General features: G+C 73.9%; 48 protein-coding genes and 2 pseudogenes (1 of these 50 only partly in view). 22 read left to right on the top strand and 28 right to left on the bottom strand.

Annotated features, from left to right (window positions below):
* Nucleotides 1-932, top strand: the 3' portion of a protein-coding gene (locus PV342_RS31530; protein ID WP_400806691.1) for a S1 family peptidase. It extends 184 nt beyond the left edge of the window; the window shows 932 of its 1,116 coding nt (coding positions 185-1,116); its start codon lies off the left edge, out of view; it ends in the stop codon at nucleotides 930-932.
* An 84-nt stretch (nucleotides 933-1,016) separates the two neighbouring features.
* On the opposite strand, the gene PV342_RS31525 is transcribed toward PV342_RS31530, so the two are convergent.
* On the bottom strand, nucleotides 1,017-1,307 hold the full coding sequence (locus PV342_RS31525; RefSeq protein WP_400806693.1) for a hypothetical protein: 291 nt from the start codon (nucleotides 1,305-1,307) through the stop codon (nucleotides 1,017-1,019).
* Nucleotides 1,308-1,582: 275 nt separating this feature from the next.
* On the opposite strand from PV342_RS31525, the gene PV342_RS31520 reads away from it, so the two are divergent.
* Complete coding sequence (locus PV342_RS31520; protein ID WP_400806694.1) at nucleotides 1,583-2,800, top strand: amidase; 1,218 nt, start codon at nucleotides 1,583-1,585, stop codon at nucleotides 2,798-2,800.
* Here the strand turns inward: PV342_RS31520 and PV342_RS31515 are convergent.
* Nucleotides 2,787-3,308, bottom strand: coding sequence for a hypothetical protein (locus PV342_RS31515; protein ID WP_500319625.1), 522 nt, complete (start codon nucleotides 3,306-3,308; stop codon nucleotides 2,787-2,789). The genes PV342_RS31520 and PV342_RS31515 overlap by 14 nt on opposite strands.
* A gap of 526 nt (nucleotides 3,309-3,834) precedes the next feature.
* On the opposite strand from PV342_RS31515, the gene PV342_RS31510 reads away from it, so the two are divergent.
* From PV342_RS31510 to PV342_RS31500, 3 genes are all read left to right on the top strand, one after another.
* On the top strand, nucleotides 3,835-7,293 hold the full coding sequence (locus tag PV342_RS31510) for a DNA polymerase III subunit alpha (RefSeq protein WP_500319623.1): 3,459 nt from the start codon (nucleotides 3,835-3,837) through the stop codon (nucleotides 7,291-7,293).
* Nucleotides 7,290-8,273 carry a DNA polymerase Y family protein gene (locus PV342_RS31505; protein ID WP_386995336.1) on the top strand — a complete coding sequence of 328 codons (984 nt, stop codon included), beginning with the start codon at nucleotides 7,290-7,292 and terminating at the stop codon, nucleotides 8,271-8,273. The genes PV342_RS31510 and PV342_RS31505 overlap by 4 nt, the downstream gene beginning before the upstream one ends.
* Before the next feature lie 169 nt (nucleotides 8,274-8,442).
* Complete coding sequence (locus PV342_RS31500) at nucleotides 8,443-9,387, top strand: esterase/lipase family protein (protein WP_500319622.1); 945 nt, start codon at nucleotides 8,443-8,445, stop codon at nucleotides 9,385-9,387.
* Nucleotides 9,388-9,396: 9 nt separating this feature from the next.
* On the opposite strand, the gene PV342_RS31495 is transcribed toward PV342_RS31500, so the two are convergent.
* Nucleotides 9,397-9,642, bottom strand: coding sequence for a hypothetical protein (locus tag PV342_RS31495; RefSeq protein WP_500319620.1), 246 nt, complete (start codon nucleotides 9,640-9,642; stop codon nucleotides 9,397-9,399).
* Nucleotides 9,643-9,686: 44 nt separating this feature from the next.
* A complete protein-coding gene (locus tag PV342_RS31490; protein WP_400806705.1) occupies nucleotides 9,687-10,445 on the bottom strand; it encodes a DUF2637 domain-containing protein in 759 nt (252 codons plus the stop codon).
* Between the two features lie 487 nt (nucleotides 10,446-10,932).
* Here PV342_RS31490 and PV342_RS31485 point away from each other — a divergent pair, with 487 nt between their 5' ends.
* From PV342_RS31485 to PV342_RS31475, 3 genes are all read left to right on the top strand, one after another.
* The gene (locus tag PV342_RS31485) at nucleotides 10,933-12,462 is read left to right on the top strand and encodes a carboxyl transferase domain-containing protein (protein ID WP_500319618.1); all 1,530 of its coding nucleotides are present in this window, start codon (nucleotides 10,933-10,935) and stop codon (nucleotides 12,460-12,462) included.
* A 68-nt stretch (nucleotides 12,463-12,530) separates the two neighbouring features.
* Nucleotides 12,531-13,697 carry a methyltransferase domain-containing protein gene (locus PV342_RS31480; RefSeq protein ID WP_400806710.1) on the top strand — a complete coding sequence of 389 codons (1,167 nt, stop codon included), beginning with the start codon at nucleotides 12,531-12,533 and terminating at the stop codon, nucleotides 13,695-13,697.
* Entirely contained in the window at nucleotides 13,694-14,068 is a 375-nt protein-coding gene (locus tag PV342_RS31475) for a GntR family transcriptional regulator (protein WP_018558958.1), read from the top strand. The genes PV342_RS31480 and PV342_RS31475 overlap by 4 nt, the downstream gene beginning before the upstream one ends.
* Nucleotides 14,069-14,078: 10 nt before the next feature.
* Here the strand turns inward: PV342_RS31475 and PV342_RS31470 are convergent, their stop codons facing one another.
* Nucleotides 14,079-14,618: a TrmH family RNA methyltransferase gene (locus tag PV342_RS31470; RefSeq protein WP_018558959.1), complete on the bottom strand. Its 540-nt coding sequence runs from the start codon at nucleotides 14,616-14,618 to the stop codon at nucleotides 14,079-14,081.
* Nucleotides 14,618-15,733 carry a DUF5925 domain-containing protein gene (locus tag PV342_RS31465; RefSeq protein WP_500319615.1) on the bottom strand — a complete coding sequence of 372 codons (1,116 nt, stop codon included), beginning with the start codon at nucleotides 15,731-15,733 and terminating at the stop codon, nucleotides 14,618-14,620. Before PV342_RS31465 ends, PV342_RS31470 begins: the two co-directional genes overlap by 1 nt.
* Before the next feature lie 139 nt (nucleotides 15,734-15,872).
* On the opposite strand from PV342_RS31465, the gene PV342_RS31460 reads away from it, so the two are divergent.
* Entirely contained in the window at nucleotides 15,873-17,297 is a 1,425-nt protein-coding gene (locus PV342_RS31460) for a xylan 1,4-beta-xylosidase (RefSeq protein ID WP_500319613.1), read from the top strand.
* Nucleotides 17,298-17,370: 73 nt separating this feature from the next.
* Here PV342_RS31460 and PV342_RS31455 read toward each other — a convergent pair whose 3' ends face one another.
* The 7 genes from PV342_RS31455 to PV342_RS31425 form a co-directional block, all read right to left on the bottom strand.
* Nucleotides 17,371-17,559 carry a hypothetical protein gene (locus tag PV342_RS31455; protein ID WP_400806718.1) on the bottom strand — a complete coding sequence of 63 codons (189 nt, stop codon included), beginning with the start codon at nucleotides 17,557-17,559 and terminating at the stop codon, nucleotides 17,371-17,373.
* A 98-nt stretch (nucleotides 17,560-17,657) separates the two neighbouring features.
* Nucleotides 17,658-21,404, bottom strand: a complete 3,747-nt coding sequence (locus PV342_RS31450; protein ID WP_500319611.1) for a lipopolysaccharide biosynthesis protein — start codon at nucleotides 21,402-21,404, stop codon at nucleotides 17,658-17,660.
* Nucleotides 21,397-22,221 carry a polysaccharide deacetylase family protein gene (locus PV342_RS31445; RefSeq protein WP_386995323.1) on the bottom strand — a complete coding sequence of 275 codons (825 nt, stop codon included), beginning with the start codon at nucleotides 22,219-22,221 and terminating at the stop codon, nucleotides 21,397-21,399. The genes PV342_RS31450 and PV342_RS31445 overlap by 8 nt, the downstream gene beginning before the upstream one ends.
* A 52-nt stretch (nucleotides 22,222-22,273) precedes the next feature.
* Entirely contained in the window at nucleotides 22,274-23,236 is a 963-nt protein-coding gene (locus PV342_RS31440) for a glycosyltransferase family 2 protein (RefSeq protein WP_500319609.1), read from the bottom strand.
* On the bottom strand, nucleotides 23,233-24,030 hold the full coding sequence (locus PV342_RS31435; protein WP_361006883.1) for a glycosyltransferase family 2 protein: 798 nt from the start codon (nucleotides 24,028-24,030) through the stop codon (nucleotides 23,233-23,235). The genes PV342_RS31440 and PV342_RS31435 overlap by 4 nt, the downstream gene beginning before the upstream one ends.
* A 413-nt stretch (nucleotides 24,031-24,443) precedes the next feature.
* The gene (locus PV342_RS31430; protein ID WP_400806731.1) at nucleotides 24,444-25,541 is read right to left on the bottom strand and encodes a GNAT family N-acetyltransferase; all 1,098 of its coding nucleotides are present in this window, start codon (nucleotides 25,539-25,541) and stop codon (nucleotides 24,444-24,446) included.
* Nucleotide 25,542: 1 nt separating this feature from the next.
* On the bottom strand, nucleotides 25,543-25,947 hold the full coding sequence (locus tag PV342_RS31425; RefSeq protein WP_400806734.1) for a hypothetical protein: 405 nt from the start codon (nucleotides 25,945-25,947) through the stop codon (nucleotides 25,543-25,545).
* Nucleotides 25,948-26,356: 409 nt separating this feature from the next.
* Here PV342_RS31425 and PV342_RS31420 point away from each other — a divergent pair, with 409 nt between their 5' ends.
* A complete protein-coding gene (locus PV342_RS31420; RefSeq protein WP_400806737.1) occupies nucleotides 26,357-27,148 on the top strand; it encodes an SGNH/GDSL hydrolase family protein in 792 nt (263 codons plus the stop codon).
* 94 nt (nucleotides 27,149-27,242) lie between these two features.
* Here PV342_RS31420 and PV342_RS31415 read toward each other — a convergent pair whose 3' ends face one another.
* The 4 genes from PV342_RS31415 to PV342_RS31400 form a co-directional block, all read right to left on the bottom strand.
* Nucleotides 27,243-28,892, bottom strand: a complete 1,650-nt coding sequence (locus PV342_RS31415) for a protein kinase domain-containing protein (protein WP_500319607.1) — start codon at nucleotides 28,890-28,892, stop codon at nucleotides 27,243-27,245.
* 82 nt (nucleotides 28,893-28,974) lie between these two features.
* Entirely contained in the window at nucleotides 28,975-30,630 is a 1,656-nt protein-coding gene (locus PV342_RS31410; protein ID WP_500319606.1) for a nickel transporter, read from the bottom strand.
* Entirely contained in the window at nucleotides 30,627-31,982 is a 1,356-nt protein-coding gene (locus tag PV342_RS31405; RefSeq protein WP_400806744.1) for a tetratricopeptide repeat protein, read from the bottom strand. Before PV342_RS31405 ends, PV342_RS31410 begins: the two co-directional genes overlap by 4 nt.
* Nucleotides 31,983-32,103: 121 nt before the next feature.
* Nucleotides 32,104-33,672, bottom strand: a complete 1,569-nt coding sequence (locus PV342_RS31400; RefSeq protein ID WP_400806747.1) for a DUF4331 domain-containing protein — start codon at nucleotides 33,670-33,672, stop codon at nucleotides 32,104-32,106.
* 175 nt (nucleotides 33,673-33,847) lie between these two features.
* On the opposite strand from PV342_RS31400, the gene PV342_RS31395 reads away from it, so the two are divergent.
* Together PV342_RS31395 and PV342_RS31390 are read left to right on the top strand one after the other, a co-directional pair.
* On the top strand, nucleotides 33,848-34,660 hold the full coding sequence (locus PV342_RS31395) for an anti-sigma factor (protein ID WP_500319604.1): 813 nt from the start codon (nucleotides 33,848-33,850) through the stop codon (nucleotides 34,658-34,660).
* Nucleotides 34,661-34,775: 115 nt separating this feature from the next.
* The gene (locus PV342_RS31390) at nucleotides 34,776-35,039 is read left to right on the top strand and encodes a hypothetical protein (protein WP_026250983.1); all 264 of its coding nucleotides are present in this window, start codon (nucleotides 34,776-34,778) and stop codon (nucleotides 35,037-35,039) included.
* Nucleotides 35,040-35,164: 125 nt separating this feature from the next.
* Here the strand turns inward: PV342_RS31390 and PV342_RS31385 are convergent, their stop codons facing one another.
* Genes PV342_RS31385 through hmgA form a run of 3 tightly spaced genes read right to left on the bottom strand, consistent with a single transcriptional unit; the run spans nucleotide 35,165 to nucleotide 38,497 of the window.
* Nucleotides 35,165-36,397, bottom strand: a complete 1,233-nt coding sequence (locus PV342_RS31385; protein WP_400806752.1) for a type ISP restriction/modification enzyme — start codon at nucleotides 36,395-36,397, stop codon at nucleotides 35,165-35,167.
* Nucleotides 36,398-36,410: 13 nt separating this feature from the next.
* On the bottom strand, nucleotides 36,411-37,172 hold the full coding sequence (locus PV342_RS31380) for a GntR family transcriptional regulator (protein WP_386995312.1): 762 nt from the start codon (nucleotides 37,170-37,172) through the stop codon (nucleotides 36,411-36,413).
* Nucleotides 37,169-38,497 carry a homogentisate 1,2-dioxygenase gene (gene hmgA, locus PV342_RS31375; RefSeq protein ID WP_386995311.1) on the bottom strand — a complete coding sequence of 443 codons (1,329 nt, stop codon included), beginning with the start codon at nucleotides 38,495-38,497 and terminating at the stop codon, nucleotides 37,169-37,171. The genes PV342_RS31380 and hmgA overlap by 4 nt, the downstream gene beginning before the upstream one ends.
* A 66-nt stretch (nucleotides 38,498-38,563) precedes the next feature.
* On the opposite strand from hmgA, the gene PV342_RS31370 reads away from it, so the two are divergent.
* The 4 genes from PV342_RS31370 to PV342_RS31355 all read left to right on the top strand — a co-directional run bounded on the left by PV342_RS31370 (nucleotide 38,564) and on the right by PV342_RS31355 (nucleotide 44,159).
* A complete protein-coding gene (locus PV342_RS31370) occupies nucleotides 38,564-39,220 on the top strand; it encodes a TetR/AcrR family transcriptional regulator (protein WP_400806755.1) in 657 nt (218 codons plus the stop codon).
* Nucleotides 39,221-39,313: 93 nt separating this feature from the next.
* Nucleotides 39,314-41,548 carry a molybdopterin oxidoreductase family protein gene (locus tag PV342_RS31365; protein ID WP_400806758.1) on the top strand — a complete coding sequence of 745 codons (2,235 nt, stop codon included), beginning with the start codon at nucleotides 39,314-39,316 and terminating at the stop codon, nucleotides 41,546-41,548.
* Nucleotides 41,549-41,636: 88 nt separating this feature from the next.
* A complete protein-coding gene (locus PV342_RS31360; protein ID WP_400806760.1) occupies nucleotides 41,637-43,031 on the top strand; it encodes an aldehyde dehydrogenase family protein in 1,395 nt (464 codons plus the stop codon).
* Between the two features lie 45 nt (nucleotides 43,032-43,076).
* On the top strand, nucleotides 43,077-44,159 hold the full coding sequence (locus PV342_RS31355; protein ID WP_329188715.1) for a zinc-binding dehydrogenase: 1,083 nt from the start codon (nucleotides 43,077-43,079) through the stop codon (nucleotides 44,157-44,159).
* A gap of 111 nt (nucleotides 44,160-44,270) precedes the next feature.
* On the opposite strand, the gene PV342_RS31350 is transcribed toward PV342_RS31355, so the two are convergent.
* Both PV342_RS31350 and PV342_RS31345 read right to left on the bottom strand, forming a co-directional pair.
* Nucleotides 44,271-44,834: a hypothetical protein gene (locus tag PV342_RS31350; protein ID WP_386995304.1), complete on the bottom strand. Its 564-nt coding sequence runs from the start codon at nucleotides 44,832-44,834 to the stop codon at nucleotides 44,271-44,273.
* A 34-nt stretch (nucleotides 44,835-44,868) separates the two neighbouring features.
* The gene (locus PV342_RS31345; RefSeq protein WP_500319600.1) at nucleotides 44,869-45,321 is read right to left on the bottom strand and encodes a hypothetical protein; all 453 of its coding nucleotides are present in this window, start codon (nucleotides 45,319-45,321) and stop codon (nucleotides 44,869-44,871) included.
* A gap of 263 nt (nucleotides 45,322-45,584) precedes the next feature.
* Here PV342_RS31345 and PV342_RS31340 point away from each other — a divergent pair, with 263 nt between their 5' ends.
* Entirely contained in the window at nucleotides 45,585-46,160 is a 576-nt protein-coding gene (locus tag PV342_RS31340) for a hypothetical protein (RefSeq protein ID WP_386995299.1), read from the top strand.
* A 518-nt stretch (nucleotides 46,161-46,678) separates the two neighbouring features.
* Here PV342_RS31340 and PV342_RS31335 read toward each other — a convergent pair.
* On the bottom strand, nucleotides 46,679-47,320 hold the full coding sequence (locus PV342_RS31335; RefSeq protein WP_500319598.1) for a TetR/AcrR family transcriptional regulator: 642 nt from the start codon (nucleotides 47,318-47,320) through the stop codon (nucleotides 46,679-46,681).
* Between the two features lie 68 nt (nucleotides 47,321-47,388).
* Here PV342_RS31335 and PV342_RS31330 point away from each other — a divergent pair, with 68 nt between their 5' ends.
* Nucleotides 47,389-48,540 carry an acyl-CoA dehydrogenase family protein gene (locus tag PV342_RS31330; RefSeq protein ID WP_500319596.1) on the top strand — a complete coding sequence of 384 codons (1,152 nt, stop codon included), beginning with the start codon at nucleotides 47,389-47,391 and terminating at the stop codon, nucleotides 48,538-48,540.
* Between the two features lie 71 nt (nucleotides 48,541-48,611).
* Nucleotides 48,612-49,244, top strand: coding sequence for a TetR/AcrR family transcriptional regulator (locus PV342_RS31325; RefSeq protein WP_018558981.1), 633 nt, complete (start codon nucleotides 48,612-48,614; stop codon nucleotides 49,242-49,244).
* Here PV342_RS31325 and PV342_RS31320 read toward each other — a convergent pair.
* Nucleotides 49,235-49,696 (bottom strand): MaoC family dehydratase, encoded by a 462-nt coding sequence (locus PV342_RS31320; protein WP_329188720.1) that lies wholly within the window; start codon nucleotides 49,694-49,696, stop codon nucleotides 49,235-49,237. The genes PV342_RS31325 and PV342_RS31320 overlap by 10 nt on opposite strands.
* Nucleotides 49,697-49,822: 126 nt before the next feature.
* Between PV342_RS31320 and PV342_RS31315 the strand changes: the two genes are divergently transcribed.
* A complete protein-coding gene (locus PV342_RS31315) occupies nucleotides 49,823-51,142 on the top strand; it encodes a glycosyltransferase 87 family protein (protein WP_500319594.1) in 1,320 nt (439 codons plus the stop codon).
* A gap of 9 nt (nucleotides 51,143-51,151) precedes the next feature.
* The gene (soxR, locus tag PV342_RS31310; RefSeq protein ID WP_386995294.1) at nucleotides 51,152-51,694 is read left to right on the top strand and encodes a redox-sensitive transcriptional activator SoxR; all 543 of its coding nucleotides are present in this window, start codon (nucleotides 51,152-51,154) and stop codon (nucleotides 51,692-51,694) included.
* On the opposite strand, the gene PV342_RS31305 is transcribed toward soxR, so the two are convergent.
* Nucleotides 51,627-53,072 carry an amidase gene (locus tag PV342_RS31305; RefSeq protein WP_500319592.1) on the bottom strand — a complete coding sequence of 482 codons (1,446 nt, stop codon included), beginning with the start codon at nucleotides 53,070-53,072 and terminating at the stop codon, nucleotides 51,627-51,629. The genes soxR and PV342_RS31305 overlap by 68 nt on opposite strands.
* Nucleotides 53,073-54,052: 980 nt before the next feature.
* Between PV342_RS31305 and PV342_RS31300 the strand changes: the two are divergent.
* Nucleotides 54,053-54,445 (top strand): annotated as a pseudogene (locus PV342_RS31300) (transposase); the annotation flags it as partial.
* A gap of 232 nt (nucleotides 54,446-54,677) precedes the next feature.
* Here the strand turns inward: PV342_RS31300 and PV342_RS31295 are convergent.
* The 3 genes and pseudogenes from PV342_RS31295 to PV342_RS31285 all read right to left on the bottom strand — a co-directional run.
* Entirely contained in the window at nucleotides 54,678-55,199 is a 522-nt protein-coding gene (locus tag PV342_RS31295; protein ID WP_400806777.1) for a TetR/AcrR family transcriptional regulator, read from the bottom strand.
* Between the two features lie 350 nt (nucleotides 55,200-55,549).
* The gene (locus PV342_RS31290; protein ID WP_500319590.1) at nucleotides 55,550-56,092 is read right to left on the bottom strand and encodes an MEKHLA domain-containing protein; all 543 of its coding nucleotides are present in this window, start codon (nucleotides 56,090-56,092) and stop codon (nucleotides 55,550-55,552) included.
* A pseudogene (locus PV342_RS31285) lies at nucleotides 56,085-56,373 on the bottom strand (ketol-acid reductoisomerase); the annotation flags it as partial. The gene PV342_RS31290 and the pseudogene PV342_RS31285, both read right to left, overlap by 8 nt.

The following is a 56,373-nucleotide window of genomic DNA, read 5'->3' as shown; positions in this document are numbered from 1 at the left end:
GCGCGGAGTTCGGCCCGTCCGTCGCGGGGACGTACTACGAGGCGAGGAGCCGGCGGCTCGTGGTGAACGTGGTCGCCGGGGACGGCGGCGACGTGGCCGAGCGGGCAGCGAAGGCCGGCGCCGCGACCCGGACGGTCGAGAACAGCGCCGCCGAACTGAGCTCCGCCGCGCAGACCTTGAGGCAGCGCGCCACGATCCCCGGCACCGCCTGGGCCGTCGACCCCCGGACGAACCGGATCCTGGTCACCGCGGACAGCACCGTCACCGGTGGCAGGTGGGACACCCTGGAGTCCACCGTGCGGTCCCTGGGCGGCGGCATGGCCCGGATCCAGAGGTCCGCGGGCGAGTTCAAGCCCCTCGTGGCCGGCGGTGACGCCATCTTCGCCGACGGGGCACGCTGTTCGCTGGGGTTCAACGTCGTCAAGGACGGCGCCCCGGCCTTCCTCACCGCGGGCCACTGCGGGGTCGCCTTCGCGAACTGGTCGGACAGCCAGGGCGGGGCACCCGTCGCGACCGTGCGGCAGGCGACCTTCCCGGGTGACGGCGACTTCGCGCTCGTGACGTACGACGACCCGAACACCCAGGCGCCCAGCCAGGTGAACCTCGGCAACGGCCGGGCCCTGGCCGTGGGCGGGGCCGCGGAGGCCGCGGTGGGTCAGGAGGTGTTCCGGATGGGCAGCACCACGGGGCTCAACGGGGGCACGGTCCTCGGGCTCGATGCGACGGTCAACTACCCGGAGGGCACCGTCACCGGGCTGATCCAGACCGACGTCTGCGCCGAACCGGGCGACAGCGGTGGCGCGCTGTTCACCCGTGACGGCAGCGCGATCGGCCTCACCTCCGGCGGCAGTGGGGACTGCCAGGTCGGTGGGGAGACCTTCTTCCAGCCGGTGACCACGGCGCTGGCCGCGGTCGGGGCGCAACTCGGCTGACGTCCACGTGGTTCAGGGGGGGGGCCCAGGCCCCGGGCCGCGGCGGCGTCCGGGGCCCGGCCGTGTGCGGCCGGGATCAGCGGGTCAGCGGAACCGGCGGTGCAGGGGGAAGGCCATGACCGTCGCGCCGACGTGCACGGCCCGGTGGGCCGGGCGCGGCGCCTTGGCCTCCTCGTGCAGGCCGACCAGCAGGGCCGCCAGCCGGTGCCGGAAGTCGTCCCAGACCTCGGCGTCCTCGTCCTCCGGGTACTGCGGGGTCCGTGCGCCGCACGGCGGCTCCACCAGACCGGCGGCCGCGAGGCGGCGCAGGTGGCTCACCATGCGCAGCCGGCCGGGGTGCGCCATGGGTCTGGAGAGGGTGTCGGTCGCCGTCATGGCGGTCAGTAAATCGTGCCGTCCCCTTGCCTTCGCAACCCCTGAGTAGCCACCGAGGTGACGTATGCGTGACGCGGGTTGACGCATGGGACGCGGGAGCACCCGCGTGACATCGGGGCGTGACGAATCTCGCACCGATGCGGTGTTTGGACCCTCCGGGAGGGCGCGTACCCTCGCACCCCTCCCGAGCCCCGGTCCCGCCCGCGGGCCCGGCGGGCGGGGCGATGACGCCGTGCCCGGGGAAGGCCGGGGTTTTTCGGCGTAGCGTGGCCGCCGTGACGGATCTGGTGGCACGGACTTGTGACCGTATCGACCGGCTGGACGCCCGGATCAAGGCGTTCGTGCGGGAGCCGGACCGGCGGGGCCGGCTGGCGGCGGAGGCGGCCGAGGCGCCGCCGGGGGTGCTGTCCGGGGTGATGGTGGGCGTCAAGGACATCGTCCGGATCGACGGGATGGAGACCAGGGCCGGGTCCGCGGTGCCGCCGGAGGTGCTGGCCGGGCCCCAGGCACCGCTGGTGGACCGGCTGCGGGCGGCCGGGGCGCTGGTGGCGGGGAAGACGGTGACGGCCGAGTTCGCGGTGACCGCGCCGGGGCCGACCCGCAATCCGCACAACACCGCCCACACGCCGGGTGGTTCGAGCAGCGGCTCGGCGGCCGCGGTGGCGGCGGGCATGGTGCCGCTGGCGGTCGGGACGCAGACCGTCGGCTCGGTGGTCCGGCCCGCGGCCTACTGCGGGGTGGTGGGCTTCAAGCCGACCTTCGGGCGCGTCCCGGTGGACGGGGTGATCGCCAACGCCCCGAGCTTCGACACGGTCGGGGTGCTCGCCGCGGACGTCGCGATGGCGGCGCGCGGCGCGTCCGTCCTGTGCGACGACTGGCGGGAGCCGCCGGCCGGCGAGCGCAGACCGGTGCTCGGCATACCCGCGGGGCCCTACCTGGAGCGGGCCGGGGCGGAGGCCCGGGAGGCCTTCGCGGCGCAGGCCGGGCGGCTGGAGTCGGCGGGCTGGACGGTGCGCGAGGTGCCGATGATGGCGGGCCCGGGTGAGTTCGAGGCGGTGGTACGGCAGTTGTACGTCATGAACCGCTACGAGGTGGCCCGTACGCACGCCGACTGGTTCCCCCGGCACGGCCACCTGTACCGCGAGCAGACGGTCGCCGCCATCCGCGAGGGCCACGCCGTCGGCCGCGACGACTACGAACGGGCCGTGGGTGAGCGCCGGATCCTCCGCGAGCGGCTGCTGACGGCCATGGAGGAGGTCGACGTCTGGCTGGCACCGTCCGCCACCGGGCCCGCGCCGTTCGGGCTGGGCAGCACCGGCGACTCGGTGATGTGCCTGCCGTGGAGCAACGCGGGCTTCCCCTCGGTGAGCCTGCCCGCCGGGTTCGCCGCCAACGGCCTGCCGCTGGGCCTGCAGGCCGTCGGGCGCCCCGGCGAGGACGAGGAACTGCTGCGGTGGGCGGCGGCGTTCGCCCCGGTCGTCAGGCCTCGGTGAAGACCAGGTCCTCGATCGGGACGGTCATCCGCACCGTGTGGTCGCCGGTCACCTCGACGACGTGGTGCAGTCCCCGCACCTTCGCGCGGGGGGTGTCCGAGGACAGGATCCGGTAGGTGTCGGCCGCCCCGGCCAGGAAGGCGCGGAAGGCCCGAGGGAGGGCTAGCCGAGCGCGAGGTAGTCGAAGAGCCGCCGGAAGAGCTTGGGGACGATCACCGCGTCGTCGGTGAGCGAGGAGAGTCCGGTGACCTTCGCGCCGGTGGTGCTCACGTTCGTCCGGCCACAGCCCCCTGCCCGTCTCCCGGGCCTGCCGGGCGACGTCGCTCAGCTCCCGGCGCAGGTCCTCGTAGAGGTTGCTGTAGAAGGTCGGGTAGGCCAGGCCCTCGGCGACCAGGCGGTGGTTGACGGTGGCGCGCAGCAGCGGCACGCCGACCGTGACCTCCTGGCCGCTCTTCGTGCCCTCCGGCAGCGCGCCCCGGCCGGCCAGGGCGACGCAGCGGCCGTGCACGTCAACCCCGCCGGTGAGGATCCAGCCGGGACGCTCTCGGGACTGGCGGCGACGACCCTCTCGCCGCCGGGCCCGCGTTCCACGGCGGTGAAGCCGAGGCGGCGCAGCAGTTCGTCCCGGGCCGCGTGGGCGAGGGGCAGGGGCTGGTGGGCCGGGGCGGAGGTGGGCCCGTAGTGGGTCTCCAGCGCGTCGACGGCGTCCAGCCGCAGCTTGCCCCGGCAGGAGTTGGTGAGGCGAGCCCGAGACCGCCCCTGACCCGGTTCCAGTCGGGGTGGCGGGTGGGGACGAAGCCCACGGTGTCCCCGTCCGGCTCGGTGTTCTTTATCTGGAAAGAGCCTTTGACCAGCAGCATCGGCATGGCGACCCCGTCGGGGGTCGAGCGTCGGTGACGTCGTGTGCAGGAAACCACGCGGAGGGTGGCGGAGGACAGGGATCCGGCGCGTCTTCGTACACATGTTCGACAAGTGGTCTATGGTGGGTGGCAGAGGGTTCGGAACGGGGGAGGCATGAGCGGTCGGAGGTGCGTATGGCGGGATTCACGCACCTGCACACCGTCTCCGGCTTCTCGCTGCGGTACGGGGCCTCGCACCCCGAGCGGCTCGCCGAGCGCGCCGCCGAACGGGGGATGGACGCGCTGGCGCTGACCGACCGGGACACCGTCGCCGGGGTGGTGCGCTTCGCCAAGGCGTGCGCGCGGGCCGGGGTGCGGCCGCTGTTCGGGGCCTCCCTGGCGGTGCCGGCGGCGTACGCGGGGGAGGGCGCCGTACCTCAGGCCGGACCGCCGCACGCCCGCCGGCGTACCCCGGTGCGCGGCGGGGCCTTCGTGCCGGAGGCGACCGACCGGGCGGTGTTCCTCGCCCGAAACGGCCGGGGCTGGGGCGCGCTGTGCCGGCTGGTCAGCGCCGCCCACACCGACGGCGGCATCGCCTGGGAGGACCTGGGACGGGAGGGGCTGTACGTGCTGCTCGGCGCGGACTCCGAGGTCGGCCGCGCGCTGGCGGCCGGACGTCCCGACCGGGCCGCCAGGCTGCTGCGCCCCTGGCGCGAGGTGTACGGGGACGCGCTGCGCATGGAGGCCGTGCACCACGGCCGCACCGGCACCGGGTACGGCTCGCTGCGGCTCGCCGCCCGCACCGTCGGTTTCGCCGTCGAGCAGGGCGTCGTCCCGGTGCTGACCAACGCCGTCCGCTACGCCGACCCCGGCCAGGGGGAGGTGGCCGACGTCCTGGACTCGGCGCGCCGCCTGGTGCCCGTCGACGTGCGCGACGCGGGGGGCCTGGACAGCGGTGAGCGCTGGCTGAAGGACTCCGGTGACATGGCGCGCACCGCCGAGCGGGTCGTGGAGGCGGCCGGTTTCACCCGCGGCGACGCCCGCCGGCTGCTGCGGGCCACCGAGGAGACCGCCGCGGGCTGCGCCGTCGACCCGGAGGAGGACCTGGGGCTCGGGCAGGTGCACTTCCCCGAGCCGGAGCTCGTCGGCGCCGGCGCCCGCACCGCCGACCGCGTGCTGCGCTCCCACTGCGCCGCCGGGATGGTCCGGGAGGGCCACGACCGGGACCCGGAGTACTGGGCGCGGCTCGACCACGAACTGCGGATCATCGAGGGGCTCGGCTTCGCCTCGTACTTCCTCACCGTCGGCCAAGTGGTCGCCGACGTGCGGGAGATGGGCATCAGGGTGGCCGCCCGCGGCTCGGGCGCCGGCTCGCTCGTCAACCACCTGCTGGGCATCGCCGCCGCGGACCCCGTCGAGCACGACCTGCTCATGGAACGCTTCCTGTCCGGCAGGCGCGTCTCCCTGCCCGACATCGACATCGACGTGGAGTCCGCCCGCCGGCTGGAGGTGTACCGGCGCATCCTGGACCGCTTCGGCGGTGAGCGGGTCGCCACCGTCGCCATGCCCGAGACCTACCGCGTCCGCCACGCGGTGCGCGACGTGGGCGCCGCCCTCGGGATGGACCCGGAGCAGACCGACCGGCTGGCCAAGGCCTTCCCGCACATCCGGGCCCGCGACGCGCGGGCCGCGCTCGCCGAACTGCCCGAGCTGCGGCAGGTGGCGGGGGAGGACCACGGCCGGCTGTGGGAGCTGGTGGAGGCGCTGGACGCGCTGCCGCGCGGGGTCGCCATGCACCCCTGCGGGGTGCTGCTGTCGGACGCCGGGCTGCTGGACCGCACACCGGTCGTGCCGACCAGCGGCGAGGGCTTCCCGATGTCGCAGTTCGACAAGGACGACGTCGAGGACCTCGGGCTGCTCAAGCTCGACGTGCTCGGGGTGCGCATGCAGTCCGCGATGGCGCACACCCTGGACGAGGTGGAACGGACCGGCGGCGGCCGGATCGACCTGGACCGCATCCCGCAGGGCGACCCCGCGACGTACGAACTGGTCCGCTCCGCCGAGACGCTGGGCTGCTTCCAGATCGAGTCCCCGGGCCAGCGCGACCTGGTGGGACGGCTGCAGCCGGCCACCTTCCACGACCTGGTCGTGGACATCTCCCTCTTCCGCCCCGGGCCGGTCGCCGCCGACATGGTGCGGCCCTTCATCGAGGCCCGGCACGGCCGCACGCCCGTCCACTACCCGCACCCCGACCTTGAGCCCGTGCTGCGCGAGACCCACGGGGTCGTCGTCTTCCACGAACAGCTCATCGGCATCATGTGCGTCATGACCGGCTGCGACCGGGGCTTCGCCGACGAGGCCCGGCGGGCGCTGTCGGACGAGACCAGGCAGGGGCGGCTGCGGGCCTGGTTCGCGGACGCGGCCCGGGAGCGCGGCTACTCCCGCGAGGTCATCCGGGACACCTGGGAGATCGTCTCGGCCTTCGGCGCGTACGGCTTCTGCAAGGCGCACGCCGTCGCCTTCGCCGTGCCGACCTACCAGTCCGCCTGGCTCAAGGCGCACCACCCGGCGGCCTTCTACGCCGGGGTGCTCACCCACGACCCCGGGATGTACCCCAAGCGGCTGCTCCTCGCGGACGCCCGGCGGCGCGGGGTGCCGGTGCTGCCGCTGGACGTCAACCGGTCCGGCGCGGCCTACCGGATCGAACCGGTGCCCGGCGAGGGGGGCGAGGAGGTGTGGGGGCTGCGGCTCGCGCTCTCCGAGGTGCACGGCATCAGCGAGGCCGAGGTCGCCCGGATCACCGCCGGACAGCCCTACTCCTCCCTCCAGGACCTGTGGGAACGCGCCCGCCCGGGCCGCGCCGCCGCCGAACGCCTCGTCCAGGTCGGCGCGCTGGACCCCTTCGGGGGCAACCGCCGCGACATGCTGCTCCAAGTCGCCGAAGTGCACCGGCAGGGCCGGGCCTCCGCGTACGACGGCCAGCTCACCCTGACCGGAGGGGAGGGCGAGCCGGCGTTCGCGCCGATCGGCCTGCCCGACATGGACGACGGCGAACGGCTCGGCGCCGAACTCGGCGTCCTCGGCATGGACGCCTCCCGCCACCTGATGGACGACCACCTGGCCTTCCTGGAGGAGCTGGGCGCGATCCCGGCGAACCGGCTGCGCGAGGTGCGGCACGGCCAGACCGTGCTGGTCGCCGGGGCCAAGGCGGCCACCCAGACGCCGCCCGTCCGCTCCGGGCGCCGGGTCGTCTTCACCACCCTCGACGACGGCACCGGCCTGGTCGACCTCGCCTTCTTCGACGACAGCCACGAGGCCTGCGCCCACACCGTCTTCCACTCCTGGCTGCTGCTGGTCCGCGGGGTGGTCCAGCGCCGCGGACCGCAGAGCCTGTCCGTCGTCGGCGCCGCCGCGTGGAACCTGGCCGAGCTGGTCGAACTGCGCAAGGAGGGCGGCCTGGAGGCGGTCGCGGCACGCCTGGCCGAGGCCCCGGGCGAACCCGCCGGCCTGCCCGCGCCCCCGCCCGAGGGCCGCCGGGTCCGGATGTCCACCGGTTACGAGATGCACCCCTGGGCTGATCTGCGGCCCGCGGGCGAGGGCGCTTTGACCGGCCGCAAGCTGTGGCACTCCAGCCCGGGGAGCGCGGGACGATGACGGACGACCTGCACGTGCTGTACGTGCACTTCCACGCCGCAGAGGCGCTGTACGAGCGACTCCTCGCGCTGCTCGGCGGCTTCACCCCCGTCGTCCAGGCGCTGCCGCCCGACGCCGCGCTCGCCGACGTCCGCGGGGCGCTGCGCTACTTCGGGCGCGACGCCGCGGAACTGGCCACGCTGCTGCGGGTGCGGCTGCTCGCGCTCCACGGCGTGGACTGCACGATCGGCGTGGGACCGAACCCGCTGCTCGCCCGGATGGCCGCACAGGGCGGACCGGAGGGCGCGGTGCGCGCGGCACCCACCGACCCCGCGGCCGTGGCGGCCTTCCTCGCCGAGCGCCCGGTGGCGGCGCTGCACGGCGTCGGCCCGGCGACGGCACGGCAGTTGGGTACGTACGGCCTGGACACCGTGGGACGGGTGGCGGCCGCGCCCCTGAGCACCCTGCAGCGGATCCTGGGCGCCGCGGCGGGCCGCAGGACGCACGAGCGAGCCCGCGGCATCGACCCGGCCCCGGTCGTCCCGAACGCCCCCGCGCGCTCGGCCGGCGCCGAACGCCGCTTCGGGCACGACGAGCTGGACCCGGTGCGGCACCGTCGCGCCCTGCTGTCGCTCACCGAGGAACTGGGCTCCTCGCTGCGCGCGTCGGGCCGGGTCGCGCGCTCACTGACCCTCACCGTCCGCTACGCAGACCGCTCCACGACCACCCGCACCCGCGCGCTGGCCGAACCGAGCGGCCACGGCGCCGCCCTCGCCGATGCCGCGTACCGCCTCTACGAGGGGCTGGGGCTGCAGCGCGCCCGGGTGCGCGGACTCGCGCTGCGCGCGGAGGGGCTGACGGACGCCGGCCTCGCGACACTGCAGCTCAGCCTGGACCCGGGGGACGAGAAGGCGCGCCGGATCGAGGCGGTCGCGGACCGGGCGCGGGCCCGTTTCGGCCCGCGGGCACTGATGCCCGCGGCGCTGTCGGGTGCGGCCTGACGCCCCATTACCACATCGGCGTGAAGCCGACGTGATGAATTCTTTACCCACCGGTAGCTGGCGGCGTTTGTTACTCCTCCGTAAATTGACGGAAACTCAGCACTCTGGTGATCCGGATCACAGGTTGCACGGGAGCCAGTCCTTCCCCCACCTGCGAGGAGATCGCTCGATGCTGCCCATCAGACCGCGATCAGCGCTCCGGCTCCTCTCCGCGCTGACTCTCACCGCCGCCCTCTTCGTCACCCCCGTCCTGGCGGACACCACCACCGCCGCACTGGCGAAGGCCCCCACGTCCGGCGCCAAGGCCGCCGCGACCGTCAACGCCGCGGCCACCGCCGCCGGCGCCACCGCGAGCAGCGGCTGGAACAACTGGTCCTGCAAGCCGTCCGCCGCCCACCCGCGGCCCGTCGTCCTCGTCCACGGCACCCTCGGCAACTCCATCGACAACTGGCTCGGCCTCGCGCCCTACCTGGTCAAGCGGGGCTACTGCGTCTACTCCCTCGACTACGGCCAACTGCCCGGTGTTCCCCTCTTCTACGGGCTCGGCCCCATCACCGCGTCCTCCCAGCAGCTCGCCGACTACGTCGACCGGGTCCTCGCGTCCACCGGCGCGGGCAAGGTCGACATCGTCGGGCACTCCCAGGGAGGCATGATGCCGCGCTACTACATGAAGTTCCTCGGCGGTGCCCCCAAGGTGAACGCGCTCGTCGGCATCGCGCCCAGCAACCACGGGACCGACCTGGGCGGGCTGCTCAAGCTGCTGCCGTACTTCCCCGGGGCGGCCGATGCCATCGAGCACCTCAGCCCGCAGGGACTGACCGACCAGATGGCCGGATCGGCCTTCCTCACCAAGCTGAACGCCGGCGGAGACACCCTGCCCGGCGTCCGCTACACGGTGATCGCGACCAAGTACGACGAGGTCGTGACGCCGTACACCTCGCAGTTCATGTCCGGCCCCGACGTCCGCAACGTGGTGCTGCAGGACCTGTGCCCGCTCGACCTGTCCGAGCACGTCCTCGCCGGGCTGACCGACCGCATCGTGTTCCACGAGACGGCCAACGCCCTCGACCCGGCGCACGCCAGGGCGACCGACTGCGGGGACGTCTTCAGCTGACGGTCCGCCTCAGCCGGCGTTCCCCGCCCGGCGCCTGCGGGCGACGGGCAGCAGCACCGACGCACCGAGCGAGACGGCGGCCCCCGCCGCCATCAGCGAGGCCGTGCCGGTGCTGCTGCTCCCGGTCTGCGCGAGGTCCGCGCCGGACGGGGACGTCTCCGCCCTCGCGGACGGCTCCGGGAGCGGGCTCGCGGAGCCGTCCGCGGCGCCCGGAGCGCGGGCCTCGCCGGCCCGGGGCCGCGGCCGGGCCGCCACCGCCCTCCCCTCCCCGGCCGACGGGCCGGGGAGGGGGCGCCGTGTCAGGAGGAGTGCCGGCTGCGGGAGGTGCGGCGCGGCGGGTGGGTGAGGGTGATCTGCCGCACGAGCTGGTGGAAGCAGGACAGCGCCGCGATGGCGGGGAGGCTGGCCACGGTCCAGTCGGTGATCGTCCGGGGAGCGGAGGCGACGCAGAACAGGATCGCGAAGACGGAGAAGAGCAGTACGACCGCCCAGGAGTGCGGGGCGCGGCGCTGGTGCAGCGCGGCCCGCAGGATCGACAGCGAGGCCACCATCCAGGGGCCGTACACCAGCAGCGGCCACCAGTCCGCCAGTCCCGACGCCCCGTCGGTGGCGGCGATGTGGCGCAGCGGGTCGTGGGCGACCATCCCGCCGAGCACGCTCACCATCGCCACGATGGTGGCGGCGACCGCCGCGACGACGAAGCTGAGGGTCTGGGTCCGGGTGATCTTCTGCCGCAGCGCCGCCCGGCGGATCCTGCGGTGCCGGTGCCGGGTGAGCGGCAGTTCGTGGGTCGCGGCCTCCGGTGAGGGCGCGGCGAAGACGTCGTCCTCCTCGTCCTCGTCCAGGTCGTCGTCCAGCAAAGGGGGTTCGAGGAGCTGGGCCAATTCCTCCTCGGACGTCCACACCCCGTTCAGGACTTCGTAGTCCGGGGCGGAGAAGACGCCGTTCCCCGAGGTGTCGTCCGGGGCCTGGCGGGGACTGTAGATGGTGTGCCCGTTGAGGTGGTCCTCGTACGGCACGTCGTTCTCGAAGCGGAAACGGTCCTGCAAAGGCGGCATGAAGGAATTCCTGTCGGGGCCGGGCGTGGGCGGGGGATACGGGGAATGCACGCCCTAATACCTCGTGTCCAGATCGATGCCGGAGCAGCGGCGCATGAAATCCCCCTCGATCCCGAGCATTTCGTCGGCGAACCGTTCCAGTTCCGAAGAGCAGTACACGAGTTGAATGCGCTCCTCGCCGCGCTCGATGTAAGCGTCCGAACTCCGGCCGAAGAATCCCGCCGTTCCCGGGACGAAGACCCACTCCCCGAGGGGGACGCCCTCCGTCGGGCGGTACGGACGACTGCGGCGGATGGGCGCCGGGACCGTCCGGGGGACCTCACTCCCGGACGGCGCACCCGGCGCGTTCTGGGGATCGACTGTGACCACATCCCCACAACGACCTCCGGACCGCGATGGAGTTGCGCCGTTCGAGTGACCTCCGCCCCGTGTTCCGTGAGGTGTTGGCCCTGGCCACAGGCGCCGGCGGGCAGCCTAGGGTGACGCCATGACCGAACCGACGCGCCGCCGCGCGGCCGCCCTCGAGCTCATCGACGCCGTCGTCGACCCCGGCACCTGGCGCGGCTGGGACGAGCCCGTGACCGCCCTGCCCGGGTATCTCGACGACCCCGGGTACCGCGCCGACCTCGACCGGGCACGTGAGCGCACCGGGCTCGACGAGTCGGTCGTCACCGGCGAGGGCCGGATCCGCGGCCGCCGGGTCGCCGTCGTCGCGGGCGAGTTCCGCTTCCTGGGCGGCTCGATCGGCGTCGCCGCGGGCGAACGCCTCGTACGGGCCGTCGAACGGGCCACCCGCGGGCGGCTGCCGCTGCTGGCCTCGCCCGCCTCGGGCGGGACGCGGATGCAGGAGGGCACCATCGCCTTCCTGCAGATGGTCAAGGTCGCGGCGGCCATCACCGACCACAAGGCCGCGGGCCTGCCGTACCTCGTCCATCTGCGGCACCCGACCACGGGCGGGGTCTTCGCCTCGTGGGGCTCCCTCGGGCACGTCACCGCCGCCGAACCCGGCGCGCTCATCGGCTTCCTCGGCCCCCGGGTCCACGAGGCCCTGTACGGGGAGGAGTTCCCGCCCGGTGTCCAGGTCGCGGAGAACCTGCTGGCCAACGGCATCGTTGACGCGGTCCTGCCCTCCGGGGAGCTCGCGGACGCCGCGGCGCGCGCCCTCGGGGTGCTGTGCGGCGACACGGCGGGCGCTCCGGACCCCGCAGGGGCCGAGCCCGTGCGCGCCCCGGCCGTCCCCGCCCCCACGGCCGAGGAGTCCATCCGGCGCTCACGGCGGCCCGGACGGCCCGGGCTGCGCGCCCTGCTGGCCGTGGCCGCCCGCGACGTGACCCCGCTCAGCGGGACCGGCGCGGGGGAGCGGGACCCCGGACTCCTGCTCGCGCTCGCCCGGATCGGCGGCACGCCCTGCGTCGTCCTCGGCCACGACCGGCGGGAGACCGGCGACGGGCGGCCGCCCGCGCTCGGCCCGGCCGGCCTGCGGGTCGCCCGGCGCGGCATGGGCATCGCGGCGGAACTGGACCTGCCCCTGCTGTCCGTCGTCGACACGGCGGGCGCCGCGCTGTCCCGGGAGGCCGAGGAGGGCGGCCTGGCGGGCGAGATCGCCCGCTCCCTCGCCGACCTGATGACCGTGCCCGCGCCCACGCTCTGCCTGCTGCTCGGGCAAGGCGCCGGCGGGGGCGCGCTCGCGCTGCTGCCCGCGGACCGGGTGGTCGCGGCGCGGCACGCGTGGCTCTCCCCGCTGCCGCCCGAAGGGGCCTCCGCGATCCTGTACCGGACGACGGAGCGGGCGTACGAGGTGGCCGGGCGCCAGGGGGTGCGCTCGGCGGACCTGGCCGCGCACGGGATCGTCGACCGCGTGGTGGAGGAGGCGCCCGACGCGGCGGACGAGCCCGAGGAGTTCCTCGGCCGCCTCGGCGCCGTCCTGGGCGCGGAGCTCGCGGCCCTGCGCACCCGGCCCCGTGCCGTCCGCCTCGCGGCCCGCCGCACCCGCTACCGGAACCTGGGCCTGAGCTGACGGCCGCCGCGCGAGCCGCGCTCCGCGCCGCGCGGGGCGTTGTCAGTGGGGGGTGGAAGGATCACGGGGTGGGCGAACTCAGCAGTGACGCGTACTGGGACACCGTGGCCGACCGCTTCGACGAGGAGCCGGACCACGGCTTGCGGGAGCCCGCCGTGCGGGAGGCGTGGGCGGCGCGGCTACGGGAGTGGCTGCCGGGCGCCCCGGCAGACGTGCTCGACCTCGGCTGCGGTACGGGCAGCCTCGCGCGGCTCGCCGCCGAACAGGGGCACCGGGTGACGGCCGTCGACCGTTCGCCGCGGATGGCCGCGCTGGCCCGGGCGAAGCTGGCCGGTACCGGCGCCCGCGTCCTGCTCGGGGACGCGGCCGAACCGCCCGTCGTGGAGGGCCGGTTCGACGTGGTGCTCGTCCGGCACCTGCTGTGGGCGCTCCCCGACCCGGTGGCGGTGCTGCGCCGCTGGGCCCGGCTGCTGCGCCGCGGCGGACGCCTGGTGCTGGTCGAGGGCCGCTGGGGGGAGGCGGAGCCCGTGGGTATCGGCGCCGCCGAACTGGCCGCGATGGTACGGCCCTTCGCCGAGCACACCCAGGTCGAGCAGCTCGCCCAGGACACCGCGCTGTGGGGCCGCCCGGTCCACGACGAGCGCTATGCCGCGGTCGTGCGGATCAAGCAGCCCCGCAGGCACACGGAGATCGTCGACGTGCACCTCTTCCTGCGCCGCGGCGACGAGGTCCTGCTCGGCCGCCGGGTCAACACCGGTTACGCCGACGGCCTGCTGCACGCCCCCTCCGGTCACGTCGAGGACGGCGAGGACGTCCTGACCGCCATGATCCGCGAGGCCCACGAGGAGGTGGGTGTCGCGTTGCGGCCCGAGGACGTCTCCGTCGCGCTCGTCATGCAGCACCGCGCGCCCGGCGGGGGCGAGCGCATCGGCTGGTTCTTCGAGGCGGACGGCGGGGTCCACGAACCGGTCAACCGCGAGCCGGAGAAGTGCTCGGAGCTCGGCTGGTTCCCCCTGGACGCGCTGCCGGACGACATGGTGGCGTACTGCAGGGCCGGCCTGGAGGCGTACCGCGCGGGCGAGCGCTTCATGCTGCACCTGCACGAGCCGGGCGACACGATCGCCCACGACCCGGCGGGGCCCGGCCGCGCCGTCGCCCTCGCGGACGGCGCGTGCAGCACAATGGCCGCGACAAACAGCGCCGATCCGTCCCGCCGGGAGGACGACACACCGTGAGCCTCAAGATCACCGTCAGGCCCGACGCGGCCACCGCGCCCTACGAGCAACTGCGGGAGCAGATCGCGGACCAGGCCCGTTCAGGCGCCCTCCCGGTCGGCTACCGGCTGCCGACCGTCCGCGGCCTCGCCGACGACCTCGGGCTGGCGGCGAACACCGTGGCCAAGGCCTACCGCGCCCTGGAGACGGACGGTGTGATCGAGACCCGCGGCCGCAACGGCACCTTCGTCGCGGCCGCGGGCGACGCGGCCGCCCGGGAGGCGGCCGCCGCCGCGTCCGCCTACGCCCAGCGGGTGCGGCGCCTCGGTCTCGACCGAGCCGCCGCCGAGGCCGCCGTAGGGGAGGCGCTGCGCGCGGCGTACGAGGCGTAGCCCGTCCCGCTCACAGCAGTCCGGCCAGCTTGTAGAGCGCCAGCGAGCCGGCGACCGCGACGTTGAGGCTGGCGCCCGTGCCCACCATGGGGATTTCGACGGCGAGGTCGAGCAGGTCGAGTGCCTCCGGCGGGATCCCCTGCTGCTCGTGCCCCAGCACGACGACGGTGGTGCGCCGCGCGGCCGGCAGGTCCGCCAGCCGTACGGCCTCGTCGGCCAGTTCGACGCCGACGACGTGCGCCCCGCGGTCGCGCTGCCGCTGCAGCCAGCCCAGTGGGTCACCGGTCCAGTGGACGCAGGCCGGCCGCCGCAGGGTGTTGCCGCGGGCGAGCGCCTCCGGCACCCAGGGGAAGCGGGGGACGACCAGGCACGCGCCGACCGCGTCGCAGGTACGCAGCAGCGTCCCCAGGTTGGCGCCGTGCAGCGGCCACAGCGGCGCCGCGTACAGGTGGTCCCAGCAGCCGTGCGACCGCGGGCGGCGGTTGCGGCGCAGCTCGGCCGGGGTACGGGTGCGTATCCTCCCCTTCGCGGCGGGGGGACCCCCGGCCATCAGAGGTAGAGGCCTCCGGAGGCGGAGGCCGGGGTCGTCTGGTGGGGGAGCGCGGTGCCGCCGGAGGAGGAGGCGGCGCGGCGCAGCGCGTACAGCTCGGCGAGCGTGGCGCCCTCCCGGCCGATGCCCTCGGACGTGCCGAGCCAGCCGGTCGCCTCGGCGCGGGTCAGCGGGCCCACCTCGATCCGGGCCAGGCAGCGGCCGGGGCGGACCACCGCCGGGTGCAGCCGCTCCAGGTCCTCGTTGGTGGTGATGCCGACCAGGACGTTGCGGCCCTGGCCGAGCAGGCCGTCGGTGAGGTTGAGCAGCCGCGACAGCGCCTGGCCGGTCTGGTGCTTGGCCTGGCCGCGGATGAGCTCGTCGCAGTCCTCCAGGAGCAGCAGCCGCCAGCGGCCCGGTCCTTCGGCGTCGTCCTCGCCGATGGCGATCTCCATCAGGTAGCCGACGTCGTTGAAGAGCACCTCGGGGTCGAGGACGCAGTCCACCTGGCACCAGTCGCGCCACGCACGGGCCAGCGTGCGCAGCGCGGAGGTCTTGCCGGTGCCCGGCGGGCCGTGCAGGAGCAGCAGCCGGCCGCTGACGTCCTCGGCGGTGAGCTTCATCAGCCCGTCCATGGCATCGGCGACCGGCGCCGTGTAGTTGCCCCGCACGTCGTCCCAGGGGGCGGCGCTGATCTGCCGCGTGATGCGGTGCGGCCCGCGGCGCGGGGCGACGTACCAGAAACCCATGGTCACGTCGTCGGGCTGCGCTTCCGGCTGGTCCTCGGCGTCCTCGACGGCCTCGGCCAGGACGCGCTGCGCCAGCTCCTCGCTGACCGCCGTCACCGTCACGTCGGCCCGGCGGTGCCAGCGCGAGACGAGGATCGTCCAGCCCTCGCCCTCGGCGAGGGTCGCGCCGCGGTCCTTGTCCCGCGCGGAGCGCAGCACCGACCCGCCGCCCGGGACGAGCGTCAGCCCCGACTTGACCCGGTCGAGGGAGGCACCGCACGAGTAGGGCTGCTCGCCGGTGACGAAGCGGCTGAGGAACAGGGCGTCGACGGCGTCCGACGGCGAGTCGTCGTCGTTCATGCCGAGACGGATGGACAGGGCGCGATGCGGGGGCGTTGCGTCGGGCATGCCGCTCATGATCCGGCACAAGGTCCGCATTCGCACCGGGTTTTTGCGGAGTGGCGGAATCCCTCGGAATCCCTCGGAATCCCTGAACGGCCGGTGAAACCGGTCCGATCCGGGCATCACGGCGGTTACCCTGGCGGTGATGGGACGTCATGCGAACGTGCGTATGGGGTTGTTGCCGGGGGCGGGGCGGCGAGGGGTCGCCGTGCTCCTGGGCATCGGTGTGGCCGCCCTGGTCCTCCTGCTGGCGATGTGCGATCTCGGGGGCGGCGCGGGCAGTACCGCGCGGGGCGGCAACGGCGCGGGCGGCGGGGTGCACGCTCCCTCGGCCGCGCCCACCGGCAGGCTTACGACCGCGCTGGGTTTCGGGCTGACGCACACGGAGTACAGCGCGGACCACGGCGGCGGCACCGCCAAGCGGTCCGCGGAACGCCTGCTGTCGATGCGCCCGCTGCCGCAGAACCAGGCGATCATGGGCTGGGGCGCCGACAACCCCGAACCCTCGCCCGGGACGTACGACTTCGGGGAGCTCGACGACCGCGTCGACCTGATCCGCGCCAGCGGCGGCACGCCCGTCATCACCCTGTGCTGCGCCCCGGACTGGATGAAGGGCGGCAAGGCCGGGACGACGGACTGGTCACGGCTCGAGGTGGCCCCCGGCCGCGCGCACTTCGACGACTTCGCCGCGCTCGCGGCCACTGTGGCCCGCCGCTACCCGGACGTACGGCACTTCATCGTCTGGAACGAGTTCAAGGGCTTCTGGAACGACGGACGGCAGCGCTGGGACTACGAGGGCTACACCGACCTCTACAACCGGGTCTTCCGGGCCCTGAAGCAGGTGAACCCCGGCAACCTCGTCGGCGGCCCCTACCTCGTCATGGACAGCTTCGCCCCGGGCGACGACGGCAACGGCGACGCCTCCGCCACCCTCAAGGGCCCCTGGGGCGCCGCCGACCGGCGGGTCCTCGACGCCGTGGACTACTGGCTGAAGCACAAGGCCGGCGCCGACTTCATCGTCGCCGACGGCTCCAGCGGCAGCCGCGACGACCGCATGCGGCCCGACGAGTTCGCCGCCACGGAGAAGTTCGCTGCGGTCGGCCGCTGGCTCAGGGAACGCAGCGGCGGGCTCCCCCTGTGGTGGGCGGAGTGGTACGTGGAGCCCGACGACGGCAGCACCGGCTGGGACGAGCGCCACCGCACCGCCGTGCAGGCCACCGCGATGACGGAGCTCGCCCGCGGCGGCGCCGACGCCGCCTTCTACTGGAACCCCCAGGAACGCGGCCGTACCTGCCCCGGCTGCCTGTGGACCAGCACCGAACTCGCCTCGGGCGGCGGCGAGCAGCTGCCGATGCTGGACCTGCTCCGGCGCTTCGCCGCCGCCTTCCCGCCGGGCACGCGCTTCCGTGACGTGCCCGTCGCGGACGAGGACCGGCCCAACGTGCGTGTCCTCGCCGACGACCGCACCGTCCTGGTGGTCAACACGCTCGGCCGCACGATCGGCGCCGAGGTCGACGGCCGCTCCTTCGACCTCCCGGCCTACGGCATCCGCTGGCTGCGCCGCGCTTAGCCGGGCGAGTGCGGCGGCGGTGGTCGTTCGGCACCGGAGGCGGTCCGGCCCGGGACGCCCGGGAACCTCGCGGTCAGCCCACGTTGCGGATCAGCCACTCGTCCGGGTTGAAGGTGTCCCTCGCGGGGACGGGGGCCGTGGCCGGGGTCTCCACGAAGGTGTCCTCCGGGCGTATCCGGTCCGGGAGCTTCCCGAACCGGGCACGGCGGGACTGCGCGGCCTCGTCCTGCGCGGCCTCGCCGGGCTGCTGGTCCTCGGTCATCGGGCCACCTCCTTCACTCCTGCCACGACAACGCGGAAGCCCGGACAGGTGTTCCCCCTGCGTGCCCCCCGCCGCTGCCGGCGGGGGGGCACGTCCGGTCAGTGCAGGGTCAGGAACCTCACGACCGTGGCCGCCAGGAACACCAGCAGCAGAGGCACCGCCGCCAGCAGCGAGATCCGCATGCCGCGCCGCCGCGACGCCTCGGGCACCGTGGCACGGGCCAGCTCGCGGGCGCCGAGCAGCACCAGCAGCGCCACCCCGGCCAGCACGCCCGCCGCCGTCCAGGCGTTCCAGGTGACGACCGGGAAGACGCGTCCCGGCCGCGGCTCCGGCACCGGCCATTCGGTGGGCTGCTCCCGCAGCTCGTAGAGCGTCGCGTCCTCGTTGCGCAGCACCGGACGCAGCTCGGGGCGCGTGTCGAGGGAGCGGAGCAGCTTGTCCGGCCACGTCGCCGAGAAGCCCGCGTCGAGCTGCAGATAGGTGTTCTGCCCGCGCGACACCATCAGGTAGGAGTTGGGCCCGGCGTCGCGCAGCGCCTCGACCAGCGGACCGACCAGCACCGGGTCGCGCGGGGCGAGCACCGGCACGTAGGTCACGCGCTCCGTGTCGCGGGCGTTCCACGGCAGGCTGGGCGTGACGTCGTCCACGGGGTCGGTGCTGAGCCAGACCACCCGCGCGGTGGGCCTGTCGTGCTCGTACACGTACTCCATGGCCGCGACCTCGCCCGTGCGGACCCGCTCGAAGGACTCGTTGCCCCAGCGCGCCACGAGGAAGCCCGCGATCAGCACCCAGCCCGCGAGCAGCGCGGCGACGGGCCCGCGCCAACCGCGGTCCGACGAGCTGCGCGGGAAGATCGCCAGGGCCCCGAGCACACAGGCCCCGGGCAGGGCGAAGAGGAACACCCGCAGCGCCATCTCGCCGCCGTAGGACTGCATGCCGAAGCCCAGGAAGGGCACGAACAGCAGCACCAGCAGCGCCCGGTCGCCGATCCCCGCCCAGCGGCGGCGCAGCCATCCCAGGACCGCCAGCGCCATGACCGCGCCGGCCAGGGCCACCCGCACGTACAGCACCAGCTTGTGGACGGTGCTGCCGCCCTCGATGCGCCCGGACACGCTGGAGGAGACGTTGCCGCCGAGCGAGCCCATGCCGCCGAACAGTTCGTCGAAGTGACCCGACCAGTACGGCTCGGCGACGAAGCAGATCCACCCGACCAGCAGCACCCCGCACAACAGCGGCAGTCCGCGCTGGGTCGAGCGGCGGACGAGGACCAGCACGGTCAGCACGCCGAGCATGACGAACGGGGTGAGCTGGTGGCTGACGACGGAGGCGGCGAACAGCCCGACCAGCAGGGCCAGCAGCAGCGCCCGTTCGCTCCGGCTCACCGGCGGTACGTCGGCCTCGCCGGGGATGAGCCTTCCCGCGGGCGGGCCCGCGGCACGGAACCACACCAGGAGCACGGCGACGAACATCAGGTAGAGCAGGTAGCCGGCGGACTGCGGGGAGAAGTAGTCCTGCCCCACCCAGCCGCACAGCGCGAACAGCCACGCCGCGCACCACTTGGCCCGCCGGCCGGCCCGCACCGAGCGCAGCAGCAGCGCCAGCGGGGCCAGGGAGAGCGACTGGACGGCCGTGGGCCACCAGCGCAGCACCTCGGTGAGGTCGGTGATCCCGCAGGCCGAGGCGACGAGCGTGACCGCCGCGAAGAAGCCGGGCCACGAGAACCGGGCGTCCATGTCGGGCGCGGCGTCCCCGGTCCGCCCGATGTAGTCGATGAAGCCCGCGTGCTGCCAGGCCGTCGCGAACCGCGGCTGCTCCTCCAGCACGGCCGGGACGGCGTGCAGGGACACCACGGTCGCCAGCAGGACGGCGGCCAGGAGCCACGGCCGGCGCCCCGGCAGCCACAGGCCGCAGACGAACGCCAGGACGAGCAGCGCCGCTCCGGCCAGTGTCACCGGCGGCAGGACGGAGACCAGGCCGAGCCCGTTCATGGCGTCCAGCGAAGAGTCGTCCATGCCGCGCAGGGGAAGCCAGTACAGCCCGAGCGCGCCCAGCAGCAGCCCCCACACGCCGAGTTCGAGCAGCACGGCCCGGCCGCGCCGTCCCTCCCCCGGCGGCGACTGCGCGGGCGGGCCCGGATCCCGCGGCCCGGCGGACGACGACGGCTCCGGGAGCGCCGTCCCGGCCGGTGGCGCGGGCACGGCGGTCCGCTGCGACGGCGTCACATAGGGGCGCCGTTCGGGATGGTCGAAGTCCATGCGTACGCCGAGCCGCAGCGTGTCGCCGTCCAGCGCGGCGGCGCGCGCCCAGCGCGTGCCGTAGACGATCTCCAGGTCCTCGCCGGCGCCCTCCGCCTCGGCCGCCTTCGCCGCCTTCGCCGACTTCGGCGACTTCGGCGCCTGCGGCGCGGTGCCGGCCGGCGCGTCCGGCGGGGTCCCGGTCCCGGCGGGGGCGCCGGACGCGCCGGACGCGCTGGACGGGCCGGACATCAGCCGGCGCAGCCCGACCAGCGAGACCACCGCGATGACGACCAGGCTGCCCAGCTCGGCCCAGCCCGCGCCGGTGATGCCCAGCGGGCCCAGCAGCGCGAGGGTGAGCCCCAGCACCAGGACGCACAGCAGGCCCTGCAGAAGGGCGAGCAGGCCCGTGCGGCTCTGGGCGCGCAGGATGCCGAAGTACACCTCGATCAGGACCCGGGCCAGCGAGCAGAGCGCCAGCAGCCGCAGCAGCGGCGCGCCCTCCCGTGCGTAGCCCTCGCCGAAGACGCCCAGGATCTGCGGGGCGAAGACGACCATGAACAGGGCGATCGGGACCATGATCCTGGCCATCCGGCGCAGGGCGGCCCGGCAGTTCTCGGCGATGCGCGAGGGGTCGTGCGCGCCCTCGACGGTCAGCGAGGAACCCATGTTGATCGCCAGCAGGTCGATCGTGCCGCCGATCGTCATCGTGATGTAGAAGTACGCGTTGTCCGCGGAGCTGATCTGCGATGCCACGATCACCGGCACCAGGTAGACCACGGCGAGGGCGAAGAAGGAGCCGGTCGCGTCCCCCGCGACGAAGCGCCGCATCTCGCGCGGCCGGGGCGGTTCGCCGGTCCCCTCGGTGGCCTTGACGTGCCGGGGCACCAGCCGCCGGAAGACCAGCCAGCCGAGCGGCACGACCGACAGGGCGATCGCGGCGACCCACGAGACGAAGACCCCCGCGGTCGGCACGGCCGCGGCGACGCCCACCAGCAGCGCCAGCTTGGCCGCCGAGAACACCGTGTTGCCCACCGGCACCCACACCGCGCTGCGCAGCCCGGTCAGCACCCCGTCCTGCAGTGTCAGCAGCGACCAGCCGACGACCGCCGCGAGGAAACCGAGCCCGTTGACGGGCCCGTGCAGGAACCGGTACGAGGGGCCCCAGAAGTCCAGGGTCAGCAGGAAGACCGCCGCCGCGAGCGCCACGACGGCCGAACTCCCCGCGTACGTACCGAAGATCAGCCGGCCGGTGCGGCGCCCCGAGACCGGGATGTAACGGGCCAGTGCCCCGGTGAGCGTCACGGCGGTGAGCCCGGCGAGGAACTTCATCGCGGCGATCGCCGCCGATCCCTGGCCGACCGCGTCCTCGGTGTAGTAGCGCGCGGCGACGAGCCAGTAGCCCAGGCCCAGGACCGCGGAGACACCGGTGTTGAGCATCAGCGCGTACGCGTTGCGGAACAGCTGGTTGCCGCCGCGCCGGGCGTCCGCGCCGCCGTCGACGGGGCCGCCGCCCGCGGCGGCGGGCGGCGACGGGGCGCTGGCTCCGCAGTCCGTGGGGTCCGTGGGGTCCGTGGGGGTCGTGCTCGTGGTGGCGGTTGTCTCAGACACGGGTCTCGTGCACCTTCCGCAGACACCGGCGGGCTCTGCGGACCAGGGCGTACCCCTTGGTCAGCGCCCGGTCCCCGGCGAAGTTGCGTGCGACGGACCGGCCCTCGGCCAGCCGCTCGAACTCCTCGATCCCGGTGCTGCGGCGCACCGTCACCCGGGCCAGCGCGTACGGCGCCTGGCGGCGGCGGTCCGCGAGGGCGTTGCCGACGGCGAGGGCGGAGGTGAACCCCGCGAAGCGCACGGCACGCCGTACGCGACGGCTGGAGTAGCCGTACGGGTAGGCGAAGGACACCGGCGCCGTGCCCAGTTCGTCGCGGAGGACCTCCTTGCAGCGCAGCACCTCGAACCAGAGGCGCTCGTCGCCGAGCTGGTCCATCTGGGGATGGGTGTGGCTGTGGCCCCCGATCTCCACGCCGCCGGCGTCCAGTTCGCGTACCTGGTCCCAGTCGAGCATGGTGTCCGGCGCGGCGCCCGGCAGCTCGTACGGTCCGCGCAGCCAGCCGGTGGAGACGAAGAGCGTCGCCGGGAAGCCGAGGCCCTTCAGCACCGGCAGGGCGTGCCGGTGCACGCCCTCGTAGCCGTCGTCGAAGGTGATCAGTACGGGGCGGCGCGGCAGCGGCCGCCCCGTGCGCCACGCATCGGCCAGTTCCGCCGTGCCGAGCGGGGTGAAGCCGCGTGCGCCGAGCAGTGTCATCTGCGCGGCGAAGGCGGCGGGGGTCACCGACAGCCCGCGCGTGGCGGGCGCGGGCGTGTCGGTGACGGCGTGGTACATCAGGATCGGCACGGGACCGCTCCCCTGCCCGGCCGGCTCGGTCATGCGAGGGCACCTCCCGGTGCGTTGTGGTCGGTCGGGGACGCGGCGGTCGGTCTCATGCCGGGCCGGCCTCCCCCCGGGTGCGGAACCTGGCGACGGCGTAGCCCGCCGCCGTCGTCGCGACGCCGGCGACGATCGCGCCGGCCCGGCCCGCGCCGCCCGGACGCCCGCGGAGGGCGTCGCGCAGCCCGCGGGCCGCACCGGCGGGCAGGACGCGGGTGGCGTAGCGCCGTTCGGTCTCGAGTCCGGCGTCGGTGCCGACGCTCCGGGTGACCAGGGCCTTCGACAGGCCCTCGGCGTAGCAGCGGGTGCGGAAGTAGCCGAAGCGCTCCCGGGCCTCGGGGACGCGGTGCCAGATCACGGCGCGGTCGTCGACGAGGAGCACGCTGCCCGGCTTGACCTGGGCGAGCCGGATGCAGAACTCGGTCTCCTCGCAGCCCAGTGGCCGACGGTCGCCGTCCCGGCCGATGCCGGTGGCGAAGCCCCCGGCGATGTCGAAGGCGATCCGCCGGAACGAGGCGTTGCCGCCGAGCACGTTGCGGACCCTGGCGCGGCCGGCCGGCTGCCCGCGGTAGGAGGCGCCGACCACCCAGTCGAACTCCTCGGGGAACCAGCGCGGCCGGCGCCCCGAGGCCCACACCGGTCGGGTGCGCCCTCCGACGCCCATGACCAGCGGGTCCCGGTAGGCGTCGGCGAACCAGTACAGCCAGTCGCGTTCGGCGACGGCGTCGTCGTCGAGGAAGGCGACGACCTCGCCCCGCGACGCGGAGATGCCGGTGTTGCGGCCGGCGGACAGGCCGCGGGGCCCGGCGTTGGGCAGCACCCGCACGGCCGTTCCCTCGTAGCGGCGGGTCAGCCGGGCCAGCAGGACGGGGTTGTGGTCGACCACCAGCAGCACCTCGTGGGCCGGGAGGCGTTGCGCGTGCACCGACGCCACCGCGGCGAGGATGTCCTCCCAGCGGTCCTCGGTGTACGCGCAGACGACCACGGACACCGGGAGGAGGTCCTCGTGGGTCACCGGGCCCCCTCGCGGCGGGCCGCCCGGCGCTCGTTCTTCTCCCGCAGGATGACCTTGAGGACCCGTAACCCGTCGCGGACCGCCCGCAGGTTGCTGGCGCCGTGGATGCGCACGTACTCGTGGCTGGGGATCTCCTGGACCTTGAGACCGGCCGTGACCACTCTGATGTTCATCAGGGTCTCCACCTCGAAGCCGGTGCAGTCCAGGGTGATCTTGTCCAGGCAGTGCCGCCAGAAGGCGTTGTACCCGTAGCACAGATCGGTGTAACGGGCCCCGAACTTGGCGTTGACGGCCGCGCACAGCACGCGGTTGCCCAGCTTCCGGATGGGGGTCATGTCGTCGGTGCCCCCACCGTTGGCGAAGCGCGAGCCCTTGGCGAAGTCGGCCCCGGCGACCAGGGCGGAGACATAGGAGACGATCTCGGAGCCGTCCGCCGACCCGTCGGCGTCGACCATGACGATGATCTCGCCGGTGCAGGCGGTGAAGCCGGCGATCAGCGCGTCGCCCTTGCCCTTGCCGGTCTGCGCGACGATCCGCACGTCGGGCCGCAGTTCGCGGGCGACGCGGACGGTGTCGTCGGTGGAGTTGCCGTCGACCAGGACCACTTCGTGGATCCAGGACGGCAGGGTGGCGAACACGTGCGGCAGGTTCTCCGCCTCGTTCATCGCCGGGATGACCACGCTGACCGGCGGAGCGATGGCCAAGTGCGTGGAGACCGGCGTGAAATGGTCAGGCGCCAGGACCGCGGCGGTCTGCGCCTGCCCGGTGGCTGCCGGGCGCAGGAAGGAGCTCATGAGTCGTGTTTCCCTCTCGTCCGGTGGGCCGCCCGCGCGGGCGGCCCTGTGGCGTGTCCGGTTCGAAAGGGGGGTTGGTCTCACCCCGCACGGGACCCCACGCATGGCAGGCATGTCGGTGTCCCGTGCGCAGGCCGGCCGGGTGAGCGGGCATGCGTGACCGGCCGCGCGGTTCGCGGCTCGGCACACGTGTGACGGTGACCGAGCACGGCACCCCCCTACCGCGCCCCGCGGTTGTCCTGTCGCGACTCTCTGGCCCTCCCCTTGAGCCGCCGTGCATGACAGGTCGCCGCGGGTGGATGTACGACAATATTGAGGATTGAGACCCTATGGCAATACCTGACAGAGTGAATACCGTTTTAAGAAATTGCCGTGGAGTCGTCTGATTGATTATGCCTGTACGGCAATGTCCGTTATTGAGCGCCGGCGCGCAACCGCCCCACACGCTTGAGGAACCGGTCCGCGGGCTCCCGCAGCGCGGGCCGGGCCGTCACTGCGTTGCGCAACGCGCGCACCGGCGCGCGCCGGGCGCGGTGTCCGAGCGCGACCGGATGCCGGCGGGTCACCCACCCCTCGGAGACCGCCAGGTCACGCGTCTTGAGCGACTCCTTGTACTCCTTGTGGCCGCGGCCCAGGTCGAGCTGGGCCAGCCCGTCGGCGGCGGCTCCCTCCGCCATCCGCAGGTGCAGCACCAGACCGGGCGAGAACTTCGAGAACTCCGTGTCGTACGCGGGGAACCAGCAGGCCAGCACCGCGGGCGAGCGCATCCCGAAGTGCGCCGCGACCGGCCGGTCTCCCGCGTAGAGCACCGACAGCTGCCCAGCGAAGCCCTCGGCGCGGGTGTGGAAGAGGTGCTCCACCAGCTCGACGATCCACGGCCGGGCGAAGCGGTCGCTGCGCCCGGTTCTTCGGTACTGCGCGGACTTCCACGCCATCAGCCGCCGCAGCGCCGTGACGTCCCGCTCGTCGTGCACGTAGCGCACCTCGCCGACGTCCCGGCCGAGTCTGCGCTCCTTGGCGAGCGTGGTCCGCAGGAACTTGGGCGAGTGCGCGCGAAGATGGCCGAGATACGCCTCGTATCCGTGTTCCACGTCCATGACGGGCGAAGGATACGTCCCGGTCGCGCCCTCCTCGAAGGGCTTCTGGCCCCCCATCAGGTGGTCGAACTCCCAGACGGCCAGGCCGCAGGCGCGCAGCAGCTCCCGGGCGTCCCACTGGAAGCCCGGCCGGTGCACCAGCCCCTGGCAGTCCGACAGGCCGAGCCCGACGGCCCGGCCCACGCCGGCCGCGGAGCGCTGGTACGGGAAGAAGGCGACCGGGACGCCGTCCTCGCGGACCACGGCGATGCGCACACCCCGGTGGTGGTGCGCCACGGCGAGCGTGAACTCGGGTGACAGGAAGGGGTTCCCCAGCTGCGGGCTGCCCGAGGCGACGGCCTGGTCCTGCACGCGGGTCCACTCCGCCCGGTCGGCGGCGGTGAGCTCGCCGGGGCGGTACACGGTGATGTCCACTTTACGGAGTCCGCCTTCTCTCGGCCCGGGCAAGGGAGTGCCGCAGCAGCGGCAGCAGGAACAGTGCGGCGCTCAGCGCCGCGATCACCGCGACACCCCCGCGGACCGACCACATGTGCAGGGCCAGCAGGCCCTGCGCCACCAGCAGGTCGATCACGATCGTGCCGCCGGCCGCCACCACGCCCCGGCTCAGCGGGTCGAGGGAGCGAAGAGCCCCGGCGAGCGCTGCCGCCGGGGCGGCCAGCAGGAAGAAGAAGGTGAAAGGTGCCCTGACGGGCGAGGTGATGTCCACCAGCGCGAGCACCGCGCCGACCCCGCCGACTCCCACGGCGGCGCCCGCCAGCAGGGGAAGTGATTCGTTGCCGATCGGGTGACCGGATGCGCTGTCCCTACGCGGTGGTTGCATTGGCGACTTTGCCCCCCAAAACGCCGGATGCAGAAGTTCAATGTCGCTCAATTCGGGCGCGGGCGTCAAGGAAGGGGCGAACAGAAGCAGCCGCCACCCACGATGGGGTGACATGCCCTCATGATGTGGGCGATTTCCGTCGAACTGTTCGCCCGGTGGAGGCGTTGTGTTCGAACAGCGTGGTGTCCGAACGGCGTTGCATGCGGGTGGAGTTGTCGTCGGCATCCGGGGAGTTGTCCCGACTGCGGGAGCTGCTCTCGGGCCGAGGTGGCGTCACATTCGGCTCAGGCGACGCCGATCGCTCAGCTGACAAAAATGTCCATGTCAAGAAATCTTGGCATGGACACTTCCCGAACGTGTTACTGCGCGGTACGAAAGATGCGGCAGAGATCCTGCTAAGGGAGGTTCCATGAGACTGTCCCGTTTCGTGTCAGCCGCATCCGCACTTCTCCTTACCGCCGCACTCGCCCTGCTCGGTTCCGGTTCCGCCCACGCCGCCGGCCCTGTCTACGCGGCCCTCGGCGACTCGTACTCCGCCGGAGTCGGGGCCGGCAGCTACGACAGCTCGAGCGGCAGCTGCTACCGCAGCAGCAGGGCGTTCCCCCGGCTGTGGGCGAACGCGCATAGCCCGTCCGGGTTCTCTTTCACCGCGTGTTCCGGAGCGACCACGACCGACGTGCTCAACAACCAGCTCGGTCCGCTCAACTCCTCCACGACCCTGGTCAGTATCAGCATCGGCGGCAACGACGCCGGCTTCGCCGACGTGATGACCACCTGCGTCCTCAACTCCGACAGCACCTGCCTCAGCCGTATCAACCAGGCCAGGGACTTCGCCAACAACCAGCTGCCCGCGCGGCTCGACTCCGTCTACAACGCCATCAGCACCCGGTCCCCCTCGGCCCGTGTCGTCGTCCTCGGCTACCCGCGCTTCTACAGGCTGGGCACCACCTGCATCGGCCTCAGCGAGACCAAGCGCAGGGCCATCAACGACGCGGCCGACCTCCTCGACACCGTCACCGCCAAGCGCGCCGCCGACCACGGCTTCGCCTTCGCCGACGTCCGGGGCACCTTCACCGGGCACGAGCTCTGCTCGGGCTCGGCGTGGCTGCACAGCCTCACCCTCCCCATCTACGAGTCGTACCACCCCACCGCCTCCGGCCAGTCCGGCGGCTACCTGCCGGTGTTCACCTCCGCCGCGTGACCCGCGGCACGACGACGGTACGGAGCACCCGCACGACGTGAGACGAGGGGTGCCGGGCCACCGCCCGGCACCCCTTGCCCGTGCCGATGCGGCCTCAGGGGGTCGGAGCCGTCTCGTCGGAGAGGATCGGCGACGGGCTCGGCGCCCGGCAGGTGACCGTGAACGGGACGTGCCCGGACTCCGTCCGCACCGGGCTGCGCACCTCCAGCGCGACCCAGCCCTCGATCGTGCCGTCCGGTTCGTACGACGGCTCCGTGTACGGGACCGTGCGGCTCTTCGGGCCCCCCGCGGGGAAGTCGAGGGTCTGCCAGACGTGGTCGGAACCGCCCGCGCTCGACGTCCAGCGGTAGGAGACCGTCACCGGGGCGCGGTCGACCGTGACGACCGCCGAGAAGGACGGCGCCTGCTCGGCGGGCGGCGGGCAGCTGCCGGTGTAGGTGTCGCGCACGGCCGACACCGTGACGTGGACGTTCACCCGCGCCGCAGTGCTGGGCGGCGCGGAGCTGTGCGGAGACCCCGAACCGCCCCCGGCCGTCGCCTCGTAACCGCTGGCGTCCGCGTCGCCGTCGTCGTCCTGCGAGGCGGTGGCGGACGGGGTACGGCCGCCGCCCTGGGTGTTCCCGGCGGTGGTGCCGCGGCCGGAACCGCCGGCCGGGTCGTCGTCGAGGAGGGCGTACGCCACGCCCCCGATGCCCAGGGCGAGGGCGAGCACGCCCGCCGCCATCGCCACCGCCGCGCGCCGCGGCCGCGCCCCGGAACCGTCCGCGGACGCGGCGCCGTAGCCGGTGCCCACGGGGGCCGTCGGCCCGAGCGGTGTCGAGGAGACGGGGGTCGAGGACACCGGAGCCGACCGGAACGGTGTGCCGTCCGGACCCGGCGGCAGCGGCACGGCGGCCTGGGTGGTGGCGTACGCCGTTCCGGCCCCGGGCGGGGTGCGCCCGGCGGCGAGGGCGTCCAGCCGTCGCTGCACCTCCTCGCCCGGGGGCCGGGCCGCCGGGTCCTTCTGCAGCAGACCCGTGATCACCGGGGCGAGGGCTCCCGCCCGGCGCGGCGCGGGCAGTTCCTCGTCCACCACCGCGCGCATCGTGCTCAGCGCCGTCTCGCGGCGGAAGGGCGAACCGCCCTCCACCGCCACGTACAGCAGCACCCCGAGCGACCACAGGTCCGACTCCGGTCCGGGGCGGCGGCCGAGCGCCCGCTCGGGGGCCAGGTACTCGGGCGAGCCGACCAGTTCGCCGGTGCGGGTGATCGCCGAGGAGCCCTCGATCATGGCGATGCCGAAGTCGGTGAGCACGACCCGGCCGTCGTTGCCGATCAGCACGTTGCCCGGCTTCACGTCGCGGTGCAGCACCCCCGCGGCATGGCCGGCGCGCAGCGCCTCCAGCACCTTGCCGCCGATCCCCGCGGCGCGGCGCGGTTCCATGGAGCCCTCCGCGTCGAGGACGTCGTCGAGCGTCACGCCCCGGACGAGCTCCATGACGATCCACGGGCTGCCCTCGGCCATGGCCACGTCGTACACCTTGATGACGTTGGGGTGCTCGACCCGGGCGGCCGCGATGCCCTCCTGCTGCAGCCGGGCGTACAGGCGCTCGACCTCCCGGTCCTCCAGCCCCGGCGGGGCCTTGACCTCCTTGACGGCCACCTCGCGGCCCAGCAGTTCGTCCCGGGCCAGCCACACCACACCCATGCCGCCCCGGCCCAGCTCGCTGATCAGCCGGTAGCGTCCCGCCACGAGCCGTGTCATCGGCGTGTCCCCCCTTCGTGCCGCCCGCAGCCCAGCATGACCGAACTTCCTCCCGAACGGACCCTTTCGACGGAAAGCTCCCTCAACCGGCCATCGCCAGCGCCGCCCTGAGCACCAGGCCGCAGCCCAGCACCAGCACCACGGACGCCGTGGCCAGGGGCGCGAGCCGGCGCGCCGCCGTGAACAGCCCGCCGCGGACCCGCAGCGCCGACGCCTTCCCGGCCAGCCGCCCGAGTCGGACGACGGCGAAACCGGCGGCCGTGAGCGTGATCGCCAGACCCGCGCCGTACGCGAGGACCAGCAGGAAGCCGAACCAGGCCTGGCCCAGGGCCGCCGCGCCCACCAGGACGACGACCGCGGAGGGACTGGGGACGAGACCGCCCGCGAAGCCCAGCAGGATCGTGCCCCGCAGGGTGGGCCGCGGCTCGTGGGTGTGGGTGTGGATGTGGGTGTGCGGGTGGGCGTGCACGCGGGGCCGCGGTGCGGGCCGTTCGGCGGTGAGGACGTCGCCGGGAGCGGCCTGTACCGCCGTCCCGGGGGAGGGCGCGGGGTGGTGGTGCGGGTGTCCTTGGTGGTGAGGGCCGTGGCCGTGGTGATCGTCCTCGTGGCCGTGGCCGTGGCCGTGGCCGTGGCCGTGGTCGTGGTCGTGCCCGTGGTTGTGCCCGTGGTTGTGCCCGTGTGTTCGGCCCCGGAGCCGCCACGCGCGGCGGAGCAGCGCCGCTCCGGCCCCGGCGACCAGCACGCCGCTCGCGACGCCCAGCCAGCCGATGACCGAGGGTGCCGCGGCCGAGCCCGTCGTCACCAGCAGGCCGAGCGCGAACACCCCCAGAGTATGGGTCACCGTCACCGACGCGCCCAGCGCGACCATGTCGCGGCGCGACCGCCGCCCGCCCGCCGCGGCCGCTGCGGCCATCAGCGTCTTGCCGTGCCCGGGCGCGAGCGCGTGCATCGCGCCCAGCGCCAGCGCGGTCAGCAGCGCCAGGGCGGCGAAGCCCGGGGTGAGCGCGTGCCGCGACACCAGGTCGGTGAGGGCCCGCGTCCAGCGGTCCGCGCCGCGCGGCAGCACACCGGCGGTGGCGGGGGAGTCCTCCTCCGCCACCAGCGCGGGGCCGCCCGGGGTCAGCCGGAAGCCCGCCGCCCGTTCGTCGGCGGGGGAGGACAGCAGGTCCTTCGGGTACGCGGTGAGCCGCCGCGACACCGACTCCCCCGGCACATCGGCGCCGTGGAGGGTCACGCGGTCTCCGCGCGCGGTGATCTCCCGCCAGCCCGGCCCGGTGGCGACATCCGCCGGACGGTACTCCAGGGACGCCGGCTCCCCGGACGGCAGCCGCGCCGTCATCCGGCACTCGACGCGCAGCGTCGTCAGCCCCGCCTGCCCCGGCCGTACGGCCGCCGTGGCCCTGCGTACCGCGACCGGTTCGCGCCGCCCGCCGACGGTCGCCCGCGCGCCCTTCGCGGCGGCGTCGCAGCGCTCCTTCGCCCAGTCCGCCAACTCGGCGCCGTCCGGCGCCCGGTCGCCGTCACGGTCGATCGCGGGCAGGGACTGCGCCGCGGGGATCTCGGCGAGGTCCTCGACGTGGTCGATCCGCAGCACGCCGGGGGCGGCGACCAGGCCGTCGTAGCGGTTGACGGTGAAGTTGCCCAGCGGATGCGCCTGCGCCTGCCCCGCGGGCAGCAGCGCGAGGGCCGCTCCCGCCGCTGCCGCGGCCGCCGCGGCCGCCGTCCTGCGCCGGATCATGACGGGTCTCCTTCGATGCGGGCCAGCGCGCGGCGGGCGGCGGGGGCCGCGGTGGGGGAGAAGCCGGGGTTGAGGCGGAGCGCCGCGGCCAGCGACGCCCTGGCCGCCTCGCGCTTCCCGAGGGCCGCCTCGATGACCCCGCGGTGGTAGAGGAAGGCCGCGTTGCGGTAGCCCGGGGCCGAGGAGCGCTCGGCGTACGCCAGGGCCTCGCGGTCGCGGCCGTTGACGTGCAGGGCCCAGGCGAGCGCGTCGGCGGTGTGGACGGTCCGCCGGCGCGACCATTCGGCCCGTGCCGCGCGCAGCGCCTCCGCCGGGTCGCCGTGGTCGGCCGCGACCAGTGCCGCGTCCAGGTCGGTGGCGACGCCGTTCGCCCCCGCGAGGGCGATCCAGGTGCCGACCACCGCGTACTGCCGCTCCGCCCGCTCCTGCTGCCCCGCGGCCTCGTACAGCTCCCCCAGTTCGGCGAGTTGCGCGGGCAGCGGGTAGCGGTCCACGACCCGGCCCAGGTCGCGCAGGGCCTTCTCCCGGTCGCCGCGCGCCGCGTACGTACGGCCGCGGCCCTCGATCGCCGGCAGGTAGCCGGGGTCGGCCCGCAGGGCGGTGGCGAAGTGCCCCAGCGCGGCCGGGTACCGGCCCTGGCTCCAGGCGAGCTGGCCCAGCGCCGTGGCGACGTAGGCGGTGTCGCCGGGGGTCGCGGCGGAGTCCAGGGCGCGGGTCAGGATGCGGCGGGCGCCGGCCGGGTCGCCGCGCAGTTCGTGGACGTAGGCGAGGCGGGTGAAGGCCGGGATGCCCGGGCGCACCGCGTCGGCGTGCTCGGCGGCGCGCAGCGCCTCGTCGTAGCGGCCCAGTTCGACCAGGGCGTCGACCCGGACGGCGAGGGCGCGCTCTCCGTACGGGTTGACCTTCAGCGCCCGGTCCGCCTCGGTGAGGGCGGTGCGGAAGTCGTGGCGGGCGGCGGCGAGCGTGGCACGCCCGGCGTGAGCCGCGTCGTTGCCGCGCGGGGAGATCCGCAGCGAGCGGCTTAACGCCGCCTGCGCCTGCGGGTAGCGGGTCGGGTCGCCGCTGGTCCTGGCCTGCTCGAGGTAGGCGGCGCCGAGCGCGGCCCACCCCGCGGCGTCCTTCGGCTGGGCCCGCAGATGCGTCTGCAGGGCCGCGATGCCGCCCGCGAGGTCGCCCTCGGCGAGGCGGTCCAGGGGGGCGTCGGCGGCGGGCGCCGCGGCCCGCGCGGTGTCCCGCGGGGCGGAGGGCCCACCGAGGACCAGCGCGCCCGCGGTGAGCGCCAGCGCGAGGCCCAGTACCAGCGCGGCGTACAGGGCGGCGGCGCGCAGTCGGCCCGGGGCCGGTACGTCCATGGCTGCTGCCTTTCGGGATGATGGGGTGGAGCCCGGCCGGGGCGCTCGCGGTGCGCCCCGGCCGGGTGCCGTGCGGTGTGCTTCCTGCGGTGCCGGTGACCGGTGACCGGTGGCCGGTGGCTCAGGCCCGGCCGTGCGCCCCGCGGCCGGCGGGGCGGCGGCGCGTCCGCCACCACAGCAGCGCCGCACCGATCAGCAGCACGCCCGCGCCGCCGGAGGCCGCGGAGGCGATCAGCACGGTGTCGTCGTCACCGCCGCCGGGGAGCAGGCCGCCCGCGTTGAGCTGCGTGACGCCGTCGGTCTGCGCCGATTCGGTGGCCGGCTCGGCCAGCGGGCCGTCCGAGCCGGAGGCCGGCAGGGCCACGTACGGGAAGCTCGCGCCGAAGGTCCGGTCGTTGGCGTCGACGGCGTCGCCCAGGTCGTTCTTCGACCCGACCAGTTCGCCCTCCACCACCTGCAGCGCGATGTCGACGACGTCGTCGCCCAGCCTGCGGCCGTTGGGGAAGCCCGCGGTGTCGCCGTCCAGCACGCCGAGCCGCTTGGGCTTGGTGGCCGGCGGCACGGCCGTGTTGAGTCGCAGCATCTCCGACGGGCGCACGCGCGGAGGCTGGTTGAGCTTGGGCACGCCTGTCAGGAAGACCTGGACGAGGTCGTTGCGCGGGGTGGCCGGGGCCTTGATCTTGTAGATGCCCTCGATGAGTTTCGGCAGTTCGGGGTGCGTCACGTTCCTGAGGAACTGGCCGTCGTTCCAGGGCGAGGACGCGTTGAACCGGTCCTTGTCCCTGATCGGGTTGACCACCTCGTTCACCAGCGGCATGCCGAGGCGGGAGACCTGTGCCCAGTCGCCGTTCGCGGTCCGCCGCTGCGTGGTGGACCAGATGCCGACGACCGGCTGCTTCGCCGACTGGCGGATCGAGGCCGTCGGGACCTGCAGGGCTATGGTGTTGACGTTGTAGCCCTTGAGCGTGTCGTCGCCGACCTCGGAGAGGTTGCCGCCGTAGAGCAGGTCGAAGACCCGCAGGTCCAGGAAAAACGGGTCGTCGGCCTGGCCGGCGAAGGCCGTGGTGCCGCGGCCGACGTGCCTGACGGCCTGCTGGCGCAGCACGTTGTAGTCGGGCATCGACGCCTTGCCGACGTTCGACGGTGCGACCGGTACGTCGTTCGCGACCTTGTAGCGGCCGGTGACCTGCTGGTCGTGCAGCCGGAACAGATCGATGTCGTAGGTCTGGCGGAAGTTCAGGTCCGGGTCGTCGAGGCTGGTGACCGGGCCGGTGTTGTACAGGAAGGTCTTCTTGTTGCGGAAGTGGTCCTGGAACGTCCACCGGTAGAGGTAGTCGCCCTGCGCGTCGCCGTCGCTGTCGATGTGGATGTCGTACTGGGCGTCGTCGGCGAACTTGTAGAAGTTCGGGCCGCCGGCCGGGTCCTCGAACGGGATCCAGTTCGCCACCAGGGTGGTGGTGTCCGGGCGGTCGGGGCTGACGAACGCGTAGACGTCCGTGGTGTCGTACTGCGGCTGCCCCGAGATCAGCGGTGCCTCCCGGTGGCTGGACGCCTGTGCCGTCCCCGGCTCCAGTCCCGTGGCGCCCACGGCGGCGAGTCCCCCCGCGGCCACTGCGCCCACGGCCAGCAGGGCGATCGTGCGCGATCGCCCGAAGCGGGCCCTGAGCCTGTTCCTGCTGTGTGCGGTCATCGCGTCGGTCCTTCGCGAGTCTGGCCCCTCCCCCTTGGAAGAGGTCCTGCGTGGGTTCTTCGGGGCCGTGCTGACGGCGGATTGGCGGACCGGGGTGAATTTGTGTCACGGGGTTGTAACGTGATATGGGCCCGGCCGGACGGTGCGCGCACCGCGGAGGGAAGCGGGGCGACCCATGAGAGGTTCCGTGCACGAACTGGCCGCGGCGTACGCGCTCGACACCCTCGCACCGCGGGAACTGCGCCGATTCGAACGGCATCTGATGCGCTGCGACGCGTGCGCGGACCGGGTGCGGCGACTGGCCGGGGACACCGTGCGGCTCGGTGCCGGGGCTTCAGCCGTGCCGGCGCCGCCTCCGATGCCGCCGCCCGCGCTGGTGCCGCTGCCGGAGGGCGGTGCGCCGGACGACCGGGACGGCCCGGGGGTCCCCGCCGGCGAGGACGCTCCCGACGATCCGGCCCCGGGCCGGTGGTGGTGGCGGACCCGGCGCCGGCCAACCGCGACGCGCCTGGCCGCGGCGGGCGCCGGGGCGGCCCTCCTGGCCTGCGCGGTGCTGGGCGCCCTGCTGCTGCGGACCACCGCGCAACTGGACCGGGAGCGCGGGGACGCGCGCGCGGTGAACGAGGTGCTGACGGCCGCCGACGCCCGCCCCGTCTACTCCAGCGACGACAACGGACGGGGGGTGACCGCCGTGGTGTCACGGAGGATGCGCCGCGCCGTGGTGACGGTGCACGAGCTGCCGCCGCTGGAGGGCCGCGACGTCTACCAGTTGTGGCTGGTGAGCGAGCGCCCGACGTCCTTCCGCTCCCTCGGAGTGCTGGGCCCCGATCCGGCGGCGGACGGCACGTCCGGGCCGGTCGTGACCGGCGGGCTGGACGAGTGGTCGTACGCCTTCACCGTCACGGTTGAGCCGACTGGCGGATCCCCCGTGCCGAGCTCGGACGCCGTGGTCCAACTTCCCCTGCTCGCACTGGGGATCGGCTCGTGACGTCAACCCCCTTGACGGGAAGGTGAATCCGGGAACGCGAATGCATAGGTGACGCCGCAGGACGATAGGGTTACCCTGCCCGGTGCCGGGTGCCCTCGAACGGGTGGGGAGTGTCATGGATCAGATAGCAATGCGGAGCAGGCCGCGAGTGCCTGCTGTCACGTGCGGGAGCAGCGCGTCCAGTGCGCGTCTCGACCGTCATCTCTCGGTGCTGGCCGGCCCTGCCGCGCCGCAGCGGGAGGCGGAGGAGGCCACGCTGTTGATGCGCGAGCTGACCTCGCGCGACCACGTGCGCGCGAACGCCAGCCGCGGGGCGCGTGTGTCGCTGTTCGCGCCGCTGCGGCGGCTGCGCCGTTCGCTCTTCGGCAGCCGCGGCTGACCGGAGGCGTTCTCGGCGTTCCCTCAGCGGACAGGCTCGGGCGCAGTACACCGTCCCGGCACCGCGCTGCGACATGCGGCGCGTCGGTGTACTCCGTCCGGGCCTGTTGTCATGTCGACTTGTGGTCACAGCAGGACGAACTGCCCGTCCGGCCCCTCCTCGTGGTGGTCCAGCACGGAGGCCGGACGGCGCGCCGTCCCCGGCACCGGCAGGACGTGCGCGGCGCGCAGCTCGGCGGCCCCGATGCGCGGTCCCGCCGCGACCCGGGCGGCCAGCGCGCGGCGTGACGGCCGCAGCTCCGCCAGCAGGGCCAGCACACTGATCAGCTCCAGCAGTTCGGTCGTCCTCGCCCGGGGCCAGGCGGCGGGCCGGATCGCTTCGAGGCCCTCCGCCGCCCCGTCGGGGATCCGCCGCTCGAACCAGGTCTCCAGCACCCGCGTCCCCGCGGCGTGGAACTCCCACACCGCCTCCGGCACCGGCGACACCCGCCCGCTCCCCAGCGCCAGCGCCTCGTCCTCCGGGTCGTACGACGGCGCCTCGCGGGGCACGTCGGGGAACGCCGCCCGGACGTAGGGGCGCCGCCCGCCCGGCAGCCGGGGGTGCCCGGCGGGGCGGTCCTGCGCCGGATCGGCGAAGCGGGCGCCCCGGGTGTGCAGCCACAGCATCCTGCGGCCCAGGTCGACGCCCTCCGCCCACAGCTGCGGATCGGCGGTGAGCGGGACCTCGGCGGGCGAGCCGGTGGCGAGCGCGGCGATCCAGGCCAGCACGTCCTCCGCGGCGACCGGGGTGTCCAGCCGCTCGGCGAGGCGGTCCAGCAGGCCCGGCGCGAGGTTCGGGTCCGCGCCGCCGGGGCGGCGGAACAGCGGCCGGATCCGGCCCGGCCGGCCGGCGGGGGAGTGGCCGTCGGGGAGCAGTGCGGAGAAGGCCAGGGGCGGACCCGGGACCTGTGGCAGGCGCGTGAGTTCCACCGCGTAGATCTGCCGGTCCTCGTCGGCGACCCGCCACAGCTCGGGGCGGGCCGCGTCGATCAGCCGCTGGTCGGGGATGAGCCACTGCTCGTCGTACGGGCCGTGCAGCACCCGCACCGGCTCCGCGACCGGGCCGTCCTCCCGCTGCAGCCGGGTGGTGGGCGCCGGGTGTCCCGGCAGCTGGGCGACGGCCGTGTGCGGGGTGCGCGCCCGGGTGGGGTGGAACAGCCGTTCGCGCTCGGCGCCCCCGGCTTTCACCAGCCGGTCCCAGCGCGCGGCGAGGGTGGAGGCCTCGGGGGCCATCACCCAGCCCCGCCCCAGGCGCAGGGGCGGGACGGACCACGGCATCAGGTCGGCCAGCGTCGGCGCTTCTTCGCTCACTGTGAGCATGCTACTGAGGCCCTCAGGGCGCCTCCATGGTCACGGTGAAGGAGAAACGGTCGCCCCGGTAGTGGATGCGCACGACGTCCACCGTGCGGCCGGTGTCGTCGTAGGTCACCCCCGTGTAGTGCAGGATCGGGCTGAGCAAGGGCACCTGCAGCAGGCGGGCGGTGTCCGGGTCGGCCAGCCGCGCCTCGACGGTGTCGGTGATGCGGCTGATCCTCACGCCCAGGGCGTCCCGGAGCACCTTCGTCATCGGCCAGCGCGCCAGGTCCGCCAGGTCGATCCGCGCGGCCAGCTCCGGCAGGACGAAGTTCTCCGCCCAGTTGGTCGGCTCCCCCGACTCGTCGCAGCGCAGCCGGCGGTAGGCGACGGTGTCGGCCCGCCCGGGGAAGTACTCGGCGAACTCCGGCGGCACGGGCGCCGGGCCGTGACCGAGCACGCTGGTGCGGTCCCCGGACTGCTGGGCGACGATCGCGTCGACCGAGCCCAGCAGCCGCACCGGCGCCCCGCGCAGCGCGGTGGGTTCGATGAACGTGCCCCGCCGCCGGTGACGGCTGATCAGCCCCTCCTCCTCCAGCTCCTTCAGCGCCTGCCGCATCGTGAGCACGCTGACGCCGTAGTGCCCCGCCAGCGCGTCCTCGGTCGGCAGTCGCAGCGGAGCGTCCGGACGCCGGCCGAGTATCGAGGCGCGCAGGGACTGCGAGACCTGGTACCACAGGGGGAGCTTGCGGTTCAGGACCAGCGAGTCGGGGGCGAAGGTGCTGCTCGGGCTCGTCGTCATGGCCTGAAGTGTCGCTCCAGCCCCCGCCACACGCCGTCGTAGTCCCGCTGCAGATGCTCTGCCCCCAGCGCCTCCGGGGTCGCCACCACCGGCCAGCGCGTCTCGAACATGAAGGCCAGCCCGTCGTCCACCTTCTGGGGGACCAGCTCGGCCGCGCTCGCCCGGTCGAAGGTCGTGCGGTCCGGGCCGTGCGCCGACATCATGTTGTGCAGCGAGGCCCCGCCGGGGACGAAGCCCTCCGCCTTGGCGTCGTACGCGCCCTCGATCAGCCCCATGAACTCGCTCATCACGTTCCGGTGGAAGTACGGCGGGCGGAAGGTGTCCTCGCCGACCAGCCAGCGCGGCGCGAAGACCACGAAGTCGGCGTTGGCCAGCCCCGGGGTGTCGGAGGGCGAGGTCAGCACGGTGTAGATCGACGGGTCCGGGTGGTCGTAGCTCACGCTGCCCAGCACATTGAAGCGCCGCAGGTCGTACACGTACGGCACCAGGTTGCCGTGCCAGCCGACGACGTCCAGGGGGGAGTGGCCGTACTCGGCGGCCCACAGGTTGCCGCCGAACTTGTTCACCACCTCCACCGGCTCCTCGCGGTCCTCGTACGCCGCGACCGGTGCCATGAAGTCCCGCGCGTTGGCGAGGCCGTTGGCGCCGATCGGGCCGAGGTCGGGCAGCCGGAAGGGCTGGCCGTAGTTCTCGCAGACGTAGCCGCGCGCCTCGCCGTCGGGCAGTTCGACGCGGAAGCGCACCCCGCGCGGGACCAGCGCCACGTGGCCCGGCCCGGCGGCCAGGACGCCGAACTCGGTGCGCAGCAGCAGCCGGCCGCGCTCCGGCACGATCAGCAGCTCGCCGTCGGAGGAGGAGAACACCCGGTCGTCCATGGAGCGGTTGGCCGCGTACCAGTGGATGCCGATGCCCTCGCGGCGCAGCACGTCACCGTTGCCGCCGACGGTGACCAGGCCGTCCACGAAGTCGGCCGGCTCCTGCGGCAGCGGCAGCGGGCTCCAGCGCAGCCGGTTGGGATCGGGCTCGGCCTGCGTGAAGGGGGCGCTGCGCAGCCGCCCGCCGGCGATCCGGCGGAACGGCGGGTGGGCCGCCGAGGGGCGGATGCGGTACAGCCACGAGCGGCGGTTGTGATGCCGCGGCTCGGTGAAGGCGGTGCCGCTGAGCTGCTCCGCGTACAGGCCGAGCGGGGCGCGCTGCGGTGAGTTGCGGCCGGCCGGGACCGCTCCGGGGACCGCCTCGCTCGTGTGCTCGTTGCCGAAGCCGGAGAGGTAGGCGAGGTCCTTGCCGTCCGGGATGTCGGTGCTGGTGATCTCTGTGCTGGTCACGATTCCTATGGTTGTCCATAGGAATCAACCCCGCAAGGGACCGGCCGGTCCCTGTGGAAAACCGGCATGATGGACCTCGTGCACAGCAGCGGCAACGGTCTCCGGCGCGTCCCCGTCCAGCAGCGCAGCGCCGAACGCTTCGCCCGGATCCTCGACGCGGCCGCGGCGATCCTCGACGAAGGCGGCTACGAGGAGCTGAGCACGCGCGAGGTGGCCGCCCGCGCGCGCGTGCCGATCGGCTCGGTCTACCGCTTCTTCTCCAACAAGCGCGCCATGGCCGACGCCCTCGCCCGCCGCAACCTCGACACGTACCTCGCCGGGGTCACGGACCGCCTCGACGCCCTCGGCGCGGACCGGGGCGCCGCCGGCGGCTGGCGCCGGCTGATCGACGTCGTCGTCGACCAGTACGTCGCCATGCGGCGCACCGTGCCGGGCTTCGCCCTCGTCAGCTTCGCCGGCCCGGCCCCCGGCCCGGCGGTGAACGACCTGGCCAACCACCTCGTCGCCGACCGGCTGCGCGCCCTGCTCATCGCCCCGCTCGGCTCCGCCGGCGTGGCGGTGACCGACGACCGGCGGCTGCGGACCGCCTTCGTGGTGGGCGTGGAGGCCGCCGACGCGCTGCTCAAGATGGCCTTCCGCGCCGACCCGCAGGGAGAGGCCGCGCTCATCGCCGAGACGAAGGTGCTGCTCCGCGCCTACCTCGCGGGTGTCCTGGAGCCATAGGCCGCGGGCCCGTCCCCGCAAGTGCTACCCCGACATGCATACCGGTCGGTATGGTGACCGCACACGAGGAAGCGCCCTGCCCCGGGAGGCCCGATGGCCAGCAGTCGTACCGCCCTGCGTATCTGTCCGCTGTGCGAGGCCACGTGCGGACTGACCCTGACCATCGACGCGGACCGGGTCACCGGCGCCCGCGGCGACCGCGACGACGTCTTCAGCGCGGGGTTCATCTGCCCCAAGGGCGCCGCCTTCGGCCAGGTCGACGGGGACCCCGACCGGCTCGTCCGCCCGCTCGTGCGCCGCGACGGCGTGCTCGCCGAGGCGACCTGGGCCGAGGCGTACGCCGCCGTCGCCGACGGCGCGGCCCGCGTCCGCGCGGCCCACGGCGCCGCGGCGACCGGCGTCTACCTGGGCAACCCCAACGTGCACACCATCGCGGGCGGCCTCTACCCGCCGATGATCATCCGCGCACTCGGCACCCGCGCGCTGTTCTCGGCCAGCACCCTGGACCAGATGCCCAAGCAGGCGGCGTGCGGCCACCTCTACGGCGACGCGCTCGCCGTCCCCGTGCCCGACCTGGACCGCACCGACCACCTGGTCGTCATCGGCGGCAACCCCCTGGTGTCCAACGGCAGCCTCGCCACCGCCGCCGACTTCCCCGGCAAGCTCAAGGCGCTGCGCCGCCGCGGCGGCAGACTCACCGTCATCGACCCCAAGCGCACCCGCACCGCCGATCTCGCCGACCTCCACATCGCCCCGCGCCCCGGCACCGACGCCGCGCTGCTCTTCGCCGTCGTCCACGTGCTGTTCGACGAGGGACTCACCGGGCTCGGCCACCTCGAAGGGCACGTCACCGGCGTCGACGAGGTCCGGGCGCTGGCCCGCGACTTCACCCCCGAGGCCGTCGCCGCCCACTGCGACGTCCCCGCCGAGCGGATCCGCACGCTCGCCCGCGACCTGGCCGCCGCCCCCAGCGCCGCCGTCTACGGTCGCCTGGGCAGCACCGCCGTACGCTTCGGCACCCTCGCCAGCTGGCTGATCGACGTCCTCAACATCCTCACCGGCAACCTCGACCGGCCCGGCGGCGCGATGTTCCCGCTGCCGGCCACCGCACGCGCACCCCGCCCGGCCGGGCCGGGCCGCGGCTTCACCACCGGCCGCTGGCACAGCCGGGTCTCCGGCCACCCCGAGGTCGCCTCCGAACTGCCCGCCGCCGCCCTCGCCGAGGAGATCGACACCCCCGGCGAAGGACGGATCCGCGCCCTGGTCACCATCGCCGGCAACCCCGTGCTGTCCGCCCCCGACGGGGCCCGTCTCGACCGCGCCCTGGCGGGGCTGGACTTCATGGTCAGCGTGGACCCCTACCTCAACGAGACGACCCGCCACGCGGACGTCGTCCTGCCGCCGCCCCCGCCCTCTCGCGGCGCGCACTACGACTTCGCGTTCGGCAACTTCTCCGTGCGCAACAACGCCCGCTACAGCCCGCCCGCGATCCCCCTGGAGGACGGCCGCCCCGGCGAACCGGAGATCCTCGCCCGGCTCGCCCTCCTCCTCGGCGGGTTCGGACCGGACGCCGACCCCGCGCTCGTCGACGAGCAGGCCGTCAGCCACCGCCTGGCCAAGGAGACCGCCGACCCGCACTCCGCGGTCCACGGCCGCGACCCCGCCGAACTGGCCGCCGCGCTCACCGGGGAGACCGGATACGAGCGGCGGCTCGACATGATGCTGCGGCTCGGCCCGTACGGCGACGGCTTCGGCGCCGACCCCGGCGGCCTCACCCTGCGCCGCCTCCTCGACCGCCCCCACGGCATCGACCTCGGCCCGCTGCGCCCGCGCGTCCCCGAGGTGCTGCGCACCGCCTCCGGGACGATCGAGCTGGCCCCCGCGGCGCTCACCGCCGACGTGCCCCGGCTGCTGGCGGCGGTCACCGGCCCCTCCGGGGCCGGGCTGGTCCTCATCGGCCGCCGCCACCTGCGTTCCAACAACAGCTGGATGCACAACGTGCCCGCGCTCACCGGCGGGAGCAACCGCTGCACCCTCCAGGTGCACCCCGAGGACGCCACCCGCCTCGGCCTCGTCGACGCGGCCCCCGCGCGGATCAAGGGCGACGGCGGCGAGATCGAGGCCCCCGTCGAGGTCACGGACGCGGTGCGGCCGGGCGTGGTGAGCCTGCCGCACGGCTGGGGTCACGACCGCGCGGGCACCCGGCTGACGGTCGCGGCCCGCGAACCGGGGGCCAATCTCAACCAGTTGCTCGACGGCACGCTGCTCGACCCCCTGTCGGGCACCGCGGTCCTGAACGGATTCCCCGTCCAGGTCACCCCGGCGTGATCCACCGCACGGGGTACCGCTCTGGAAACGAAAAACTATCGGCGCTAGTTTGGGCGTTCCACGGCAGGTCCGCCCGGGAGGACAAGGGATGAAGCCGCACGACGGGATGTACATCGACGGCGACTGGCGGCCCGCCGCCGGCACGGGGACGATCGACGTCGTCAACCCCGCGGACGAGCAGGTGTTCGCCACCGTGCCCGCCGGCACCGCCGACGACGTCGACACCGCCGTCCGCGCCGCCCGCGCGGCCTTCCGCGGCTGGGCGGCCACCCCGCCCGCGGAGCGGGCCGCCCGTATCGCCGCGCTGCGCGACGTCCTCGCGGCCCGCAGCGAGGAGATCGCCGAGACCGTCACCGCCGAACTGGGCGCGCCGCTGGCCTTCAGCCGGGCCGTCCACGCGGGGCTCCCGATCGCGGTCGCGGGCTCGTACGCCGAACTCGCCGCCACCCACCCCTTCGAGGAGCGGATCGGCAACTCCACCGTCCTCCACGAGCCCGTCGGCGTGGTCGGCGCGATCACCCCCTGGAACTACCCGCTCCACCAGATCGTGGCCAAGGTCGCCCCCGCGCTGGCCGCCGGCTGCACGGTCGTGCTCAAGCCCGCCGAGGACACCCCGCTGGTCGCCCAGCTCTTCGCCGAGGCCGTCCACGAAGCGGGCCTGCCCGCAGGCGTGTTCAACCTCGTCACCGGCCTCGGCCCGGTCGCCGGGCAGGCACTGGCCGCCCACGAGGGCGTCGACCTGGTCTCCTTCACCGGCTCCACCGCCGTCGGCCGGCAGATCGCCGCGACCGCGGGCGCCGCCGTCAAGCGGGTCGCCCTGGAACTCGGCGGCAAGTCCGCCAACGTCATCCTCCCCGGCGCGGACCTCGCCAAGGCCGTGGGCGTCGGTGTCGCCAACGTCATGTCCAACACCGGGCAGACGTGCAGCGCCTGGACCCGCATGCTCGTCCACCGGGACATGTACGAGGAGGCCGTGGACCTCGCCGTGACGGCCGCCGCCAAGTACGTGCCGGGCGAGCGCATCGGCCCCGTCGTCAACGCCAGGCAGCACGAGCGCGTGCGCGGCTACATCGCCAAGGGCGTCGAGGAGGGCGCCCGGCTCGTCGCCGGCGGCACCGACGTGCCGCGGACGCGCGGCTACTGGGTCAGCCCCACCGTCTTCGCCGACGTCACCCCGCAGATGACGATCGCCCAGGAGGAGATCTTCGGTCCCGTCCTGTCGATCCTGGCGTACGAGGACGAGGAGGACGCGCTGCGCATCGCCAACGGCACCGTCTACGGCCTCGCCGGGGCGGTCTGGGCGGGCGACGACGCCGCGGCCGTCGCCTTCGCCCGCCGCATGGACACCGGCCAGGTCGACATCAACGGCGGCCGCTTCAACCCGCTGGCGCCCTTCGGCGGATACAAGCAGTCCGGGGTCGGACGCGAGCTCGGCCCGCACGGCCTCGCCGAGTACCTCCAGACCAAGTCCCTCCAGTTCTGACCGGTTCCGCTGGTTCTGACAGCCCTGAGCGCAGGAGAAAACACCGTGGTCCGCGCCGCCGTACTGCCCGCCGTCAACGCGCCCCTCACCCTCACCGAGATCGACCTGCCCGAACCCGGGCCGGGCCAGGTGCGGGTCAGGCTCGCCGCGGCCGGGGTCTGCCACTCCGACCTGTCCCTGTCCAACGGGACGCTCCGGCAGCCGGTACCCGCCGTCCTCGGGCACGAGGGCGCCGGCACGGTCGTGTCCGTGGGCGAGGGCGTCACGGGCGTGGCCCCCGGCGACCGCGTCGTCCTCAACTGGGCACCCTCCTGCGGCACCTGCCACTACTGCGGGCTCGGCGAGCCCTGGCTGTGCGCCGGCGCGGGCGCGGCGGCGGGCGTGCCCTACGCCAAGCTCGCGGGCGGCGGCACCGAGCTCTACCCGGGTCTCGGCACGGCCGCGTTCGCCGAGGAGACCGTGGTCGCGGCGGGCGCCGTCCTGCCGCTCCCGGACGGGGTCCCCCTGATCGAGGCCGCACTCCTGGGGTGCGCCGTGCTCACCGGGTACGGGGCGGTCCACCACAGCGCCGGGGTGCGCCCCGGGGAGTCCGTCGCCGTCTTCGGCGTCGGGGGCGTCGGCCTCGCCGTCCTCCAGTCCGCCCGCATCGCGGGGGCGGGCGCCGTCGTGGCCGTCGACGTCTCCCCGGAGAAGGAGGCCCTGGCGCGGGCCGCGGGCGCCACGGAGTTCCTCCTCGCGGGGGAGGACGTCGCGAAGCGCATCCGCGCGCTGACCGGCGGGCACGGGGCGGACGTCGCCGTCGAGTGCGTCGGGCGCGCCGAGACGATCCGCGCCGCGTGGTCCTCGACGCGGCGCGGCGGCCGGACGACGGTGGTGGGCATCGGCGGGAAGGGCGACCTGGTCTCCTTCTCGGCGCTGGAGCTCTTCCACTTCGGCCGCACGCTGTCGGGGTGCGTGTACGGCAACAGCGACCCCGCGCGTGACCTGCCGGTGCTGGCGGAGCACGTGCGGGCCGGGCGGCTCGACCTGTCGGCGATGGTCACGGGGCGGATCGGGCTGGAGGGGATCCCCGGGGCGTTCGAGGCGATGCAGGAAGGAAGGGGCGGGCGGGCGCTGGTCGTCTTCTGAGCGGGTCGTCGCGGTGCGCGGCGCCGCACGGGGCAACCGCCCCCGGGGCGGGCGGTTACCCCGCCCGCCCCGGCCTTCGGCGCCGCACGCGCCCTGACTGCCGGCGCCCGTTCAGGACCGGTTCGCGACGTCCTTCACCGAGGTCGGCCCCAACTGCCTTGCGCTGGCGTACTCCGGCATCGTCATGGGCTTGTCGAACAGGAAGAACGACTGGTTCGTGCCGACCGTGAACTCCATATAGGCGCCTGTCGTCGCGTCGAAGCCGTAGTAGGCGTTGCAGGTGGAACCCGACGTGTACGTGCCGTCCATGCCGGGCTGTGCGAGGACCCCGACGCCGTGGTCGGTGGTCTCCACCCGCTCCGTCGGAGTGAGCATCTTGCAGCGCGGCACCGGCAGGCCCTTCATGATGAAGTACCCGTACTCGCCGTTGGCGTTCTGGATGTAGACGTACGAGAGTTTGCCCCGCTTCCCCCACGTCTTGATCCACTCGTTGATCGCCTCGCGGGTCGGCGAGTACTCCATGCGGCCCGCCGGCTGCAGGGCGACGAGACGGTCGTAGTTCTCCTGCTTGGCCCTGTTCTCCTTGTCCTGGCTGGAGTCGGTGCAGGACGTCAGGGCGAGGCCCACGACGAGCGCGACCACGGCGGCCAGGGCCATACGTGCGTACTTCCTCATGCGGTGCTGCCTTCTTCCCGGGAGGAGACGGGGATCAGTTGGTGCACGTCGTGCGCTCGGCCGCGGCATCCAGCCGGTACGGCAGGTCCTTGTCGCGGAAGGGGGCGCGGTGCTCCTGGGCGGCCTTCGCGTTGTAGGCGTTGACCGACTCGATCCGCGCGGCCCTCAGCGCGGTGATCGACTGGTCGATCTGCGTCGTGCGAACCTCCGAAGCGGCCTTGCGCTCCTCCTGGAGCGCCTGGATCGTCCCCTCGGCGTTCTGCACGGCCTCGCACAGGTCGAAGAACTCCTCGTACGTGGCCTGCCGGAACTCGCCGGAACCGACGGTGTTCCCGTGCTCTTCCGCCTCGCCGCGGAAGGGGGCGGTGATCCACCCCGCGCCGCCGAAGGCGAACACCCCGATCACGTACAGCACCGCCAGGCCGATGACCCCGCCGACGGCCCAGGTCCCCAACCGTGCCCCCTCGCGCACCTGTCCCATCACCATCCCCCTTCGCACGTGGTCTCCGCGGCGTGGAACCACCTGTGAAGGAGGACACGGGCCCCGGTGAAACGGTTCCGCCGCCACGCCAAGCCCCGCCCGCCGGGCACGGATTGACGGTGGGGCGGCTGCGCATCGGCCGGGAAACTGCCATAGGGTTCGGCGCGGACCGGCTCGCTCGGTCATTTGCGTTGCGGAAGAGTTCAATTCAGGTCAGAACAGGTCGCAGTCGGGCGGTCGCCCGACAGGCACGTGCAGGGGAGCACAGCGTGAGTCTCATCAAGAAGGCATTCGAAGTCATCGAGAAGGGCTTCGACGCGGGCGGCGACGCCATCCACGACTTCACCGTCAACCGCCGCACGGCCGAGCTCTTCCTGAAGCTGGGTGTCGCGGTCTACGCGGAGCAACGCCTCGGCGGCTCGCACGAGCCGGTGGAGAAGATGTTCGAGGCCCTGGAGGGCCACGTCGCCGAGAACGGCGAGGTGGAGCTCGACCACCTCAAGGAGGCCCGCGAGGTCCTGGGCGAGGCGTTCGTGGCCAAGCACACCGCGGAGATCGAGGCGGAGGAGGCCGCCGAGGCCAAGGCCGTCGAGGAGGCCAAGGCCGCCGCTGCCGCCGCAGCCGCCGTTGTGACTCCCGCCGCTCCCGTGGCGGCTCCCGTCGTCGCGCCCGCGCCTCCCGTCGCGGCTCCCGCGGTTCCGGCGCAGGCTCCCGCGGCCCCGGTCGAGGCCGCCGCCCCGGCCGCCCCGGTCGAGGCCGCCGTCCCGGCCCCCGTCGCCCCGGCGGAGGCCCCGGCCCCGGCTCCCGCTCCCGTCGCTCCGGTGGAGTCCACCCCCGCGGGCTGACCCACGCGCGAAAGGCCCGGCGCGTCGACATGTCGACGCGCCGGGCCTTTCGCGTGCGGAGCGACCGCCGGGAGCTCACGGCACTGCTCGGCGAGGTCGCGCCGGTGGTCTCGCCCACCGCCGCCCGCGCGTGTCAGGCCACGGGATGCCGGGTCATGACGCGAAGGGGGTCGCGCGGCCTGCTTGAGGGAGTCTCCGTACCCGGGCCGCTCAGGCCCATCACCCGAGGGGAACTCCCATGATCCTGACCCGCCGCCTCTTCGCGCTGTCCGCCGCCTCCGCCGTCGTGGCCGGGGGAGCGCTCGTGCCCGCGACCGCATACGCCGCCGCCCCGCGGCCGATGGCACCGGGACGTATGCGACGCTGCAGTACACCGACGACATGAGTCAGGACGGCTCCGGTGGCCGGATCCTGACCGGCGACCGGGACCCGGGCAGCGGTGACCGCGATGGGGACGGCTACGGCGGTGACCGGCGCACGCATGTGAACCGTGAGCCGTGAACTGTGAGTTCCGGACCTCAGCGGCCGGTGCCCAGCGCGGCGAACTGCACAGCGAGCCCGTCGACGAGGGCGCGCAGGCCCGTCTCGAAGGCGCCCTCGTCCACCTGTTGCTGCCGTTCCGCGAGCAGGTGGGCCTGGCCGAGGTGCGGGTAGTCCGCCGGGTCGTACGCCGAGGGGTCGTCGACGAAGCCCCGTGCGAAGGAGCCCAGGGCGGACCCGGCCACGAAGTAGCGCATGAGCGCGCCGACGCGGGTGGCGTGGGCCGGGGGCCAGCCGGCGGCGGTCATGCCGCCGAAGACCGCGTCGGCCATGCGCAGGCCGGCCGGACGGCGCCCGGGGCCCTGGGCGAGGAACGGGACGATGTGCGGGTGGGCCGCGAGCGCGCCACGGTAGGAGCGGGCCCAGGCGACGAGGGCGTCGCGCCAGTCGCGGCCGTCGTCGAACACGGTCAGGTCGACCTCGCCGACGACGGCGTCGGCGACCGCGTCCAGGATGTCGTCCTTGGTCGTGAAGTGGTTGTAGAGGCTCGGCCCGCTGACGCCGAGTTCGGCGGCGAGGCGGCGGGTGGAGACGGCCTGCAGTCCCTCCTCGTCCACGAGCACGAGCGCCGTGGCGACGATGCGTTCGCGGCTGAGCAGGGGCTTGCGGGGACGGGCCATGCGGCACATAGTAGAGGCTGCCGACAGGAAACTAGCAGTGATAATTTAAAGCAGAACCGAGGTGCGCCGTGAATCTTGAGCTGTCCGAGGAGCAGGCCGCGGTCCGCGCGCTCGCCGCCGGGTTCACCGAGCGCGAGATCGCGCCGTACGCGGCCGCGTGGGACCGGGCGGAGAGCGTGGACCGGGGCATCGTCGAGAAGCTGGGCGCCGTGGGATTCCTCGGACTGACCATTCCCGAGGAGTACGGCGGCTCCGGCGGCGACCACCTGGCGTACTGCCTGGTCACCGAGGAGCTGGGGCGCGGTGACTCCTCGGTGCGCGGGATCGTCTCCGTCTCGCTCGGGCTCGTGGCGAAGTCCGTCGCCCACTGGGGCACGGACGAGCAGAAGCGCGACTGGCTGCCCCGGCTGGCCTCCGGCGAGGCGGTGGGCTGCTTCGGGCTGACCGAGCCCGGCACCGGCTCGGACGCCGGCAACCTGACCACGCGTGCCCGGCGCGACGGCGGCGACTATGTGATCAACGGCGCCAAGATGTTCATCACGAACGGCACCTGGGCGGACGTCGTCCTGCTCTTCGCCCGCACCAACGACACCCCCGGCCACAAGGGCGTCAGCGCCTTCCTCGTGCCCGCCGGCAGCCCCGGCCTGACCCGGCGCGAGGTGCACGGGAAGCTCGGCCTGCGCGGCCAGGCCACGGCGGAGCTGGCGCTGGAGGACGTGCGCGTGCCGGCCTCGGCGATGCTCGGGCCCGAGGGGAAGGGCTTCTCCGTGGCGATGTCCGCCCTGGCCAAGGGCCGTATGTCGGTGGCCGCCGGATGTGTGGGCATCGCGCAGGCGGCGCTGGACGCGGCCGTGGGCTACGCCAGGGAGCGCGAGCAGTTCGGCAGGCCGATCGCCGCGCACCAGCTGGTGCAGGAGCTGCTCGCGGACATCGCCCTGGACGTCGACGCCGCGCGGCTGCTGACCTGGCGGGTCGCCGACCTCGTCGACCGGGGCCTGCCCTTCGCGGCGGAGTCGTCCAAGGCGAAGCTCTTCGCCAGTGAGGCGGCGGTGCGCTGCGCCAACAACGCGCTGCAGGTCTTCGGCGGCTACGGCTACATCGACGAGTACCCCGTGGGCAAGCTGCTGCGGGACGCCCGGGTGATGACCCTGTACGAGGGCACGAGCCAGATCCAGAAGCTGCTGATCGGCCGGGAGCTGACGGGGGTCTCGGCCTTCTGACGGGGCCGCCCGGCACCGACCGACCGCTCGGTATCTAAGCGCTTGCTCAGCGCCCATGTAGGGTGTCCGCCATGGACGTGGAGGCGGAGCAGTCGGAGCGGACCGAGGCGTGGAGCGGCATCACCCCTGATGCCGCCCGGCGGCTGGTGATCGCCGCGGTCGAGGCGTTCGCGGAGCGCGGCTACCACGCCACGACCACGCGCGACATCGCCGGCCGGGCGGGCATGAGCCCCGCGGCTCTGTACATCCACTACAAGACCAAGGAAGAGCTGCTCTACCAGATCAGCGTCGTCGGGCACCGGCTCTCCCTCGGGCTGCTCCAGGACGCCGCGAACGGCGACGGCGGCCCGGCCGACCGGCTGGCCGCGGCCGTGCGCTCCTTCGTCCGCTGGCACGCCGAGCACCACACCACGGGCCGCGTCGTGCAGTACGAGCTCGGCGCGCTCGGCCCCGAGCACTACACCGAGGTGGTGGAGCTGCGCCGGGAGAGCGAGGCCGCGGTCCGCTCGGTGATCCACGACGGCGTGCGGGCCGGGGAGTTCGACGTGCCGGACGTGCCGGGGACCACCGTCGCGCTGCTGTCGCTCTGCATCGACGTGGCCCGCTGGTTCAACCCCGACGGGCGCCGGACGCCGGACGCGATCGGCGCGCTGTACGCCGATCTCGCCCTGCGCATGGTCGGGTACGCGCCCCGTCAGAGGTAGAAGCGGACGACCGTCTCGGCCACGCACACCGGCTTGTCGGCGCCCTCGCGCTCCACGGTGATCGCCACGACGAGCTGGGCGCCGCCGGGCACCTCGCTCACCTCGGCGATCCGGCCGGTGGCCCTCAGGCGGGAGCCGACGGGCACGGGGGAGGGGAAACGGACCTTGTTCACCCCGTAGTTGACGCCCATCTTCACGCCCTCGACCCGCAGCAGCTCCGGGGTGAAGGACGGGATCAGCGACAGCGTCAGGTAGCCGTGCGCGATGGTGGTGCCGAAGGGGCCCTGGGCCGCCTTCTCCGGATCGACGTGGATCCACTGGTGGTCCCCGGTGGCGTCCGCGAACAGGTCGATCCGCTTCTGGTCGACCTCCAGCCAGCCGGTCGTGCCGAGGTCCTCCCCGATGGCGTCCTTCAGCTCGCCGACCGAGGTGAAGATCCTGGGCTGTGCCATGTCATGCCTCCCGTACTGTCCAAGCGCTTGCTCAGCATGGTGTCCGCGGCGGACCCCTGTCAACGCCCCGCACCCGGCGCGTATCAACGGCCGCTCGTCCGGTTTGTGACTATCTTTCATCTCCGTATGTCCCTGTTCGCGCCGGTGGAGGAGACGGAAGTGGCCGAGGCCCCCACGGAGACCAGCCCGTCCGACTGGCACACGGTGGAGGTCCGGCACGGCGGCGGCACCCCCTCCCCGGCCGCCGCCCGCACCGCTCTGCTGCGCCCCTCGACCTGGCCCCAGACCTGGTTCGCGCTGGCCGTCTACTGGCTCGCCAGCCGCGTCGTCATGCTGGCCGTGCTGCGCAGCGGGCAGGGCGACATCGCCCGGGAGGTGCACTTCCTCTACCACCACTGGAGCGAGGGCTTCACGCACGGCACCTTCCCCGTCGGCGACGTGACCTGGCAGTACCCGCCCGGCGCCGCGCTGGTGATGCTCGCCCCGGTGCTGCTGCCCGGGCTCAGCTACTTCCAGGGCTTCGTCCTGCTGTCGCTCGCCGCCGACGCCGTCGTCCTGCTCCTCCTGCTGAGGGCTGGGACCGGCCGGCCCGGCCGCAGCACCGCCGGCGCGTGGCTGTGGGCGCTCGCCCTGCCGCTGCTGATGCACCTGCCCTACGCCCGGTACGACCTGATGGTCACCGTCGTCGCTGTCGGGGCGCTGCTCGCGCTGCCCGCGCGCCCGCGGCTCGGCGGCGCGCTCGCCGGGATCGCCGCCCTGATCAAGCTCTGGCCCGTACTGACCGTGCTCGGCACCCCGCGCGGCCGGACCACCCGGCAGACCTGGACCGCGCTCGCGCTGTCAGCGGGCGGGCTGCTGCTGGTGCTGTGCACCGCCTTCCGCGGCGCCTTGGGCTTCCTGTCCGCGCAGCACCACCGCGGCGTCGAGATCGAGTCCCTCGGCGGCACCTTCCTGCACGTCGCCGAGATGTTCGGCTGGCCGGGGCGGGTGGTCGCGCACTACGGCTCGCTGGAGTTCACCGGCCCCTACGTCGCCGAGATCACCACCGCCTCCCTGCTGCTCACCGGGATCTGCCTGCTGTGGCTGCTGATCTGGCGCATGAAGGCGGCCCGTTGGACCCCGGCCACACCGTACGACGCCGCGCTGGCCGCCGTGCTCCTGTTCACCGTCACCAGCCGGGTGATCAGCCCCCAGTACCTGGTGTGGCTGATCGGCCTCGGCGCGGTCTGCCTGACCATGCGGCAGACCACCCAGCGGCCGGTCGCCGCGCTGGTGCTGCTCGCCACCGCCGTCACCACGGTCGACTACCCGCTGTTCTTCACGGACGTCATGGCCGCCACCTGGCAGGGCGCCGCCGTCGTCGCCGTCCGCAACGCGCTGCTGGTCGCCGCGGCGCTCGTCTCCTGCGTCCGGTTGTGGCGCACGAGCGTCCCGCGCCGCAAGTAGAGTCGGGGCGTGGCGAGGATCCCCGGCGAGCACCGTGAACTGACCGTCGGCCAGCTGAGCGGGCGCAGCGGCGCCGCCGTCTCGGCACTGCGCTACTACGAGGCGCAGGGACTGATCCGCAGCCGCCGCACCGCCGGCAACCAGCGCCGCTACACCCGCGACACCCTGCGCCGCGTCGCCTTCATCCGGGCCTCCCAGCGGGTCGGCATGCCGCTCGCCGCGATCCGCGAGGCACTGGACGGCCTCCCCGAGGGCCGCACCCCGGACCGGTCCGACTGGTCCCGGCTCTCCGCGGGATGGCGGGCCGAACTCGACGCCCGCATCGACCGGCTCACCGCGCTGCGGGACAGCCTCGACGACTGCATCGGCTGCGGCTGCCTCTCCCTGGACCGCTGCGCCCTGTCCAACCCCGGCGACGCGCTCGGCGACCAGGGGCCCGGCGCGCGGCGCCTGCTCGGCACGGAGCCGCCGCGCCCCGCACCCGCTACCAGATCTCCGGCCTGCGGCCGGCCCACGGACGGGCCGCCTCCAGCTGCGCCGACAGCGAGATGAGCGTCGCCTCGTCCCCGTAGCGGCCGCCGAACATCACGCCGATCGGCAGCCCCTCCTCCGTCCAGTGCAGCGGCACGTTCACGGCCGGCTGCCCGGTGGCGTTGAAGATCGGCGTGAACGGCGTGTAACCGGCCAGCCCCGCGAACTCCGCCGCCGGGTCCGTGTCGTTCCGCAGACCCGCGCTCCCCACGAACGCCGGGGGCCGCGCCAGCGTCGGCGTCAGCACGACGTCGTACGAGGAGAGCAGGGCGTCGGCGATGAGCTGCCCCAGTGCCCGGAACGCGTACAGCGACGCGGCGAAGTCGGGGCCGCTCACCTTGCCCCCCTCGGCGCGCAGGTGCCGGGTGAGCGGCATCAGCAGCTCCTCCTGCTCCGGCGCCACCGGGTAGACGGTGGCCATCACGCCCCACACCCGGGTGAAGGCGTGCAGGATCGCGTCGTCCACGGGCAGCTCGACCTCGTCCACCTGGTGGCCCAGCCCGCGCAGCAGCCCGGCGGCGCCGTCGTACGCGGCACGGCAGTCCGGGTGCAGCTCGACCCCGGGAACGGGGGGCTGTGGCAGCCCGACCACGCGCAGCGTCCCCGGATCGCGGCCGACGTACGAGGAGAAGGACTCGCCCTGCGGCAGCGAGGGCGCGCTGTACGGGTCGCCCGGCATCGGGCCCGCCAGGACGTCGAGCAGGGCCGCCGCGTCCGCGACCGTACGGGCGATCGGCCCGCTGCCGCTCAGGCCGCTCACGTCGTGCTGAACCGGGCCCGCGCTGACCCTTCCCCGGCTGGGCTTGATGCCGAACAGGCCGCACACGGACGCGGGGATGCGGATCGAGCCGCCGCCGTCGCTGCCCTGGGCGAGGGGGGCGAGCCCCCCGGCGACCGCGGCCGCGGCCCCGCCGCTGGAGCCGCCGGCGGAACGCTCCAGGTCCCACGGGGTGCGGGCCGGCGGGGCCAGCCTGTTCTCGGTGTAGCAGGGCAACCCGAACTCCGGGGTGTTGGTCTTGCCCAGCAGCACCGTGCCGGCCGCACGCAGCTTGGCGGCGACGTGGTCGTCGACGTCCGGCACGTGGTCGGCGTACGCCTGCGAGCCCAGGGTGCAGCGCACGCCGGCGACGAAGTTGAGGTCCTTGACCGGCACCGGGACGCCGTGCAGCGGCGACAGGCGCGGCCGGCGGTCGTCGCGCCGGGCCGCGAGCGCCTCCGACTCGGCGTCGGCGGCCTGCTTGCGGGCGATCGCCGGGGTGACGGTGATGAACGCCCCGAGGGTGTCGTTGTGCCGGTCGACGCGGTCCAGATAGTGCTCGGCGAGTTCCGTCGGGGAGACCTCCCCGGCCCTGATCGCCTTCCCCTGCTCCAGCGCCGTCAGATCGTGCAGCTCCGCCATGGGCCGGTCCCGTCCCCTTCGCGCGAGGGTGTGCGTTGCCTGGGGGTGCATCGTCGCACCGGGGGCAGGGGGGTGTCATTACCGCGGGGTACGTGGGTCTGACCGGGGTCGGTTGTCGCGACCGGTGGGGTGTGCGGGTGTGCTGCGCCCGCGGTTCGGGGTGCGGCCGGTTGTCGTGTGCGGGTTGTTCGCGCCTGCGGGCGGCTGCGCCGGGCTGCCCGGTTGCTCGTGTGCGGGTTGTTTTGCGCCTGCGGCGGGCTGTCCCCCGCCCTCCCGCCCTCCCCCAGCCTTCGGCCGGGGGGACCCCCATCCGGCGCGGTCAGTGGCCGCGTCGCGGGGTGCGGGGTGGGCCGGGTGCGGGGCCTCCGGGGCTGCACGTCCTGGACTGGGTTATTTACGTGCATGGCGGGCGGTACTTGTCCTTGCCGTCTGTGCCGCACACAAATATCCCGCAGCGTCCAGAACATCCACCCTCCCCCAGCCTTCCGCGGTCACCGACGGTTTGAAGTCGAGCGGGGCCCACCAGAAGCACGACGATCTTGCCCTCGTTCTTGAAGACACCGACCTTCACGGGCAGGTCTGCAGAGCCACGTCCCTGGCAACGCTCACGCGCTCGGTCACCGAGTGCACCGGCCGGCCCTGCAGGGCCTGAGGTAGCCATATCCCTTTGGCCGGACCTGCGGTCTGACGTTCGGCTGTTACTAGAGCCAGAGCGGCGAGGACCTCGTCGGGCGATGAGCGTTGCAGTAGTTGGCTTAGTAGAGCCGCGTCCGTTCTGGCGCGTCGCTCCGACTCGTGTCCGGCGACTGCTTCCACAATCGTTTGACGCAGGTGATCTTCCATCCCCCTTCTAGCTTCGCCCGCCGCTCGTTGGATGGCGTCTTTGAGCTGGGGGTCCATCTGCATGCTGGTCAGGTGTTTACCGTGGGCGTCGGCGAAGACGGCGGTGAGGACGTCGACGGGCGGGAGGGCCGACAGCTTCCCAGGTCCTGACGTCACTGCCCGGCGTCGGCGTCAGGATCGCCGCAGTCCTGCTGGTCACCGTCGGCGACGGCACCAGCTTCCCCACCGCCGCCCACCTGGCCTCCTACGCCGGCCTCGCCCCGGCCACGAAACAGTCGGGCACCTCGATCCACGGCGAACACGCACCCAGAGGCGGCAATCGGCAACTCAAACGCGCGATGTTCCTGACCGCGTTCGCCGCCCTGCACGACCCCGCATCCCGCACCTCCTACGACAAATGCCGGGCCCGCGGCAAAACCCATACCCAAGCCCTCCTCCGCCTCGCCCGCCAGCGCATCAGCGTCCTGTTCGCCATGCTCCGCGACGGAACCTTCTACGAGACCCGCGTCCCCGCGGCAACAGCCGCGTGACCCCCGCAGGCTTGACGAAGGACATAGAGGCACCCCCCGGTTGCCCAGGCCCTGGCCCGCGCCGGACTGACTCCCGTCTTCGCACGATTCCGGCCTGGCCCAAGGCGTCGCGCGCGGTCCACGGTAGGTCGCCAGGAAACGAACCCGCGGGCCACACCATCGACTGCCTGTACGTGTGCTTGCGGGGCATCTGCTCGCTCCGCTTGGCTCGGGGCTCTGGTGAGGGCTTGCCTCATCCGTGCGGGGCGGACACGCGCAACCCGTCGATGAGAAGCTGCAGACGGCGGTGGACGTCCGCGATGTGGTGGTCGCTGCCGGGCACGGGGCGCGCCAGTAGGGACATCGCGGTCAGCACGTCCTGGAGATCGACGTCAGCACGGATCCGGCCGTCCCGCCGGGCGTCGTCCATGAGTCTGCCGACCGCGGCTTCCACCCGCGCGTACTGCGACGACAGTTCTGCCGGGAACTGCCCGCCCTTGTCGAGCAAGAGGCCGCACAGCGGTCCGAGCCGCTCGTCCACCGCGTCGTGCAGGAAACGCTCCAGCGCGGCGAAGGCGTCGGTGCTCTCCGCGGCGGCGCGCTCGACCTGGTCGGCCATGCGGCCTACGACGGACAGCAGTACGGCGTGCAGCAGGGACTGCCGTTCACGGAAGTGCCGGTAGAGCGTGGCATTTCCGACGCCGGCGCGCCGGGCGATCTCGTCAAGCGGGGCGGCTGGTCCCCGCTCCACGAAGACCTCACGGGCAGCCGCCACGATCCGCTCGCGGTTGCGCAGTGCATCCGCGCGGGGCCGGGGACCTCCGTCTGCGACCGGCCTGGCATCGTCGGGGCCGGCGGCCGGGACGGCCTGTGGCTCGGGCGTACGACGCATGGTGCGGCAACGCCCGGCGTCGGGTTGTGCCGCGTGGTTGGGCCGGGCCTCGCAATCGGTGGAGCCCGTGGCGGCCCCGGTCTCTTTTGAGGTCTGCATGCTTCTCCAGGGTCGGGTCGTGTTCAACGGATCACCGCGTGCTCGCCTCTGGCGAGGGCCACCCGAGACCGAGGTCACTGGCGAAACGCCGAGGGGGATCGTGCCGCCTTCTCCGGTTGCCGGCGCGATCGCGCCTACCTGCCCGTTGTGTGGGTGGGCAGTGGGCGTGCGGTGCTTTCGGACGGTCCGGGTCCGACCGGGGGACGGAACACGGCGGCCTGACCGTGGTGGGTTCCGTCGGAGTCCTCGAGGTTCCACATGCAGACGTCCTCGATCCGGAATATCCGGCCGTCCTTGTGCTGCCGCAGACCCTGGTACCCGTCGGCGTAGCCGCGTTCGTCCACCGATGCGAGCAGCGCGGCCCGGTCCTGCTGCGCGTCGGGCGCGGCCGACCGGCGCGACGGGAGGCCGATGAACTCCTCCCAGGTGTAGCCGAAGGACCGCTGCGCGGTGCGGTTGGCGTAGACGAACAGCGGGTCGTCCGATCCGTCGTGCGCCAGCAGCCCGAAGGGTGCCTCCTCGTAGAGCCATTGGGCCGCCTCGGCGTCCGATGCCCACACCGGCGGGCACATATGGACGCCCACCAGGCGTCGGTAGCTGTCGAGGAGGAGCAGGGCGAAGCGCGGATCCCCGCGCCGGTCGGACGGCGCGGGGATCCGCGGGGAAGGGTCAGTCACCGTTCTCGACCCAGCTCATGAGCTTGCGGAGCTTCTTGCCGGTGGTCTCCAGCAGGTGGTTCTCGTCGGCCTTCTTGTACTCGTTGTAGCGCGGCAGGCCGGCGTTGTACTCGGCGATCCAGTTGTTGGCGAAGGAGCCGTCCTGGATCTCCGCGAGGACCTTCTTCATCTCGGCCTTGGTGGCGTCGGTGATGATGCGGGGACCGGTGACGTAGTCGCCCCACTCGGCGGTCTCGGAGATCGACCAGCGCATCTTCTCCAGGCCGCCCTCGTACATCAGG

The organism is Streptomyces sp. PA03-3a, from assembly GCF_033792735.1.
In the GTDB taxonomy this organism is placed as follows: Bacteria; Actinomycetota; Actinomycetes; order Streptomycetales; family Streptomycetaceae; genus Actinacidiphila.
This window is presented reverse-complemented; position numbering and strand designations above follow the sequence as displayed.

Coding starts and splice junctions, on each gene's coding strand:
- PV342_RS31485 (WP_500319618.1), top strand. CDS start 10,933: ATGACCGAACCGACGCGCCGCCGCGCGGCCGCCCTCGAGCTCATCGAC.
- PV342_RS31350 (WP_386995304.1), bottom strand. CDS start 44,834: ATGAGGAAGTACGCACGTATGGCCCTGGCCGCCGTGGTCGCGCTCGTC.
- PV342_RS31315 (WP_500319594.1), top strand. CDS start 49,823: ATGTCCCTGTTCGCGCCGGTGGAGGAGACGGAAGTGGCCGAGGCCCCC.
- PV342_RS31500 (WP_500319622.1), top strand. CDS start 8,443: ATGCTGCCCATCAGACCGCGATCAGCGCTCCGGCTCCTCTCCGCGCTG.
- PV342_RS31365 (WP_400806758.1), top strand. CDS start 39,314: ATGGCCAGCAGTCGTACCGCCCTGCGTATCTGTCCGCTGTGCGAGGCC.
- PV342_RS31395 (WP_500319604.1), top strand. CDS start 33,848: ATGAGAGGTTCCGTGCACGAACTGGCCGCGGCGTACGCGCTCGACACC.
- PV342_RS31510 (WP_500319623.1), top strand. CDS start 3,835: ATGGCGGGATTCACGCACCTGCACACCGTCTCCGGCTTCTCGCTGCGG.
- PV342_RS31380 (WP_386995312.1), bottom strand. CDS start 37,172: ATGACGACGAGCCCGAGCAGCACCTTCGCCCCCGACTCGCTGGTCCTG.
- PV342_RS31420 (WP_400806737.1), top strand. CDS start 26,357: ATGAGACTGTCCCGTTTCGTGTCAGCCGCATCCGCACTTCTCCTTACC.
- PV342_RS31505 (WP_386995336.1), top strand. CDS start 7,290: ATGACGGACGACCTGCACGTGCTGTACGTGCACTTCCACGCCGCAGAG.
- PV342_RS31345 (WP_500319600.1), bottom strand. CDS start 45,321: ATGGTGATGGGACAGGTGCGCGAGGGGGCACGGTTGGGGACCTGGGCC.
- PV342_RS31425 (WP_400806734.1), bottom strand. CDS start 25,947: ATGCAACCACCGCGTAGGGACAGCGCATCCGGTCACCCGATCGGCAAC.
- PV342_RS31525 (WP_400806693.1), bottom strand. CDS start 1,307: ATGACGGCGACCGACACCCTCTCCAGACCCATGGCGCACCCCGGCCGG.
- PV342_RS31470 (WP_018558959.1), bottom strand. CDS start 14,618: ATGGCCGGGGGTCCCCCCGCCGCGAAGGGGAGGATACGCACCCGTACC.
- PV342_RS31400 (WP_400806747.1), bottom strand. CDS start 33,672: ATGACCGCACACAGCAGGAACAGGCTCAGGGCCCGCTTCGGGCGATCG.
- PV342_RS31460 (WP_500319613.1), top strand. CDS start 15,873: ATGGGACGTCATGCGAACGTGCGTATGGGGTTGTTGCCGGGGGCGGGG.
- PV342_RS31415 (WP_500319607.1), bottom strand. CDS start 28,892: ATGACACGGCTCGTGGCGGGACGCTACCGGCTGATCAGCGAGCTGGGC.
- PV342_RS31455 (WP_400806718.1), bottom strand. CDS start 17,559: ATGACCGAGGACCAGCAGCCCGGCGAGGCCGCGCAGGACGAGGCCGCG.
- PV342_RS31490 (WP_400806705.1), bottom strand. CDS start 10,445: ATGCCGCCTTTGCAGGACCGTTTCCGCTTCGAGAACGACGTGCCGTAC.
- PV342_RS31320 (WP_329188720.1), bottom strand. CDS start 49,696: ATGGCACAGCCCAGGATCTTCACCTCGGTCGGCGAGCTGAAGGACGCC.
- PV342_RS31410 (WP_500319606.1), bottom strand. CDS start 30,630: ATGATCCGGCGCAGGACGGCGGCCGCGGCGGCCGCGGCAGCGGCGGGA.
- PV342_RS31370 (WP_400806755.1), top strand. CDS start 38,564: ATGATGGACCTCGTGCACAGCAGCGGCAACGGTCTCCGGCGCGTCCCC.
- PV342_RS31405 (WP_400806744.1), bottom strand. CDS start 31,982: ATGGACGTACCGGCCCCGGGCCGACTGCGCGCCGCCGCCCTGTACGCC.
- PV342_RS31305 (WP_500319592.1), bottom strand. CDS start 53,072: ATGGCGGAGCTGCACGATCTGACGGCGCTGGAGCAGGGGAAGGCGATC.
- PV342_RS31390 (WP_026250983.1), top strand. CDS start 34,776: ATGGATCAGATAGCAATGCGGAGCAGGCCGCGAGTGCCTGCTGTCACG.
- PV342_RS31435 (WP_361006883.1), bottom strand. CDS start 24,030: ATGAGCTCCTTCCTGCGCCCGGCAGCCACCGGGCAGGCGCAGACCGCC.
- PV342_RS31465 (WP_500319615.1), bottom strand. CDS start 15,733: ATGCCCGACGCAACGCCCCCGCATCGCGCCCTGTCCATCCGTCTCGGC.
- PV342_RS31445 (WP_386995323.1), bottom strand. CDS start 22,221: ATGACCGAGCCGGCCGGGCAGGGGAGCGGTCCCGTGCCGATCCTGATG.
- PV342_RS31335 (WP_500319598.1), bottom strand. CDS start 47,320: ATGGCCCGTCCCCGCAAGCCCCTGCTCAGCCGCGAACGCATCGTCGCC.
- PV342_RS31360 (WP_400806760.1), top strand. CDS start 41,637: ATGAAGCCGCACGACGGGATGTACATCGACGGCGACTGGCGGCCCGCC.
- PV342_RS31385 (WP_400806752.1), bottom strand. CDS start 36,397: ATGCTCACAGTGAGCGAAGAAGCGCCGACGCTGGCCGACCTGATGCCG.
- PV342_RS31325 (WP_018558981.1), top strand. CDS start 48,612: ATGGACGTGGAGGCGGAGCAGTCGGAGCGGACCGAGGCGTGGAGCGGC.